The sequence below is a fragment of the Micromonospora sp. ALFpr18c genome, assembly GCF_008868155.1.
In the GTDB taxonomy this organism is placed as follows: domain Bacteria; phylum Actinomycetota; class Actinomycetes; order Mycobacteriales; family Micromonosporaceae; genus Micromonospora.
On the sequence record NZ_WBKR01000006.1, the window covers coordinates 1 to 55,904 of the forward strand.

Sequence of the window (55,904 nt, forward strand, 5' to 3'; positions counted from 1 at the left end):
CCCACCCCCCACGTCCTGACCGGCCGCCGACCCTGTTGATCAAGAGGTTTGCGTCGTCGATCGGCCTCCCGATGACGCAAACCTCTTGATCACCCCTGCGGGTCACGGGGTGCGCTGGGTCTACAGGGCGAAGAGGAGGGCGGCGTTGAGGAGGGCCACCGCGGCGGTGGCGAAGTGGACGCCGAACAGGACGTCCCGACCGACCTGGCCCGGGGCTTTGCCGAGCTGGCCGAGACGGTACGTCCGTTCGTCGGGGACGGTGACCTGGAGACGGTCACCGAGACATTCTGGAGCGGCCTGCACGGGCTGGTCACGCTGATGCGCAGTGGCCGGCTCCGACGTGAAGGCCACGGCCGGCGGCTCGCGGTGCTGGTGCGCCACTTCTCCCGGTGAGCGTTTGCGGTCGAGACCGGGCGCGCGCTGGGTTCATCGACGGTTGGGCCGGGGCGTGCGTCGGGCGCAGGGCGCGAGGTGGTCGACCGGCAGGGCGCACCGCGCGCCGTCGGGCAGTGGTCGACCGCAGAAGACCCAATGTCGTACGCCCTCCGCCGGTCAGTCGTGCGGTGGCGAAGCTGCGGCAGCAGGGCGTGCTCGTCGGTCGTCCGGGGCGGGGTGTCTTTGTCGCGGAGTCCCCCAAGCGCTGACGGCCGATTCGTTTACGACATCACTGCAAAGCGAGCACGACAGGCACCCCGCCCCCGCGCCGCCCTCGCGTCGATCAAGCCGCGCGGGTCAGTCGAAGGACGGCAGGGACGGGCCGAGGACGTCGTCGGCGTCGACGATCGTGTACGCGTAGCCCTGCTCGGCGAGGAAGCGCTGCCGGTGCGCCGCGTACTCGGTGTCGATCGTGTCCCGGGAGACCACCGTGTAGAAGTGCGCCTGCCGGCCGTCGGCCTTCGGCCGGAGCACCCGACCCAGGCGCTGCGCCTCCTCCTGCCGCGACCCGAACGTGCCGGACACCTGGATGGCCACCGCCGCCTCGGGCAGGTCGATGGAGAAGTTGCCCACCTTGGAGATCACCAGGGTCCGCAACTCGCCGGAGCGGAACGCGTCGAACAGCCGCTCCCGCTCCTTGTTCGTCGTCGAGCCCTGGATGATCGGTGCGTCGAGGTACTCGCCGAGCTGGTGCAACTGGTCGATGTACGCGCCGATCACCAGCACCTGGTCCTCCGGATGCCGGTCGACGAGCGCCTTGACCACCGGCAGCTTCGTGCGCGCGGTCGCCGCCATCCGGTAGCGCTCCTCGGCCTCCGCCGTCGCGTACGACATCCGCTCGGCGTCGGTCAACGTCACCCGGACCTCGGTGCACTCGGCCGGGGCGATCCAGCCCTGCGACTCGATGTCCTTCCACGGCGCGTCGTACCGCTTCGGCCCGATCAGGCTGAACACGTCACCCTCGCGGCCGTCCTCGCGTACCAGAGTGGCAGTGAGGCCCAGCCGGCGGCGGGCCTGGAGGTCCGCCGTGAACCGGAAGATCGGCGCGGGCAGCAGGTGTACCTCGTCGTAGACGACCAGACCCCAGTCGCGGGCGCCGAACAGGTCCAGGTGGGTGAACGCGCCGCCGCGCCGCGAGGTGAGCACCTGGTACGTGGCGATGGTGACCGGGCGAATCTCCTTACGCTCACCCGAGTACTCGCCGATCTCCTCCTCGGTCAGCGACGTGCGGGCGATCAGCTCCCGCTTCCACTGCCGGCCGGCGACCGTGTTGGTGACCAGGATCAGCGTGGTCGCCTTCGCCTCGGCCATCGCCGCCGCGCCGACCAGCGTCTTCCCGGCCCCGCAGGGCAGCACCACCACACCCGACCCGCCGGCCCAGAACGCCTCCACGGCCTCCCGCTGGTACGACCGCAGCGTCCACGGCTTACGGCCGTCCTTGCCGGCCTCGGCCAGCTCGATCGGGTGCGCCTCACCGTCCACGTAACCGGCCAGGTCCTCCGCCGGCCAGCCCAACTTCAGCAGCGCCTGCTTGAGCCGACCACGCTCGGACGGGTGCACCCGGATCGTGTCGTCGTCGATCTTGTCGCCGAGCATCCCGGCGAGCTTCTTGCTCTTGGCCACCTCGATCAGCACCAGCCGGTCCAGCGCGCGCAACACCAGCCCGTACGCCGGGTCGTTGGCCAACTGGAGCCGGCCGTAGCGGTCCATCGTCTCGGCCACATCCACCAGCAGCGCGTGCGGCACCGGATAGCGGGAGTACTTGATCAGCGAATCGACGACACCCTCGGCGTCGTGCCCCGCCGCGCGGGCATTCCACAGGCCAAGCGGGGTCAGCCGGTACGTGTGCACGTGCTCCGGTGAACGCTCCAGTTCCGCGAAGGGCGCGATCGCCATCCGGCAGGCCTGCGAATCGGGGTGGTCGATCTCCAGCAGGAGGGTCTTGTCCGACTGCACGATCAGTGGTCCACCGCTCACGCCAGCGTCCTCTCCTCGGTTGGCCGACCATCCAGTGTTGCACGGTTCGGAATCTCGAAAGAAAGATGCGCACCGGGTGCAACCGGGACGGCACTCGCGAACGTCTAGCAAAGGGACGGCTGTGGGAGCTGGGCAAGGTCGGCACCCGGGTGGTGCTGATCGGCCGCCGCCCCGGCACCTGAGCGACACGCGCCGCACTCCGGGTTTTATCCCCTGTCACACCGGTCCCAGGAGTGTCACCCTGGAGTCCAGGGCCGTACCGGGCGGGGAGGCTGGGCATGACGGTCGACCGTGAAGTGATCGCACAGCATGAGCAGGCACCACCCGACGAGGTGTCCCGGGCGACCGTCATCGCCTACGCCGTCGCGGCGACGCTCCTCCTCGGGTGGTTCCTCTTCGGGTGGCTGGTGCTTCAGCAGGGCTTCGTCGACTCGGTCGGGGAGTCCGCCGGCGCCGGCTTCGCGCTGCTCCTGGTCGTCTCCGTCATCGGCACCGTACGACGCAGCCGCCGCTGACCGACCGCGCCGCCGGCGGCGTCACACCTCAGTCCGCCAGCACCGCCGCGGTGATCCGGTGCAGCGCGAACGTGTGCAGCATCTCGGTCCGCTCGTCCTCGGCGCGCAGGTAACCCGCACCGATCGACACCGGCTTGACCAGGCGGGACGCGGTCGCCCCGTGCGCGTCGACGTACCCGACCCAGACCAGCGCCTTGTCGCGGACCGCCTGCTGGAGCACCGCCAACGCCTCGCTGTGGGTGTGCGCCGGCACCGGACCGCCGCCGAGCCCCGCCGCCCCACCGCGCACCACCGCCGGTGCCCGTCGAGCCGCCCGCGCCGCCGCGTCACCGCGCCGGATGTGCTCCACCACGCCGAGCAGACGCGGCATGGGCAGCTTCGGGGCGGCCAGCGGATCGAGCGTCCGGGTGGTCATCGGAACCCGGGTCGGTGCCCGTCGGATCCGTGGCCGGGACAGCACCGTGCCGCCGGTCGCGTCCTCCTGCACCGGCGCGTACCCGGCGTCGCGCAGCGCGCCCAACAGCCGAGCGACCTGGTACGGGGTGCACAGCACCGTCGGCGCGAGCCGGCGCAGCGTCAACGGCTCCAACCGCCGGTCGGCCAGCACCTCGCTGAGCAGGGCCTCGTCGTCGCTGCGCAGGTACGCCCCGGCAAGGCCGACCCGCAACCCGCCGTGCTTACGGGCCACGTCGTCCACCAGGTAGGTGAGGCCCTGCGGCACCGGGGTCCGGGACCGCCGCCGGAACACGTCGTGCAGGTCGCCGGCCGAGTAGCCGGAATCCAACGCCCGCCGGACACTCGCCGTGGTGACCCGGTGCACGCTCGCCCCGCCGGCCGACTCGGGTTCGGTCATCGCCTCCAACTCCGCGGCCAGCGACGGCTCGGGTGGGCCGGGCACCACCACGGTCAGGTCGGCCTGCACCAGGAAATGGTCGACGGGTGCGGGCAGCAACGCGTCCAACGCCCGGGCGGCGTCGGACGGGTCGCCGCTCTCGACGTCCGCGTGCACGCCCAGCGGGTCGTCGGCACCCCGCCCGTCGGTCGACGTCAGGTCACCGAGCAGCAGCCGCCCGTACGAGGTGAGCGCCCCCAGCCCGGTGACACCGAGCTGCGCCGCCTCGGCCAGCACCTCCCGGTGGCCGGCCTCCCGGCCCCGGCTGCGCCGTGGCGCCCGCCAGTCCAGCAGGTCCTGCACCTCCTCCGGGGTGGGTGCGGTCGCCGGCTCCAGGTCGGCGAGCACACCGAGGACGGCCCGTCGGGTGCCCGGCGCTCCGGCCCGCTCGGCCTCGGCGGAGAGCGCGGTGATCGGCCGGTCCCGGTCGTCGCGGCGGCCGACCAGTCCCACCTGCCGGGTCATCGTCAGCCAGGCGCGGGCCAACTGCTCCCAGCGTTGGGCCAGTGAGGCAGCTCGCCACACCTCGTACCCGCCGGTCGGCATCACCTGCTGATCCACCCCGTACCGGGTGGTGGCGGCACCGGGCATCTCCAGCTCACCGGCGAGCCCCGCCGCGTATGCCACCTCCAGCAGCAGCGCGGTCATCGGTTCGTCCAGCCCGGCCGTGCGCGCCAGCCGCCGCAGGTCGCGGACACCGATGCCGCCCGAGCGCAGCACCGGCGCGGGTTCGGCGGCGAGCTGCTCCAGCAGTCCCTCGGTGTGCCGGACCACCTCCATGGTCTGACCGGCGCCGGCGGAGTCGACGGCCTTCGCCTCGCGGGGCGCGGCGGCCACCGGCGGTGGACTGGTGCGCAGCGGGCCGAGCGGGCCGCTGTCGCGGCGCAGCAGCAGGCCGACCTCGCGGGGCAGTTCGACCGTGCCGCTGGCCGTCGAGGAGCCGGCCGAGATGGGCACGAGCAGCCGGTTGTCGACCAGCCAGCGCACCGGGGAGCCGGCCGGCGCGCCGCCGTTGGTGGGGTCGGTGAGCACCGGGTCCTCCGCGCCGACGGGTGGCGCCTGCAGCGCGCCCGGGGGCACGCTGCCCACGGGCGGCCCGGCCGCCAGCCGGTCCAGGATCGCCCGGGCCGACGGGGGCGCGGCGAGCAGCGTCCGACGCAGTTTCGCCGGGTCCGCGCAGAGCGCGGCCGTGCGCGGGTCCAGCTCCGCGGCAGGCCGGCCGAGCCCGGCGGGGTACGGAGCCACCTCGTCGACGGCGGGTACCACCTGAAGCGCGTGCTCCGGGCCGTACAGCAGGAAGAGCGCTCGTAGCCTGCCCACGGCGGCCCGGACGGCCGTCGGGGCCGGCGGGTGGGGTCCGGTGGTCGCCATGGCGAGCACGGCGTCGGTGGCCGTGGTGCCGTCGTCCGGGGTCCGGGTGAGGCGGGCGGCGTCGAGGATCTGGAGGGTGAACTGGTCCAGTCCGTCCAGCGCGCGGGCCACCGAGACCCGGGACTGGGCACGGATGGCCAGGGCGGAGATGTCGGCCGGCACGGGCACGACGAGGTCGGGCCGCAGCTGGAGGAGCGCGGCCAGCGAATCGTCGGGCAGCGACCGTAGGTGGTCGGCGAGTGAGGTGGTCATCGTCTTTCCACGCTAGCCCGGCACCGGGCTGTCGCGCCCCTCGGACGTCCGCCCGGTCGGGAGTCGGCGGTACGTTTCTCGACATGTCTGCACTGACCGTCGGATTCGATCTCGACATGACGCTGGTCGACTCCCGTCCCGGTATCGCCGCGGCCTATCGGGCGCTGACCGCGAGGACCGGCGTGCCGGTGGACGCCGAGCTGGCGGTGTCCCGGCTCGGCCCGCCGCTGCGTACCGAGATCGCGCACTGGTTCCCGCCGGAGGAGGTCGAGTCGGCTGTGCTGGTGTACCGGGAGCTGTACCCGGCGTACGCGATCACCCCGACGGTGCCGCTGCCGGGTGCACGGGAGGCGATCGAGGTGATCCGTGCCCGGGGCGGACGGGTGCTCGTCGTCACGTCCAAGATCGCCCGGCTGGCACAGCTGCACCTGGATCATCTCGGCATCGCGGTCGACGAGGTGGCCGGTGACCTGTTCGCCGAGCAGAAGGCGACCGCCCTGCGGCAGCACGGGGCAACCCACTACGTCGGTGACCACGTGGCGGACATGGTGGCGGCGAGGGCGGCCGGGGTGCCGGGAATCGGCGTGGCGACGGGTCCGTGCTCGCGAGATGAGCTGCTCGCGGCGGGTGCGGAAGTGGTGCTGGACGATCTCACCGGATTCCCAGGGGCGCTCGACGGCATGATCCAGCTAGCCTTGGAGCAGTAGCGGCTCAAGTGAAGCAGGGGTTTTCAGGTGCCTACGGGTCGAGTGAAGTGGTACGACACGGCCAAGGGATACGGCTTCGTCACCAGTGACGAGGGCGGTGACGTGTTCCTGCCGAAGGGCGCGTTGCCGGCGGGCGTCACCGACCTCAAGGGTGGTCAGCGGGTCGACTTCAGCGTGGTGGACAGCCGCCGGGGCGCGCAGGCCATGGGCGTCAAGCTGCTGGATGCGCCGCCGTCGATGGCGGAGCTGCGTCGCCGGCCGGCCGAGGAGCTGCACGGCCTCGTCGAGGACATGATCAAGGTGTTGGAGGCGAAGGTCCAGCCGGATCTGCGCCGGGGCCGGTACCCGGACAAGAAGACCGCGCAGAAGATCGCTCAGCTGGTCCACGCGGTGGCGCGCGAGCTGGAGGTCTGAGGCACCAGCCCGGCGGTGGCGGCGCGGTCGAGCAGTGCCGTCACCGCGGCGAAGCCGGCTTCGCCCAGGTCCGCGGTGAACTCGTTGACGTAGAGGCCGATGTGCCGGTCCACCACGTCGAGTTCCATCTCCTGGGCGTGCGCGAGGACGTACTCCCGGCTCGCCGCCGGGTCCGCCCAGGCCTGCCGGACCGACTCGCGGACCCAGCCGGCGGCGGCCTCCGGGTCGACCGCGCCGCGCCGGGCCAGGATCGCGCCGAGGGGGATGGGGAGGCCGGTGTCGGCCTCCCACCATTCGCCGAGGTCGACCAGCGCGGTCAGGCCGTGCCGGTGGTAGGTGAACCGGGCCTCGTGGATGACCAGCCCGGCGTCGTAGCGGCCGGCCGCGACGCCCGGCATGATCTCGTGGAATGGGACCACCTCGACCCGTGCCGGCGGTTGCCCGGCCGACCAGAGCCGGAACAGCAGGTACGCGGTGGTCCGGTCACCCGGCACCGCCACCGTCGCGCCGGTCAGGTCGGTGCGGTCGCCCCTGGTGAGCACCAGCGGCCCACAGCCGCGACCGAGCGCACCGCCGCAGGGCAGCAGGTGGTAGTCGTCGAGCAGCCACGGCAGCGCCGCGAAGCTCACCTTCACCAGGTCGAACGCGCCCCGCTCGGCGGCCGTGTTGGTGACGTCCACGTCGGCGTACGTCACCTCGAACGGCGGCGCGCCCGGCACCCGGCCGTGCACGAGGGCGTGAAAGACGAACGTGTCGTTGGGGCAGGGCGAGATCGCCAGAGAGAGCGCCACGCCCCTCACGTTAGCCCTGTCCCCGCTTGCGCCCACTTCGTGGTGCCGGGTCTGTGAGGTGCCAGTCAGCCATCGTCGGGGTGGCGGCCGGTGTGGGGTGGCGATGGTTGCTGTGTTTCCTGTAGAGCTGCCCCGTGGGTGGGGCGCGGTGGCGGCGGAGATGGTCGGCGCGGGTCCGGCCATCGGGTGCCGGCCGGTGTGAGGTGGCGATGGTTGCTGTGCTCCCTGTAGAGCTGCCCCGTGAGTGGGGCGCGGTGTTGGCGGGGATGGCCAGCCGGTCCCGCCGCCCGGCGCGGTGGAGCGAGCGTTCGCGTCAGGGTGAGCTGCGGTCCAGCCGTGCCCGGCCCGGCCGTGCCCGGCCCGGCCCGGCCGTGCCCGGCCCGGCCCGGCCGGGCCGGGCCCGCGGCGTGTACCCGGCTTGCCCGCGGCGTGTACCCGGCTTGCCCGCGGCGTGTACCCGGCTTGCCCGCGGCGTGTACCCGGCTTGCCCCACCCACGGGGCAGCTCTACAGGCATTCAGCAAGAGATGTACACAGCGGCGGCGACACGATCCACAGGGTTGTCCACAGGTGGACGGGGTGCTATTGACGGCGCGACCCGAGCGGAAAACCATGGTGCGGTGGCTGCCGACAAGGGTGCGATCGACGTGGGGGCGACCTTGCGGGATCTTCGTCGACGTGCCGATCTGAGCCAGCGCGAGTTGGCCGAGCAGGCCGGGGTTCCGAAGAGCACGGTGGCGCGGATCGAGGCGGGGCAGGGTGCCCAGACGGCCTTCCGGACGGTGGAGCGGCTGGTTCTCGCGGCCGGCGGCGAGCTCGCCGTCACACGGCCCGGCGACCCCTCCGGCAAGGCGGTCAGCGAGCGAGAGGCCGCGCCAGAGGACGAGCCGCGGGACGAGGCCGGCCGGCGGTACCCGGCGCATCTCGACGTCCGCCGAGTCCTGAGCCTGAAGGACTGGCCGGGCGCCTGGTGGGTGCACTCGTACACGCTTCCGCAGCGGTTGTGGCCGGTGCGCGTGCCGGAGCTGACCTACGACCTGGATCGCGCCCGGCGGGACGACCGGCGGTTGCGGGATCGCACACGCGCCCAGGTGCGGTTCCGGCGTGCCTCCGAAGGGCTGCCGACCACGTCGTGGCGCTTTCTCGCCGAGGTCCCCGGGACCGGGCCGGTCGGCGAGCTGAGGGCCCACGAGCGGAGCGTTGACCTCCTCCTCGGCGAGGATTGGGGCGACCAGCGTGAGCTGGTGTTGGAGGGTGTTCTCGTTGCTCCCGGCCTGCGCACCCTGGGCATCGGGCGACAGTTGATCGGGTTGCTGGCCAGGGAGATGGCGGTGGCCGGCATCCGGACCGCCCACGCGGTTGCCGAGGCCGGCAACATCTTGTTCCTGCTCGCCTGCGGGTTCGAGCTACAGGCAAGTCGGCCGTCGGCGCTCACGCTTGACGTCGGGCCTGTCAGTGCAGCGCCGGGGCCGCCAAGGTCAGGGCGCTGAGGGCCTCGCGCAGCCGCCAGGCGTCGCGGTCGCGCGGGCCGATCGGGTTGGAGATGGTACGCAGCTCCGCGAAGGGGACCCCGGCCTGCGCGGCCGCGACCGCCACCCCGTACCCCTCCATGGCCTCGGCGACCGCCTCCGGATGTCGCCGACGCAGCTCCTCGGTGCTGGCGGCGGTGCCGGTGACCGTGCTGACCGTGAGCACCGCGCCGACCGTGGCGTTCGGCAGGGCCGCCCGCAACACCGCGAGCAACCGCGGGTCGGCGGGCACCGCGCTGCCGCCGCCGAGCAGCGCGGGCGGCATGCCCAGGTCCTCGATCGGGATGAAACCGTCGGGCGACTCGGCGCCCAGGTCGGCGGCGATGCTCGCGGTGCCCAGCACCGTGTCGCCAACCGCGGCCCGCCCGGCGAAGCCGCCGGCCACGCCGGCGCTGACCACCGCGCGGTACGGGTGCCCGGCCGCCTCGGCCAGCGCCAACAGCCGGGCCGTCGCGGCACCGGCCACCGCCGGGCCCACCCCCACCGGGGCGACGGTCACGCTCGTGTCGGCCAGCCCGGCCCGCACGGCGTCCGCCTCGGCGGGCACCGCGGTCACGACGAGTAGCCCGGTCACGAGAGCAGCCTGGTCACGAGAGGGGGCCCGGGGACTCCCGGCGGGACTCCTCGTCGGCGCCGCCACCCGGGCCGCCGACCGCCGAGGACGGTCGGTAGATGTGGTAGCCCGGCGGTGCCAGCCCCGGCTCGTCGTACTGCGGCGAGCTGGCCTGGTTGGGTGCCGGCGAGGTGGGCGTCGGGTCGGCGGGCTCGTCCGCCGGCTCGTCGTCGGTCAACTCGTCGTCGCCGAGCGGCCGGCCGGCCAGCTTCTCGCCGCGCAGTCGGGCGGCGACCAGCACGCCCCGGGTGGCGGCCAGTACGGCCACTCCGGCGGCGACCGCGATACCCACCCGCCCGTCGAACGGGACCAGTCCGAGCCCGCCGCCGGCGACGAACGCCAGCATCAGCACCGTCTCCGAGTGGGCGAACGAGCTGGCCCGCAGCCGCTCCGGGATGCGCTCCTGGATCGAGGCGTCCACCGCGAGCTTCGCCACCCCGCTCACCAGCGCGGTGACCAGACAGAGCAGGGCGACCATCGGCAGCGAGAACTGGATCACGGCGAGCACCGCCACCCCGGCCACGATGACCATGCTGCTGGACTGGATGGTGGCCGGCCGATGGATGCGCAGCCGGGTGCCGACGGCGGTGGCCAGGAAACTGCCGACCGCCAGCGCACCGCCGACCAGTCCCAACGCCCACTCGGCACCCAACTCCCGGCCGAACACGTCGGTGGTCAGGTCACCCTTCTTGATCGCGAAGGCGAGGAAGAGCAGCAGGAAGCCGTACGCCGCGCGCAGCGTCGCCGCACCGATCAGGGTGGCGATCACCAACCGCCCGGCGGGTCGGCCCCGGCCCAGCGGCCGGTCACCCCCGCGGCGGCCCAGCGCGCGCAGCGGACGGGGGACACGTTCGGGCGGCTCGGAGTCGGCCCTCGGCGGCAGGCGAAGCGAGATCACCATGCCGACCAGGAAGATCAGCGACGCGACCCGCAGGGGCCACTGCGGCCCGAACCAGAACGCGGCCAGCCCGATCGGCGCCACCAGGGCGCCCGCGACCGTGCCGTAGACGCTGGCCCGGGCGCCCACCTGCGAGAGGCCCAGCCCCTCGGGCAGCAGCCGGGGCACGGCGGCCGAGCGGGCCACGCCGTACGCCCGGGACAGCGCGAGCACACCGAACGCGGCCGGGTAGAGCCCGAAGCCGTGGATGTAGTCGGAGATCAGCCAGGCCAGGAACGCGCGGCCGAGCATCGTGGCGGCCAGGGCGTAGCGCCGGCCGTGCCGGAAGTGGTCCAGCAGCGGGCCCACCACGGGGGCGAGCATCGCGAACGGCACCATGGTCACCAGCAGGTAGAGGGCGACCTTGCTGCGGGCCTCGCCCAGCGGCACGTTGAAGAAGATCGTCCCGGCCAGGCCGATGGCGATCAGCGTGTCACCGGCGCAGGACAGCGCGTGCAGATCGAACAGGCGGACCATGCCGACCTCGCCGCCGGCCCCCCGCGCCCGGGCCCGTCCGGCCCGGCGGGTCACCCAGCGTCCGCTGCCCACCGAACCGCGCACCAGCAGGCGGATCGTCCGGATGCCGGTGCCGACGGTCCGCCCGAGGACGGAACGCCCGGAGCGGGAGTACGACGGCATGTGCACCATCCTCGCCCATCTGATCCAGGTGCGCCGCACCACTGCGGGGAAAGGTTCCCCGGGAGTCCCTGTCACCCCTGCGGGGCGCATGGGGAACAATGGTCGGGTGACCAGGCCCGCCTCCACCCGCGCCGCCCGTCTCGACCAGGTCTGCGCCGCCGCCGTCGAGGTGGCTCGTGCTGGCATCACCGAGGTGGAGGCCGACGACGTCGGCGATCACCTGCAGGTCGTTGCCGAGGGCGACCGGCTGGTCACCCACTACTTCGAATGCCGGCTCGCCGGTTACCGCGGCTGGCGGTGGGCGGTCACCGTCACCCGGGTGCCGCGCAGCAAGACGGTGACGATCTGCGAGACGGTGCTGCTGCCCGGCTCGGACGCGCTGCTCGCGCCCGGCTGGTTGCCCTGGCAGGAGCGTCTCAAGCCGGGCGACCTCGGGCCGGGTGACCTGCTGCCGACTCCGCCGGACGACGACCGGCTGGCCCCCGGCTACCTGCTCTCCGACGATCCCGCGGTCGAGGAGACCGCCTGGGAGCTGGGCCTGGGCCGCGCCCGGGTGCTCTCCCGGGAGGGTCGTATCGACGCCGCGCAGCGCTGGTACGACGGTGAGCACGGCCCGTCCGCCGCGATCTCGACGGCCGCGCCGGCCGCCGCCCGCTGCGGCACCTGCGGCTTCTACCTGCCCCTGGCGGGTGCGATGCGCGCGGCTTTCGGTGCGTGCGGCAACTTCTACGCGCCCGACGACGGCCGGGTGGTGAGCGCCGACCATGGCTGCGGCGCTCACTCCGAGACGCTGATCGAGGCGGTCGAGACCGCCGTGGAGGAACTACCGACGGTGTACGACGACAGCGCCGTGGAGGCCATGTCGGTCAGTCGGGCACCGGGGTCGGTGGAGGCCGCCGAGCCGGCGGAGCCGTACGGGCACCCCTGACGGTTCGCGTCGGCGCCGGCGGGGTCAGCTCGCGCGGCGGCGGCGCCGGTTGGCGTCGTGCCGCAGCATGACGGCGAGGCCGGGGAAGCCCCAGAGGAACCCGGCCAGGCAGGTCCAGAGCCAGTTCTCGTGACCGTGGTCGGTCAGCCAGCCCCGGAAGAAGAGCAACAGGACGAGCCCGGCGACCGCCCACGCGATCAGCCCGGCGACCGCGAACGGCACCATCGGCGGGTCCAGGGGCGCGGGCCGCGGCTGTTGCTCGTTCGGCATTCGGCAAGCGTACGCGATCCACTTCCCCTGCCCGCCGCTGATCTGGGACGATGCGCGCGACAACCGGAAGATCACCTGCGAGGACCCGATGGCAGTAGCGCCGCCCGAGAACGGCACACCTCCCAACCCCGCTCACCCGCGTAACAGCTTCGACCGGTTCTTTGAGATTTCCGCGCGCGGCTCGACGATGAGCCGCGAGGTACGCGGTGGCCTGGCGACCTTCTTCACGATGGCGTACATCGTGGTGCTCAACCCGTTGATCCTGGGCGGTGCCGTCGACGGGGACGGCAAGACCCTCCCGATTCCCGCGCTGGCCGCCGCGACCGCGCTGGTCGCCGGCCTGATGACGATCCTGATGGGCGTGGTCGGCCGGTTCCCGCTGGCGCTGGCCGCCGGCCTGGGCGTCAACGCCCTGGTGGCGTACGAGATCGCGCCGGAGATGACCTGGGCCGACGCGATGGGCCTGGTGGTGATCGAAGGTGTGATCATCGCGGTGCTGGTGCTGACCGGCCTGCGGACCGCGGTGTTCCGCTCGGTGCCGACCCAGCTGAAGACCGCCATCGGCGTCGGCATCGGCCTGTTCCTGACCATCATCGGCCTGGTGGACGCCGGCTTCGTCCGGCGCATCCCGGACGCCGCCAACACCACGGTTCCGGTCGGCCTGGGCATCGGCGGCAAGCTGGTGAGCTGGCCGATGCTGGTCTTCGTGGTGGGCCTGCTGCTCACGCTGGTGCTGGTGGTGCGCCGGGTGAAGGGCGCGATTCTGATCGGCATCCTCGCCTCGACGGTGCTCGCGGTGATCGTGGAGGCGGTCGGCAACATCGGTCCGTCGTTCGTCGACGGCAAGCCCAACCCGAAGGGCTGGTCGCTGAACGTTCCGGAGTTGCCGAAGACGGTGGTGGACCTGCCGGACCTGTCGCTGCTCGGCAAGTTCAACGTGCTCGACTCGTGGGGGCGCGCCGGCTGGGTGGTCGTGCTGATGTTCGTCTTCACCCTGTTGATCACGGACTTCTTCGACACCATGGGCACGATGGTGGCGGTCGGCCAGGAGGGTGGCCTGCTCGACGAGCAGGGCACGCCGCCGAGGGCCAAGGAGATCCTGCTGGTCGACTCGATCGCGGCGGCGGCCGGCGGTGCGGCCAGCACCTCCAGCAACACGTCGTACATCGAGAGTGCCGCCGGTGTCGGGGAGGGTGCCCGGACCGGCGTGGCCAGCCTGGTCACCGGCGTGCTCTTCCTGCTGGCGATGTTCCTGGCGCCGCTGGTGGTGATCGTGCCGTTCGAGGCGGCGTCGACGGCGCTGGTGGTGGTCGGATTCCTGATGATGACCGCGGTGCGGACGATCGACTGGTCCGACTACGAGATCGCCATTCCGGCGTTCCTCACCATCGTGCTGATGCCGTTCACCTACTCGATCTCCAACGGGATCGGCGCCGGTCTGATCACCTTCGTGGTGGTGAAGCTGGCCAAGGGTAAGGCCCGGGAGATCCACCCGCTGCTGTACGGGGTGGCCGCGCTGTTCGTGCTGTACTTCCTGCGCGGGCCCATCGAGTCCCTGGTGCTGTGACCCCCTCCGGGCGGGGAACCAGACCGGATTCCCCGCCCGGAACAGCGCAAACATCCTCGTGAGCCTGGTCATAACGGATGTCGTTAGCCAGGCTCATTAGTTAGGCTAACTAACGTGACGGAGCGGACGGTGACGGCGGAACGCGTGCCACCGGCGCAACTGGCTCCCCAGTTGCGAGATGCGATCACCCGACTCAACCGGCGGGTCCGCCAGGCCCGACCGGTCGGCGACCTCACGGTCACCCAGGTCTCCGCGCTCACCAGCCTGCGGCTGGCGGGTGCCATGACGCCTCGGGAACTGGCCGACGTGGAGCGGGTGCAGCCACCGACGATGACCAAGATCGTCGCGAAGTTGGAGGACCGCGGCCTCGTGCAGCGGACCCCCCACCCGACCGACGGCCGGCAGGTCATCCTCGCGGCTACCGAAGGAGGGCAGGCCGTGCTCGACCAGTTCGAGCGGGCCCGCGACGAATGGCTGGCCCACCGGCTGGCCGCGCTCGACGAGGACGAACGGGAGACCCTGCACAGGGCCGCCGAGATTCTCCAGCAGCTCGCTCGCGCCTGAGCACCGCGCCCACGCCACCGGGGCCGTGCCGTCACCTGTCGATGACGCGTACGTCCCGGAGGAGGCGCACCAAGAGTGCAGGCCAAGCTGAGCACGATGTTCCAGTCCCTACAGGTCCGCAACTACCGGCTCTTCGCATCCGGGCAGCTGATCAAGTTGATCGGTGTCTGGATGATGTTCATCGCCCAGGACTGGCTCGTCCTCGAGCTCTCCGACAACTCGGCGACCGCCCTCGGCGTGGTCACCGCCTGCCAGTTCACCCCGGTGCTGCTGCTCACGCTGCTCTCCGGCCGGCTGGCCGACCGGTACGACAAGCGGGTGCTGCTGTTCGCCGCCAACACCTTCTGGAGCGTGCTGGCGCTCGGCATGTCCCTGCTGGTCCTCACCGACCTGGTGCAGCTCTGGCACGTCTTCGCGTTCGCCGCGCTGCTCGGCACGGCCAACGCCGTGGAGACCCCGGTGCGCCAGGCGTTCGTCTCCGAACTCGTCGGCACGCCCCTGCTGCCCAACGCGCTGTCGCTGAACGCCGCCGTGTTCAACTCGGCGCGGATCGTCGGCCCGGCCGTCGCCGGCCTGGCCATCGCCGCCTTCGACGTGGGTCCGGTCTTCCTCTTCACCGCCCTCAGTTCGATCGCGCCCCTGGTCAACGTCGTCCGGATGCGGACGGCCGAGCTGCACCGCGAGGCCCTGCTGCCGCGCGACGAGCGGGCGTCCGCGCGGGTCATCGACGGTCTGCGGTACGTGTGGCGTCGACCGGACCTGCTGCTGCCGATGGCGGTCATGTCGGTGATCGGCATGTCGCTGTTCAACTTCCAGCTCACCCTCGCCGCGCTGGCGAAGACGGTCTTCAACACCGGTGCCGCCTCCTTCGGCCTGTTCAGCACCGCTCTGGCCGTCGGCGCGCTGGGCGGCGCGCTCAGCGGCACCGGCCGCCGTAGCCGCCCGTCGGTGTGGCTGGTGCTCGGCGCCGCGATCGCCTGTGCCAGCTTCGGCACCCTGGTCGGCTTCGCGTCCACGTACTGGCTGGTCGTGGTGCTGTTGGTGCCGACCGGCTTCTTCATGGTCTTCTTCGCCCAGGCGTCCAACCAGCGGGTCCAGTTGGGGGTGGACGCGGCCTTCCGGGGGCGGGTGATGTCCCTGTGGGTGCTGGTGTTTCTGGGCACCAACCCGGTCGGCGCGCCGCTGATCGGCTGGGTCGCCGAGCACTTCGGGGCCGGCGCCAGCATCTGGATGGGTGGTCTGATCTCGTTGGCCACCGCGCTGATCGCCCTCACCTGGCAGCTGCGCCGCTCGGGCGCCCGGCTGCGCTTCCGGGTGCTGCCGATGCCCCGCTTCTACGTGACCTCCGCCGACTGCTGAGGGTCGCGCCCTGATCGGCGGATGGCGCGGATGCGGCCAAATCACTGGCGAGGTGGCACGCCGGGGCTTAGCGTCGATACGTGGGAGTCGGACGCGCGCTGATGCTGGCCCTGGCGTTCCTCGCCGTGGCCAGCCTCCCGGCGGCGTTCGCCCTGCTCTTCTGCTACGACGAGATCCTCGACCGGGTGGTGTGTGGCTGGTCCGAGTGGCGTGAGCGCCGTCAGGAGAGACGCACCATCGCCCGCCTCGACCGGGCCATCGAGGCCGACGCGTTGACCCGGGACATCGACCTCAGCGAGTTCGACCGGGCCGATCGGCGGCCTCTGGAACAGCTGGCCGCCGATCTGCGCCGCCTCGGGGGCCAACGGATCGGCGGCGCCGGCCGGTCGATGGTCTGGCACGGCGCGGTGCTCCAGGCGTACGACGACCGGCTCCGACTGGCCTGCCGTGCTCTCGGCATCCCCGAACACCTCGCCGAGTTGGAGGGCGTCGACCAGGAGATCGAGCGGGTGCGGGTCGAGGGCGTGCTGCACGCCGCCGGCCTGACCCTGCCGGCGGCCCGCGCCGGGCACCGGCAACGCCACCACTGAGCGGGCCGACGGTGTGCGACTCTTCGTCGCGGTCGACCCGCCGGTCGAGGCGGTCAACCATCTCGGCGCACAGGTCGCCCGGCTGCGCGTGGGCGCGGCGGCGGCCGCCGGCACCAACGTCCGGCTCGCCGACCCGGCCCACCTGCATCTCACCCTGGCCTTCCTCGGCGAGGTCGAGGCCGACCGGCTGGTCGAGGTGGAGAGTGCGCTCGGGTTGGCCGCCGAAGGGTTCCGCGACGGCCGGAACGCCGTACCCCGGTTGAGCCTCGGCGGCGGCGGCCGGTTCGGCCGGGACAGGTCCACCGTCCTCTGGGTGAACCTGCGGGGCGACGTGGAGTTGCTGCACGTCCTGGCCCGGCTGATCCGGTCCCGGCTGCGGCGCGCCGGACTGCCGTACGACGAGAAGCCGTTCCGTCCGCACCTGACCGTCGCCCGACCCGGCGCCCGGATGCCCCCGGCGGACGTCGAGGCCGACCGGGCCAGCCTGGACGGTTACCGGGGTCCACCCTGGCCGGTGGCTGAGCTGCTGCTGGTGCGCAGCCACCTCGGTGCCCCACCCCACTACGACCGGCTCGCCGCCTGGCCGCTCTGATCCGGCGCTGCCGGGGTGGCGGCGGCAGGCCTGGTGTGCAGGACCTCGCGGGCCTGTTCGGCGGCGCGGGTGATGCTCTCGCTCATGAAGTCGAGGAAGCGGGCGATGTTTTCCAGCCGGGCGGCGGCGGGGGTGTGCGAGCCGAGAAGGGCGACGCCCTGGCGTGCGGTGGCGACGAGTTGGTCGTTGGCGCGGGCGCTGGCGATCGTCGCCTGGTAGAAGAGTTCGTCGTCGACGAGGTAGTGGTCGCGGCGGCGCTCGTCACGCTGGCGGCGGACGAGGCTCTGGCTCTCCAGGAAGGCGATCGCCTTGGAGATGGACGCCGGGCTGACCTGAAGGCGCCGGGCGAGGTCGGAGGCGGTGAGGCTGCCCGAGTCGCTGGTGAACAGGCAGGTCAGCACCCGGGCCCCCATCCTGTTCAGACCCGAGCTCATGAGGACGGTGGTGAACGTCTCCTCGTACTCGGCCACGGCCCGGGCGTCGCGCCCGTGCGGCTGGAGGGCCGACTCGGCCGTTCGGGACGAGGACGGGCTGCGCCGGTGTGCCCGCACCTCAGTGGCGCGGTGTGCCAGGTCGGCACGGTAGGCGGTGGGACCACCGTTTCGCATCACCTCACGCGTGATCGTCGAGGTGGGGCGGTCGAGGCGTCGGGCGATCTCCGCGTAGGGGAGGTTGTCGGCCAGCCCTGACGCGATCTGCTGGCGTTCCTGCTGGGTGAGCCTGCCTCCCGGCATCGCGTTCTCCTCGTGGTCCTGCACGGCGTTGCCCCGAGCCGTCACCATAGCGTTCACCGGCAATCTATTGCAACGCGCCCCGCACTCGCTGTTGCGTTATGCGTGAAGCCATTGCAATGATTTGACCGCTCTGAGCTGCAAATAGGCGAAGCCAGTGCAACAAATGCATTGCCTGATGTCTGAACGCAACGTAGCGTTTCCGGTGTTGGAAAGATTGAACGACGAACATGGGAGAGCATGATGCAGACGTTCGACACCCCCGCCCCGATCTCGACCGTCCTGAACATCCCCGCCGGGAGCATCCGGTTCATCGCCGCGGAGCGCACCGACACCACCGTCGAGGTCCGGCCCACCGACCCCGGCCGGAGCCGCGACACGAAGGCCGCCGAGCGCACCGCCGTCACTTACGCCGACGGCGTCCTGCGGGTCACGACCGCCGGCACCGAGAACCGGCTCCTCGGCCCCTCCGGATCCCTGGAGGTCACCGTCCGGCTGCCCGCCGGCTCCCGCGTGGAGGCCAGGACGGCCAGCGCCGAACTCCGCGGCGTCGGACGCCTCGGCGACGTCGCCTTCGACGGCGCGTACCGGCAGATCAAGATCGACGAGGCCGCGAGCGTCCGCCTCACCGCGATCGACGGCGACGTCGAGATCGGCCGGCTCATCGGACCCGCCGAGATCAGCACCGCGCGGGGCGACATCCGGATCGCCGAAGCCGGGCGCGGCACGGTCGTGCTCCGCACCCAGTCCGGTGACATCACGGTCGCCGCCGCCGTCGGCGTCTCGGCCGCCCTGCACGCCGACACCGGCCACGGCCGGGTCAGCAACAGCCTCAAGAACGACGGCACCGTCGAACTCGACCTCCACGCCACCACCCTCCAGGGCGACATCACCGCCCGCAGCCTCTGAACAGGACGGATGGACATGACCAAGAGCAGCGCGTCCTCGACCAGCACGACGTGGACCGGCCTGGTGCCGGTCGACGACACGGCCCTGGCCGTCACCGACACCGGCGGCCCCGGCACCCCGGTGGTCTACCTCAACGGCCAGTTCGCCACCGAGGGGTACTGGCGGCGGGTCATCGCCGAACTGGGAGCGGGGTGGCGGCACATCACCTACGACGAGCGGGCGCGCGGCCGGAAATCGAAGCGCTCAGCGGACTACTCCTTCGAGGCTGCCGTCCGGGACGTGCACGCCGTCCTCGCGGCCCGAGGCGTGGACCGGGCGGTCCTGGTGGGCTGGTCCTACGGCGCCGTCGTCGCGGCGCACTGGGCCAACCGCAACCCGGAACGGACGATCGGCACGGTCCTGGTCGACGGCGCGTTCCCGCACGACTGGCTCGACGAGGCCATGGCGCAGCGGATCCGGAAGATGTTCCGCCGGATGAACCTGTTCATGCCGCTGCTGCGCCCCACCGGCCTGACCCCACGGATGAACGCCGAACAGATGGCGGACAGCAACATCGAACTCGGCGAACTCTCCCGTGAACGCGAGCTGGGCCCGGTGCTGGACAGCATCACCGTCCCGGTGCGGTACGTCGTCGCCTCCGGAACGTCCCTCGGCAGTCGTGGTGACGAGCAGGAGACGATCCGCGCCAGCCTCGACGCGGTGACCGCCCGCAACCCGCACATCCAGATCGCCGCGAAGGTCGCCAGCAACCACGGCGCGATCCTCAAGAAGGACTTCGAGGCCGTCGCCAAGGCCGTCCGCGAGGTCGCCGTCCTCAAGGCCCGCGACTGACCTCGGCCAGCATCCGCTGCCGTCGCCCGCGATCGTGCACATTGGGTCGTCGATCTGCCCCGAATATGTGTTGTGCCGGGGCAGAAAGTGCAAGATCGCGGGGAGGGGCTGGCCGTGCCTCGCGCCGACGGGTGGCGAACCGCCACCCGTCAACGCGAAGCGTCAGGAGGACTCACGCGCGGCGGGGCCACTGCCGAAGAGCACGTCGTCCCAGCTCGGCAGCCGCTTGCGCGGCTTGCCGTTGGCATCGGTGGATTCACCGGCGGCTGCTGCCGCAGTGCCGGTGCGGCGGGGCCGCAGCACCGCCAGCGACGGCACGGCCGGCACCTCCTTGGGCGCGTCCGAGTCGTCGTCGAAGGCCGAACCCTGGCCGCCGCCGAGCAGCGCCGCGGCGCCCCCGCCGACCGGCCGCTGCCGGGGAGCGTCCGACCCGGCAAGGGCAGCCGGCGTACGCGGCTCCAGACCGCGACCCGACGAGGCGCCGAGCGGGCGGTCCAGGGAGGCGAGCAGCGCGTCCCGGCCGGCGCGGATCGGGTCGCGACCGGGTCGCGGGTGCTCCGACGCCGCCGGAAGCCCGTGCCCGCCACGGCTCGGCTCGCCGCGCGACGGACCGGGCAGGGCGTGCCCACCCCGCTCCGGCGCCGGCTCCTGGCCGAGAATCGGCGTGGGCCGCTCGGCGCACAGGTACTGTGCCATGTCGTCGTGCGGGGTGACCGCCTGCCGGGTCTTGTCGAGATCCCAGATCGCCTGCGCGGTGGCCTTGCCGGACGGCCAGGTCGCGATGATCCGCCAGGTGCCGTCGTCCCGCCGGTACGCGTCCCAGGAGATCTTCTCGGTGTCGATGCCGTGCTGGCTCAGCCGACCGTTGACCACCTCGGCGAGCGGGGTGGGCTTCTCCGCGCCCTTGAGGCGGGTGCGGCGGGCGTGCTGGGCGAGCATCGCCCGCTCCTGGAGCACCGGGCCCGCGTAGCGCAGCACCCGATCGACGGGCACGCCGGCGATCCGGGCGACGTCCTCGGCGGACTCGCCGGAGCGGATCCGGGCCTGAATGTCGCGAGGGGACAGCGACGGGATCGGGTCAGCGGCCGACGGCGGTGCCACCGGGAGCGGCGGCGCGCCGGGCTCGGGGTGCAACGCGCCGGCGATCCGGTCGTCGATAGGCAGGGCGAGCAGCCGCCCGACCTCGTCGGCGAGAACCAGGGCATGGCCGTCCTCGGAGAGGGCGACGAAGCGTACTGGGCGCATAGCGTTGCCTCCGTCCCGCTTCGTTGGCCGCACGCCACGAGTCGGCCACCCAGGCGTCTCGGACCACCGTACGCGCATCTGTCTCGGGGTGGGGGAAGCGACACCCCGCATGTCGCGACTGAGCTGCAACGATGATCACGGTGGGTGTCCGTCGAGGCCCCGACGGACACCCACCGTGACGAACCTCAGAGGCGCTCGACCACGTAGTCGATGGACGCGGTCAACGCCTCGACATCGGCCGGCTCGACGGCCGGGAACAGCGCCACCCGCAGCTGGTTGCGACCGAGCTTGCGGTACGGCTCGGTGTCCACGATCCCATTGGCGCGCAGCGCCTTCGCGATAGCGGTGGCGTCCACCCCGTCGGCGAAGTCGATGGTGGCGACCACGTTGGACCGCAGTGCCGGGTCGGTGACGAACGGGGTGGCCACCGTGGACCGCTCCGCCCAGCCGTACACCGTCGCGGCGCTCTCCGCGGTGCGCTTGGCCGCCCAGGCCAGACCGCCCTGCGCGTTCATCCAGTCGGTCTGCTCGGCGGCCAGGAAGATGGTCGCCAGCGCCGGGGTGTTGTACGTCTGCTCCAGGCGCGAGTTGTCGATCGCGGTGACCAGGTCGAGGAAGGCCGGGATGTACCGGCCGGACGCCTTGATCTCGGCGGCCCGGTCCAGGGCGGCCGGCGACATCAGCGCCAGCCAGAGCCCGCCGTCGGAGCCGAAGCACTTCTGCGGGGCGAAGTAGTAGACGTCGGTCTCGCCGACGTTCACCTCCAGGCCGCCTGCCCCCGAGGTGGCGTCGACGAGCAGCAGCGCACCCTCGTCCGCGCCGGCCACCCGGCTGATCGGCACCGCGACGCCGGTCGAGGTCTCGTTCTGCGGGGTCGCGTACGCGTCCACGCCGGACTCGGCGACCAGGGTCGGCGCGCTGCCCGCGGCGGCCTTGCGGACGGTCGGCTCGCCCAGGAACGGCGCGTCGGAGACCGACGTGGCGAACTTGGCGCCGAACTCGCCGAAGCTGGCGAACTGGGCGCGGTCGCGGATCAGACCGAAGGTGGCGACCTCCCAGAACGCGGTGGTGCCGCCGTTGCCGATCACGACCTCGTAGCCCTCGGGCAGCGAGAAGAACTCGGCGATGCCGGAGCGCAGCCGGGCCACCTGGTCGCGGACCGTCTTCTGCCGGTGCGAGGTGCCCAGGTAACTCGTGGCCACCTCGGCGAGAGCGGACACCGCCGCGGGACGGACCTTGGACGGGCCGCAGCCGAAACGTCCGTCGGCGGGCTTGATCTCATCGGGAATCCGGATGGTCGGTGCGTCAGCCACGGTCTTGAAGATCCTTCCGCAAGGGCGAGGGCGGGCCCGGCGACACTGCCGACCCTCATCCTCGCACCCGGACCCATCGGTGTAAGCCGGGCCCCCGAGGGCGGACCTGAGTCCTTCGCCACATCCACCGGCGTTATCCGCGACCGGGTCCCTCCGGCACGCCAGGCGTGCCGGAGGGACCCGGTCCGACAGATCAGACGCCGTGCGGGATGGCGGCCCAGCCCTCGACGTCGGACGGCTTGCGGGTCTCCGGGCCGACGTAGCGGGCGGACGGACGGACCAGCCGCTGCAGGCGCTTCTGCTCCAGGATGTGCGCGCTCCAGCCGCCCATCCGGGCGCAGGTGAACATCGAGGTGAACATGTGCGCCGGCACCTCGGCGAAATCGAGCACGACGGCCGACCAGAACTCGACGTTGGTGGCCAGCACCCGGTCCGGGCGGCGGGCCTGCAACTCGGCCAGCGCCGCCTTCTCCAGCGCCTCGGCGATCTCGAAGCGCGGCGCGCCCAGCTCCTTGGCGGTGCGCCGGAGCACGCGGGCGCGCGGGTCCTCGGCACGGTAGACCCGGTGACCGAAGCCCATCAGACGCTCGCCGCGGTCCAGGACACCCTTGACGTAGCCCTCCGCGTCGCCGCTGCGCTCCACCGCCTCCAGCATGCTGAGCACGCGGGACGGGGCACCGCCGTGCAGCGGGCCGGAGAGGGCGCCGATGCCCGACGAGATGCAGGCCGCCGCGTCCGCCCCGGTGGAGGCGACGATGCGGGCGGTGAACGTGGAGGCGTTCAGGCCGTGCTCGGCGGCCGAGATGAAGTACGCGTCGACGGCCTTGACGTGCCGCGGGTCGGGCTCACCCCGCCAGCGCTTCATGAACCGCTCGACGATCGTCTGCGCCTTGTCGATCTCCTTCTGCGGCACCGCCGGCAGACCGAGACCGCGGGCGGACTGGGCGACGAAGGAGAGCGCGGTCACCGACACCCGGGCCAGGTCCTCGCGGGCCTGCTCGTCGGAGATGTCCAGCAGCTGGTTGAGACCCCAGTACGGCGCCAGCATGGCGACGGCCGACTGCACGTCGACCCGGATGTCGCCGGAGTGCACCGGCACCGGGAAGGGCTCCGCCGGCGGAAGGCCGGGCCCGAACCGGCCGTCGACCAGCAGCGCCCAGACGTTGCCGAACGAGACCTGGCCGATCAGATCCTCGATGTCGACCCCGCGATAGCGCAGCGCGCCACCCTCACGGTCAGGTTCGGCGATCTCGGTCTCGAAGGCGACTACGCCCTCCAGTCCGGGTTTGAAGTCGGCCATGTCATTCTCCTGGATCTGGTCGGTGCGCCCGGTCCGGCTCATCCGGCCCGATCGGCCGAGCGCCTCAGGCGACCCTCAGGGATGTGTTCGGAACATCTTGCCCGCTCAGTAACCGGATACGCGACCCGCTGCGACTGTGCTGCACACGACATCTCAGGACGCGCATTCTCCGCGCGGCTCGGTGAGACTGGGGCGGTGCGGGCTGGTCAGCGCGGGAGGGTGCCGGCGAGGCCGCCGAGAAGGAGTGGGGACGTGACGGGCGACACACCCGCCCCGGCCGCCATGCGTAACGAGTACGCAGCGGACCTGGGCCTGACCGAAGCTGACCTGGCCGCCGACTGGCACACCCAGTTCGACCGCTGGTTCGCCGACGCGGTGGCCTTCGGGCTACCCGAACCCAACGCGATGGTGGTGGGCACCGCCGACGCGGCCGGCCGGCCGAGTGGGCGGACGGTGTTGCTGAAGGGGTACGACCCGGACGGTTTCGTGTTCTTCACCAACCACCTCTCCCGCAAGGGTGTCGAGGCGAGCGCCAACCCGTACGCCAGCCTGATCTTCCCGTGGTTTCCGATGCAGCGGCAGGTGGTGGTCACCGGGCGGATCGCCCCGGTCGACCGCGCGGAGACCGACGCGTACTTCGCGAGCCGTCCGCGCGGCTCCCAGCTCGGCGCCTGGGCCAGCCCCCAGTCGCAGGTCGTGCCGGACCGGGCCGCGCTGGAGCAGCGCTACCGGGAGGCCGCCGAGCGGTACGCCGACGAGGCCGTCATCCCGTCCCCGCCGCACTGGGGCGGGCTGCGGGTCCGGCCCGACGCGGTGGAGTTCTGGCAGGGCCGGGCGAGCCGGCTGCACGACCGGCTCCGCTTCCGCCACGTCGACGAGGGCGACTGGACCGTCGAGCGGCTGGCCCCGTGACCGGTGTGCAGGAGGCCCGGCCGCGCGGAGCGCGCCGCTGGGCGATCGACGTCCGTCCGCTGCGCGTCCCGGCGTACCGGCGGTTGTGGCTCGGCAACACCGTGGCGATGTTCGGCTTCCAGTTCACCGCCGTCGCGGTCCCGGTGGAGATGTACGCCCTGACCCGGGACTCGTTCTGGGTGGGTCTGCTGGGCGTCGCGGCGTTCCTACCCCTGCTGATCTTCGGGCTCTGGGGTGGCGCGGTCGCCGACGCCCGCGACCGCCGTGCGGTGCTGCTCGGCGGGTCCGTGCTGCTCTGGGCGTCCACCCTCGGGCTGCTGGTCCAGGCGCTGCTCAACGTGGGCAGCCCGGTGCTGCTGCTGGCGTTGATGGCGGTGCAGTCGGTGGCGTTCGCGATCACCTCGCCGGCCCGCAGCGCCATGCTGCCCCGACTGGTCCCGGAGGATCTGGTCCCGGCCGCCAGCACCCTGAACTACACGACGTTCACCGCGGCCTCGGTCGCCGGCCCGCTCGCCGCCGGCCTGATCCTCTCCGCCTCGCCGGACACCACGGTGGTGCTGCCGATCGCGTACGGGGTGGACGCGGTGCTGTTCACCGCGATGCTCTGGGCCGCGCTGCGGCTGCCCGCGCTGCCGCCCGAGCCGACCGCCGACGGTCAGGCCCACCGCGCCGGCCTGGCCAGCGTGATCGACGGATTCCGGTACCTGGCCACCACGCCGGTGCTGCTGCTCTCCTTCGGGGTCGACCTGATCGCGATGATCCTGGCCATGCCGAGGGCGCTCTTCCCGGAGATCGCCCACGAGCGGTTCGGCGGCGGTGGTGCGGTCGGCCTGCTCTACAGCGCCATCGCGATCGGCTCGATGATCGGCGGGCTGACCTCCGGCTGGATCGGTCGGCTGCGCCGGCAGGGCCTCGGCCTGGTGGTCGCAGTGGTGGCCTGGGGTCTGGCGATCGCCGCCGCCGGGCTGGCCCACCAGCTCTGGCTGATGGTCCTGCTGCTCGCCGTCGCCGGCGCCGCCGACCTGGTCAGCGCCGTGCTGCGCCAGTCCATGCTGCTGGTGTACGCGCCGGACCGGATGCGCGGCCGGCTGCAGGGCGTCAACACGGTGGTGGTGGCGGGTGGCCCGCGCCTGGGCGACCTGCGGGCGGGCACCATGGCCGCCGGGTTCGGCGGTGGCGTGGCCTGGGTTGCCGGTGGTCTCGCCTCGGCGGTGCTCGTGGTGGTGCTCGCGGTCGCGTTCCCGGCGCTGTTGCGCTACCGGGCCGCGACCGCGTCGAGCGACGACCGCACGTGACCGGTTAGGGTCGCCGGCATGGAAAGCCCCGACCAGCGCCCGTTCTCCGGCGCCCAATGGACCATCTCCGCCGCCGGCCACGAGGCCGTCATCGTGGAGGTGGGCGGCGGGCTGCGGACGTACCGGCACGACGGCGTCGACCTGCTCGACGGGTACCGGGCCGACGAGGTCTGCCCCGGCTGTGCCGGGCAGGTGCTGGCACCCTGGCCGAACCGGATCCGCGACGGCCGCTACCCGTTCGGCGGGCGGACGCACCAGCTCCCGCTGACCGAGCCGGAACGGCACGTCGCCATCCACGGGCTGGTCAACTGGGTGCCGTGGCAGCTGCTGGAGCAGTCGGCGGACGCGGTGACCCTCGGCTACGACCTGCCGCCGCAGCCCGGCTACGAGTGGCCGCTGCGGCTGCGCAGCCGGTGGAGCGTCGACGCGGACGGGTTGCGCGCCGAGCACGAGGTGACCAACATCAGCGGCGAACTGGCGCCGTTCGGGTTCTCCGTGCACCCGTACCTGCAGCTGCCGGGCGTCGCCGTGGACGACCTGGTGATGCGACTGCCCACCCGTACCCGTGTGCTGGTGGACGGTCGGCTGCTGCCGGTGGGGGCGACCCCGGTCGCCGGCACCGAGTACGACTGGACCAGCCCGCGCCGGATCGGTGCCGCCACGCTCGACCTCTGCTTCGGCGACGTGATCCGCGACGCCGACGGCGGTTCCTCGGTGAGCCTGGCCGCGCCGGACGGATCGGCCGGCGTGCGCATCTGGGCGGACGCCGAGTTCGGCTGGTGGCAGGTCTTCACCGGTGACGCCCTCACCGGCGAGCGGCACCGGCGCTCGGTGGCGATCGAGCCGATGACCTGCCCGCCGGACGCGTTCCGGTCGGGCAAGGATCTGCTCACGCTCAAGCCCGGCACGACCTGGCGGGGCGCCTGGGGCATCCGCCCCGGAGCCTGATGGAGTTCGCCGAGGTCGTCCGCCGACGGCGGATGGTGCGCAACTACGACCCGGACCGTCCCGTCCCGCCCGACGTGGTGGACCGGCTCCTCGACCATGCCGTACGCGCGCCGTCGGCCGGGTTCGCGCAGGGCTGGGTCTTCCTGGTGCTGGAGGAGGCGGCCGACCGGGAACGGTTCTGGGCCGCGACCACGCCGGACGGAGGCGGCCGGGAGCGGTGGCTGGCCGGGATGCGGCGGGCGCCGCTGATCGTGGTGCCGCACGCCAACGAGTCGGCCTACCTCCAGCGGTACGCGGAACCGGACAAGGGCTGGACCGACCGGTCCACCGACCGCTGGCCGGTGCCGTACTGGCATGTCGACACCGGCTTCGCCGCGCTGCTGATGTTGCTCACCGCGGTGGACGAGGGCCTGGGAGCGTGCTTCTTCGGCATCCCGGCGCAGCGGCTGGCGGCCTACCGGGACGCGTTCGGCGTTCCGGCGGAGTACCAACCCATCGGTGCCGTCACAATCGGTTACCGCGCACCCGACCATAGGTCACCGTCTCTGCGCCGCGGGCGTCGCGGAATGGACGAGGTCGTACGGCGCGGGCGGTGGAGCTGAGCGGGCCGTCCCGTTCGTCGGAGTTGAGGATCGGACGACCGGTAGCGAAACTGACATCAGGGAGCAGAACGCAACGTGTGCCGGCCGGCTAGGCTGGCACGGTCATCGGTGCCGCGCCGCGCGGTGCCCGCCGCGGCCCGGCTCGGCGCCGTCGGTCGGCCCGGCCACGGGGAGGGGAGCGTGCCGTCGTGATCTTCAGAGCGGTCCGGGACGGGCGTCCCTATCCGGAGCACAATCTGACGCTCAAGCAGTGGGCGGAGATTCCGCCCCGGCCACTGCGCCTGGACCAGATGATCACCACCAAGCGTGAGCTGGCGCTCGACAAGCTCCTCGCCGAGGACTCCACGTTCTACGGCGACCTCTTCCCGCACGTCGTGCAGTGGAACGGCGGGCTGTACCTGGAGGACGGTCTGCACCGCGCGTTGCGCGCCGCCCTGCAGCAGCGCAACCAGATCCACGCCCGGGTGCTGGTGCTCTCCGAGCCGGTCGAGTGAGCGGCGCTACCTGAAGCTTCGTTAAGGTGACGGGATGACTGCCCTGGATCTGCTCGACCTGGATCCGTCGCTCAGCGAGGAAGAGCGGCAGATCCGCGACGTCGTCCGCCAACTCGTCGACGACCGAGTGCGCCCACACGTCGCCGACTGGTACGAGCAGGGCCAGGTGCCGGCCCGCGAACTGGCCCGCGAGTTCGGCAAACTCGGCCTGCTCGGCATGCACCTCACCGGCTACGGCTGCGCCGGCGCCTCCGCCGTCGCGTACGGGCTCGCCTGCCAGGAACTGGAGGCCGGCGACTCCGGCGTCCGCTCGCTGGTCTCCGTGCAGGGCTCGCTGGCCATGTACGCCATCTGGCGCTACGGCAGCGAGGAGCAGAAGCAGCGCTGGCTGCCGTCGATGGCGACCGGCGAGGCGATCGGCTGTTTCGGCCTGACCGAGCCGGACCACGGCTCCGACCCCGCCTCGATGGCCACCCGCGCACGCCGCGACGGCGACGACTGGCTGCTCAACGGCGGCAAGATGTGGATCACCAACGCGCCGATCGCCGATGTCGCGGTGATCTGGGCGCGCACCGACGAGGGCGTGCGGGGTTTCGTCGTACCCATCCAGACGCCCGGCGTCACGGCCCGCGAGATCCGCCGCAAGATGTCGCTGCGCGCGTCCGTGACCGGCGAGATCGTGCTCGACGACGTCCGGCTCCCGGCGGACGCCCAACTGCCCGAGGCCGTCGGGCTCAAGGCCCCGCTGAGCTGCCTGACCGAGGCCCGGTACGGCATCGTCTGGGGCTCCGTCGGCGCCGCCCGCGACTGCCTGGAAACCACCCTGGCGTACGCCACGACCCGCACCCAGTTCGGTCGCCCGCTCGCCGGGTTCCAACTCACCCAGGCCAAGCTCGCCGACATGGCCGTCGAGCTGGTCAAGGGGCAACTGCTCGCGCTGCACCTGGGCCGGCTCGCCGACGCCGGCCGACTCCGGCCCGAGCAGGTCAGCGTGGGCAAGCTGAACAACGTGCGGGAGGCCCTGGCCATCGCCCGGCAGTGCCGCACCATCCTCGGCGCCAACGGCGTCTCCGGTGAGTACCCGGTGATGCGGCACGCGAACAACCTGGAGAGCGTGCTGACCTACGAGGGCACCTCGGAAATCCACCAGCTGGTCGTCGGGCAGCGACTCACCGGGCTCTCCGCCTTCGCCTGACCTGCCGTTTTGTGCTTTCCGGCCGCTCGACGCGCGGCTGTCGTACGGGGGCCGTACCGTCATTGACAGACGACGTGTCTGACGAGGACGGTGAGCGTGATGGCCCGCGACGCTGGCATCAACGAGCCCACGAAGGAGTTCCCCGGTTACCCGACCGGCGACGATCTCAAGGAGCGGTCAACCGCGACACCCGACCCAACCACCGACACACCGGGCGGCTCCGGAGGCGGTGGGGCGGCCCGCGGCCTGCTGGTGCTGCTCGGCGCCGCCGCGCTGGCCGTGGTCGTGCTGCTCGGCATTCAGGCGACCGGCTTCCTACCGGACTTCCGCAACCCGTTCGCCAAGGAGCAGACCGACCGCAGTCAGCCACCGCTGCTGAAGTCGATCCAGGACCTCAGCCGCTACGTGGCCGCCGAGGGCAACTTCCAGGTCGTGGTCGACACGCAGAACGACCGGCGCAACGTTCCGGACTTCCTGCTCAACGAGCGCACCCTGTTCGTCGGGGCCGGCAGCGTCGAGGCGTACGTCGACTTCACCAAGATCGGTGAGGGTGCCGTCGTCCAGTCCGCGGACGGCAAGTCGGTCGAGATCAAACTGCCCGCGCCACAGCTCGGCGAGACCAACCTCGACCTGGAGAAGAGCTACGTCTTCGCCGAGCAGCGCGGCCTGCTCAACCGGCTCGGTGACCTGGTCGGCAACGACCCCAACCGGCAGCAGCAGGTCTACCAGCTCGCCGAGGAACGGATCACCGCCGCCGCGCGGGACAGCGGGCTCTCCGCCCGCGCCGAGGAGAACACCCGCAAGATGCTGGAGGGGCTGCTGCGCTCCCTCGGCTACCAGCAGATCACGGTCACCTACACGGCCCCCTGACCGAGTACGCGGAAACGCCCGCCCCGACGTCCACCGTCGGAGCGGGCGTTGCGCTTGCGTGGTGGGTCAGTGTCCGGTGGAGGCGAGGTAGCGGTCCTCGTTCGGCATCAGGATCCAGAGGATCAGGTAGACGATCACCTGGGTGCCGGGCAGCAGCAGCGACAGCAGGAACAGCAGCCGGACCATCCCGGCGGACATGCCGAACCGCTGACCGAGGCCGGCGCAGACACCGGCGAGCATGCGCCCCTGGCGGGGCCGGACCAGTTTGCGACTCATCGTCGTACTCCCACTCTGCGGCGGTGCGCCGCGTCTGCAATCCACGGTAGAAAGGGGCAGCCACTCCGCCCTCGGTCCCGAGGAGGATCGGCGGTCCGTGGACCCGTAGGTGCTTTACCCGGGCTGCCCCTCGCTGACGCCTCCCGGGACGCCCGCCCGGCGCGCGCCGCCGCCCGCCGCCGTGGAGATCGTGCTCGATCCTGGATGTAGTGGCCTCGGAGGTGGGTGGAGGCAACTGGAACGTGGATCGAGTGTGATCTTGTGATGGCGGGGTGGTGGCGGGCGCGTGGGGCGGTGAGCTGCCGGGTGGGCGGGGTGAGCTGGGCGGGTAGGCTCGCTGGTCGGGCACCCTCACCCCGGGTGGCCGAGCGGCCGCCCGACCGGGCGGCCATCAGCGGGGCCGCCTGATCGGTGGCCACGACCGGGCCGGATCCCAACGGCGGGACGACGGCAAGGAAGCGCAGCGCAGCCATGATCAGTGTTTTCGACCTCTTCAGCGTCGGCATCGGGCCGTCCAGCTCGCACACGGTGGGGCCGATGCGGGCCGCCCGTACGTTCGTGGCGGGGCTCAAGGCCGACGGGCTGCTCACCGGCACCGCGCGGGTGCAGGCTGAGCTGTTCGGCTCGCTGGGTGCCACCGGGCACGGCCACGGCAGCGGGCCGGCCGTGTTGCTGGGGTTGGCGGGCGAGGCGCCGGAGACGGTCGACACCGACACGGTCGGCCCTCGGGTCGAGCGTATTCGCGCCGAGCGGCGGATCAGTCTGCTGGACGCGCACGAGATCGACTTCGACCCGGACCGGGATCTGACGCTGCACCGCCGGCGGTCGCTGCCGTACCACCCGAACGGGATGACCTTCGTGGCGTACGACGACGGTGGCGCCGAGCTGCGCAGCCGCACCTACTACTCGGTGGGCGGCGGCTTCGTGGTGGACGAGGAGGCGGCGGGCGCGGACCGGATCAAGCCGGACAGCACCCGGGTGCGGTACCCGTTCCTGACCGGTGCGCAGCTGTTGGAGCAGACCTCCGCCACCGGGCTGTCGATCAGCGAGGTGATGCTGGCCAACGAGCGTTCCTGGCGCAGCGAGGCGGAGATCCGGGCGGGCCTGCTGGAGATCTGGCGGGTGATGCGGGAGTGCGTGCAGCGTGGCTGCGAGCGGGACGGCGTACTCCCTGGTGGGTTGAAGGTCCGGCGGCGCGCGGCGGAGCTGCGGCGCGGCCTGGAGGCGGACGCCGGGACGGCCGATCCGCTGCACGCCATGGACTGGGTGACGCTGTTCGCGCTCGCGGTGAACGAGGAGAACGCCGCGGGCGGCCGGGTGGTCACCGCGCCGACCAACGGCGCGGCGGGGATCATTCCGGCGGTGCTGCACTACTACAGCCGCTTCATCGACAAGGCCGATGACGACGGCGTGGTGCGGTTCCTGCTGGCGGCCGGGGCGATCGGTGTGCTGTTCAAGGAGAACGCGTCGATCTCCGGCGCGGAGGTCGGCTGTCAGGGTGAGGTCGGCTCGGCGTGCTCGATGGCGGCGGCGGGGCTGGCCGAGGCGCTCGGCGGCACCCCGGAGCAGGTGGAGAACGCGGCCGAGATCGGGATGGAGCACAACCTCGGCCTGACCTGTGACCCGGTGGGTGGCCTGGTGCAGATCCCCTGCATCGAGCGGAACGCGGTGGCTAGCATCAAGGCGATCACGGCCGCCCGGCTGGCGTTGCGCGGTGACGGTGTGCACGCGGTGTCGTTGGACAAGGTCATCAAGACCATGCGGGAGACGGGCGCCGACATGAAGGTCAAGTACAAGGAGACGGCGCGGGGCGGTCTGGCCGTCAACGTGATCGAGTGCTGAGTCCGGCCGATTCGGGGCATTCGTTCACCGACTGCTAACCTGTCGTCCGTTTCGGGAGGCGGGAGGCTCGCGGTGACCTCTGGCGTCGCGGCGTTGTGGTCGCACCGCAACTCGCTGCGCATCCTGGTCAGGCGGGACCTGGCGGTGAAGTACCAGCAGTCGGTGCTGGGCTACTTCTGGTCGCTGATCGAGCCGCTCGGCATGGGCGCCATCTACTGGTTCGTCTTCGGCGTGCTCTACTCCACCGACACCGGGCGGCACCTCGGCGAGGCGGCCGGGTCGTACCCGCTGTTCCTGATCACCGGCATCTTCGCCTGGATGTGGACCAGTTCGGCGCTGAGTGAGGCGACCAACGCGCTGACCGGCCAGTCCCGGCTGATCACCACGATGAACGTGCCGCGTCAGGTCTTCCCGATCGGCCGGGTCACCGGCCGGTTCGCCGAGTACGCGGCCGGCCTGCCGATCCTGATCGCCATCGCGGTGATCTACGCGGCGCACGGTCGGATCCATCCCGGCTGGTCGCTGCTCGCCCTGCCGCTGGCGGTGGCCGTCCAGGCGGCGCTGCTGGTCGGGCTGGCGCTGCTGCTGTCCGCGTGGAACGTGTTGATGCGTGACGTGGAGCGGTTCATGCGGCTGATCATCCGGGTGCTCTTCTACGCCACGCCGATCATCTATCCGCTCAGCCTGGTCCGGGAGTCTGGCCTGCCCGGCTGGCTGAAGGTGGTCTACGAGCTGAACCCGCTGGTCGGGATCTTCCAGCTGCACCACGCGATCTGGTACCCGGACGAGTTCCCGGACGCCCGGCTGCTCGCCACGACGGTCGCCGGCAGCCTGCTGGTGCTCGCCGCCGGCTGGTGGTCGTTCCGCCGGTTGGAGCCAGCCGTGCTCAAGGAACTCTGATGGCCACGCCGATCATCGAGGCCGACGGGCTGGGCATCCGGTTCGTCCGCAACCGTCGCCGTCAGCTGCGGCTGCGGGAGCTGTTCATCCACCGGGGCGGTCGTGGTGCCCTGCCCGGCCAGTTCTGGCCGCTGCGCGACGTGTCGTTCGCCGTCGAGCCGGGCGAGACCGTCGGGGTGATCGGCCGTAACGGCACCGGCAAGAGCACCCTGCTGCGGCTGATCGCCGGGGTGCTCATCCCGGACGAGGGCGCCATCCGTGTGCACGGCGCGGTGGCGCCGCTGCTGGAGTTGTCCGCCGGCTTCTCCAACGACCTGACCGGGCGGGAGAACCTGCACCTGGTCGGTGGCCTGCACGGGCTGTCGACGAGCTACCTGAAACGGCACTTCGACGAGATCGTCGAGTTCGCCGGTGAGCAGGTGGAACGGGCCATCGACACGTCGGTGCGGCACTACTCGTCGGGGATGAAGGTGCGGCTCGGCTTCGCGATCATCTCGCACCTGCCGCACCCGATCCTGCTGATGGACGAGGTGACCGCGGTCGGCGACGCGGAGTTCCGCAAGAAGTGTTACGCGACGATTGATCGTCTGCTCGGGGAGGGGCGCACGCTGGTGCTGGTGTCACACAACGAAAAGGACCTGACCCGGTTCTGCCGTCGGGGGTTGTACCTCGACGCGGGCCGGTTGACGCTCGACGGCACCATCGCCGAGGCGCTCGACGCGTACCACGCCGCGGTTCCGCGGTGACGCTCGCGATCGTGCTCGCCGCCGGGACGCCCGCGGCGGGCCTCAGCACCGCGACCGGTGAGCTGTTGGCCGACCGGCTCGCCGACCAGCTACGCCGGGCCGGGGCGGCCGAGGTGCGCTTCGCCGCCACTTTGGACGAGCTGGCCGCGCTGGCCGACGCCGCCGACGGTCCGCTGCTGGTCACCGGCACCGACCTGGTGGCGCACACCGCCGTCCTGCGGCACCTCGCCACCAGCCCGGTGGGGCCGACCGTGGCGCTGGTGCTGACCGACCCGCCGGTGCCCGGCCGGACGGCCGTGCGTGAGGAGCGCGGCCAGGTGGTCGACGCCGGCCCGCTGACCGACCTCGACGGCGACGCCACCGGCGTGTTCGGAGGCGCGCTGCGGGTCGGCGTGGACGACCTGCCGAACCTCGCCGCCGCCGCCCGGGCCGCAGCCGTCGGCGCGCGGCCCGTCACCGCACCGCTCGGCCCGGCCGGCGACGTGTCGCCGCTGCCGGCGGGCGGGGGCGCCGGCCACGACGATCCCTCCTCCGCCGTGGACCGGCTCTTCGCGGGCCTCGCGGCGCTCGGCACCCTGATCTTCGCCCAGCGGGTACGCCTGCTCGTGGCGCACCGGGTGGAGGACGCCGCGGGACTGGTCGCCGCCGAGGCGGCGGTGACCTCGGTCGACGAGGACCGGGCCGAGCTGCGGCTGGCGGTGAAGGAGAAGGACGACTTCTTCACCACGTACTTCGTCAGCACCTGGTCGCCGCACGTGGTGCGGTGGGCGGCCCGACTTCGGCTCACCCCGACCGGGGTGACGGTGATCTCGGTGCTGTTCGCGCTGGCCGCCGCGGTGCTGTTCGGGGTCGGTGGGCGGCTGGCGCTGGTCGGTGGCGCGGTGCTGCTCTACCTCGGCTTCGTGCTCGACTGCGTGGACGGCCAGCTGGCCCGCTACACCCGGCACTTCAGCGCCTGGGGTGGCTGGCTGGACACGATGGCCGACCGGGCGAAGGAGTACCTGGTCTACGCCGGCCTGGGCTTCGGGGTGAGCCACGCCGGCCTGGGCAACGGCTGGGCCCTCGCCATCGCCGCGATGACGTTGCAGACCGTGCGGCACATGACCGACACCTGGTACGGGGTGCTGCACGACGAGGCGGCCCGCCGGCCACGGGCGGCGGCGGGTGCCAGCGGCGGGATCGGTGACCGGCTGAACGCCGCGTCGACCCGGGTGCAGGCGGACACCGGCTCGCTGTCGTACTGGCTGAAGCGGACCGTGGTCTTCCCGATCGGTGAGCGGTGGGCGTTGATCGCGCTCACCGTGGCGCTGTTCAACCCGCTGGTCAGCCTGATCGCGGTGCTGGTCTGGGGTGCGCTGGCGTTCGCGTACACCGGGGCGCTGCGGACGTTGCGGGCCCGCTGGATGTGGGTGCCGGTGCTGGACACGGTCGACGCCACCCTGCACCGCGACGACGGCCCGGTGGCCCGCCGGCTGCCGGTGGTCCGCCCGATGGGGCCGCTCACCCTGGCGGTGATCGCCGCGCTCGGCCCGGCGGTGCTGCTGGTCACGGCGCTGTGGGGCGACACGCCCGACGGGCTGCGGTGGGCGGTGCCGGTGGCGCTGCTGGTGCTCCTGGCCGGCGGCCTGGGTGCCGGGGCCGCGCACAACGGTCCGCTGGACTGGCTCGTGCCGGCCGCACTGCGGGCCGCCGAGTACCTGTTCGCGATCGCGGTCGGGGTGGTCGGTGGTGCGCCGGGTTGGCTGATCTTCGCGTACGTCTTCGTGCTCACCGTGCACCACTACGACCTGACGGCCCGGCTGGAGAAGCGGCAGACGGCACCGCCGCTGCACGCGGCCACCCTGGGTTGGGACGGGCGTTCGGTCGTGCTGACCCTCGTGGCGATTGCCGGCATCGTGCGTATCGGCATGGCTACACTCGGTGCGTACCTTCTCGTGGTTTTCGTGGCGAGCGTCGTCCTGGCCTGGTTCGTCCGGCCGGCCCGTGGCGCGCGGGCGTCGGCCGCGCCGGTGGGCGCGGGAGGTGCCGTGCCGCGCTGACGGAGGGACGGCCGGATGACCCTGATCAGCTTCGTGGTGCCGGCCTTCCGGGTGCAGGGGTACCTGCGTGAGTGCCTGGACTCCATCCTCGGTCAGCCGATGACCGACGTTGAGGTGATCGCCGTCGACGACTGCTCGCCGGACGCGAGCGGCGAGATCATCGACGAGTACGCGGCCCGTGACCGGCGGGTCCGCTCGGTCCGGCTGCCGGAGAACGTCGGCCTCGGTCCGGCCCGCAACGTCGGGCTGGATCGGGCCGTCGGCGAGTACGTCTGGTTCCTCGACGGCGACGACTGGCTGGCGCCGGAGTGTCTGCCGGCGGTCGCCGAGCGGCTGCGCGCCACCAGCCCGGACGTTCTGCTGGTCGATCACGTCCGGACGCACTGGAACGACACCGTCACCCGCAGCGCGATGGCCGAGGTGTTCCCGGAGTCGCCCGGCGCGGCCACCTTCGGGCTGCGGGAGCGGCCCGAGGCGATGCGGCTGCTGCACACGGCCTGGAATCGGCTGGTCCGCCGACAGTTCCTCGTCGAGCTGGGGTTGCGCTTCGCGCCGGGCTGGTACGAGGACGTCTCCTTCAGCTACCCGGTGCTGATGGCGGCGCGACGGATCGGCGTACTCGATCAGGTCTGTGTCAACTACCGGCAGCGCCGCGCCGGCGCGATCACCCGGACCCGCGGCGACCGGCACTTCGAGGTGTTTCCGCAGTGGCATCGGGTGTTCCACCTGATGGATGAGTGGGGGCCGGCGACGGACGCCCTGCGGCCGGCGGTCTTCGAGCGGATGATCTGGCACTACCTGACCGTGCTCGGCAACGGCCAGCGCATCGCGCCGGAGCTGCGGCCGGCGTTCTTCGCGCAGATCACCGCCGACTACGCGCGCTGGCTGCCGGCCGGCGGCTACCCGGTGCCGGACGGGGTGGAGGGGGTCAAGCACCGGCTCGTCGCCACCGGCCGGTGGCGGACGTTCAGCGCGTTGCGGGCCGCCAGCCGGGCCCGCGACACGGCCCGCCGGCAGGCCCGCACCGCGCGACGGCGGGTCGGTCCGGTGGCCCGGCGCGGTGCCCGACTGACCCGCGACGGCCTGCTGCGCGAGTACTACCGGGCGGAGCTGCGCCGGCCGGTGGACCCGACGCTCGCGGTGTACGCGGCCTACTGGTTTCGGGGGTACTCCTGCAATCCGGCGGCGATCTACGAGGTGGCCCGCCGGCTGGCCCCCGGCGTCCGGGGTGTGTGGATCGTGCGCCGCGACCGGGTGGACGAGGTGCCGGCGGGGGTGGAGTACGTGGTCGCCGGCACCCCGGCCTACTACCGGGCGTTGGCCCGCGCCCGCTGGCTGATCAACAACGTGAACTACCCGGACTTCGTCCGCAAGCGGCCGGAGCAGGTGCACGTGCAGACCCACCACGGCACGCCGGTGAAGGTGATGGGGCTCGACCAGCAGCGCTACCCGATCGGTGCGGGCCGGATGGATTTCGCCGGGCTGTTGCGCCGGGTGGACCGGTGGGACTACAGCGTCAGCTCGAACAGCTTCTCCACCCAGATGTGGGACCGGGCGTACCCGGCCACCTACACCACTCTGGAGGTGGGCTACCCGCGCAACGACCGGCTGGTCACCGCCGGGGCGGACGAGGTGCGCCGGCTGCGCGCCGAGTTCGGCTTCGCCCCCGACGAGCAGGTGGTGCTGTACGCCCCGACGCACCGCGAGCACCTGCCCGGCTATCGGCCGCCGTTCGATCCGGACCGGCTCGTCGAGGCGCTGGGGGAGTCGGGCCGCCTGCTGATGCGCAGCCACTACTTCCACGACCGGGATTGCCGTCCCGGCCGGCCGGTGGACCGCGAACGGGTCCGCGACGTCAGCGGCCACCAGCGGGTGGAGGATCTCTACCTGGTCGCCGACGTGCTGATCACCGACTACTCCTCGGCGATGTTCGACTATGCGGTGCTGGATCGGCCGATCGTGCTCTACACCCCGGACTGGGAGGCGTACCGGCTGGCCCGCGGTGTCTACTTCGACGTGACGGCGGAACCGCCGGGCGCGGTGGTCACCACGTTCGCCGATCTGCTCGACCTGTTCCGTACCGACGCGGTGCGCTCGGATGCGGCGGCCAAGGCCCGTGCGCACTTCCGGGGCCGATTCTGCACTCTGGACGATGGGCGTGCGGCGGAGCGGGTGGTGCGCCGGGTGTTCCTGGGTGAGCCGGCCGAGTGGAGGTTGCTCTGCTGATCGCGACGTGCCGCGTCCTGTCGCGTAATGGCAGCGTCACAGGGGGAACATGAGACGTTTACCCGATGTGCTGATTCGATGATCCTGGCCACAGTCTTGTGGGGTTCGGCCGACAAGCTGGGGGAGGTGACGGTGAGCACCGTCGCGCTCAAGGACGTAAGCAAGATCTTCAAGGACGGCACGCTGGCCGTCGACAGCATCAACCTGGATGTCAACGACGGCGAGTTCATGGTGCTGCTCGGCCCGTCCGGCTGTGGGAAGTCCACGGTGCTGCGGATGATCGCCGGCCTGGAGGATCCGACCCAGGGTGCGGTCCTGCTCGACGGGGAACTCGCCAACGACCTGCCCCCACGGGACCGGAAGATCGCCATGGTCTTCCAGGACTTCGCGCTCTACCCGCACATGACCGTCGGCGACAACATCGCGTTCCCTCTGCGGCTGTCCGGCGTCGAGCCGGTGCCACGCGGTGAGCGGGTCACCGACGTCGCCAGCGCGCTGGGCATCGGCGACGTGCTGGCCCGCAAGCCGGGGCAGCTCTCCGGTGGGCAGCGGCAGCGGGTCGCGATGGGTCGGGCCATCGTCCGCCGGCCCGGCCTGTTCCTGATGGACGAACCGCTGTCCAACCTGGACAGCGGCCTGCGCGCCGAGCTGCGCGCGGAGATCTCCGGCCTCACCCGGGAACTCGGCGTCACCACCGTCTACGTCACCCACGACCAGGCCGAGGCGCTCACCATGGCCGACCGGGTCGCCATCATGCGCCGCGGCGTGCTCCAGGACGTGGGCACACCAACCCAGGTGTACGGGCGGCCGGCGACGCTCTACGTGGCCGCGTTCCTGGGCAGCCCGCGGATGAACCTGCTGGAGGCGTCGGTCTACGTCCACCTCGACCGGTACGTCACGCTCAACCTCGGCGAGCAGTCCCTCTACCTGCCCTGGAACGACATCCGGAGCCGGGCGGTGGCGCACTACCACGGCGAGCGGATCGTCGTCGGCATGCGCGCCGAGGCGCTCACCCCGGTCTCCCCGGACAGCGCCGGCGACGTGCTGCACGGCCGGATCCGCTACCTGGAGCACCACGGGCACGAGTCGCTCGCGTTCCTCGACATCGGGGCCACGGCGATCATGGTCGACGAGATGGGTGCTCCGTTGGACCCGCCGCCGGTGGGTCAGCGGGGCCTGCGCCGGTTCGGCTCGGTGATGCAGCGGCTCACCGGTAAGCCGGTCGAGCCGGTCGAGGCGCCGACCGGCGGCAACCGGACGAGCGTTCTGCCCGACCCGGGCCGGCACCACCGGCGCCCCGCGGAGCTGGCGGTGCGGTTGGCGCCGTACCCGGCGGTCACCGCCGGTCACCAGCTCGCGGTCTCGGTGCGGATGGACGCGCTGCACTTCTTCGACGAGCGCGGAGCGCGGATCGACGTCGGCTGGCGCTGACGATTCGCCGCGACGGGGTGGCGGCGGCATCGACCGGTGTCCTACCGTCTGCGCACCCAGTCCACTGTGAGACTCCACCGAGAGGGGTGCACCCGTGTCGGGTGACCGTCCCAGCCCGCTCGTCATCGAGCGCATCCTGCGTGACCGCCAGGGCATCTGGCAGCAGATCGTCGCCGAAGGTGACCTGAACGCGTTGACCGGGCGGATGCTGGCCAGCTCCGCCATCGCGCTCGGCTGCTACGGGGCGGTGCTGGGCGCGTTCCACAGCCCGTTGATGGCGCTGACCTCCGCGCTCAAGCTGCCACTGCTGTTCCTGGTCACGTTGGCCATCTGCCTGCCCACGCTCTACCTGTTCAACCTGGTCTTCGGAGCTCGGCTCTCGGTACGCCAGTCGCTGGCGCTGGTGATGGTGGCCATCACGGTCACCTCGATGCTCGCGGTGGCGTTCGCCCCGATCAGCCTCTTCTTCCTGATCACCGCCCCCGACTACGGGTTCTTCAAGCTCCTCAACGTGGCGATCCTGACCCTGTCGGCGCTGGTCGGGCTGCGCTTCCTGACCGGCGGGATGCAGGTGCTCAACGACCACGGCCTGCTCGCCCCGGAGGCCGCCACCGCGCAGGTCAACCCACAGGCCACCGTGTCGGCACCGGCGCAGGTCGCCGCACCGGCTGCCGTGCCCGCGGGCTCGGTGCCGGCCGAGGCGCCGGCGACCGGCGCGAGTGCCGAACCGGTCGCCGTGCCGGCCGGCGCGGCAGCGGCCGGGTCGACCTCGAACGGCGCCACCACCGCCGCGCCGGCGCAGGTTCCCGCGCAGTGGGTCGGGCAGCCGGCGGGCGCCTCGTTCCCGTCCGGCATGGTGGCGCCCGGCTTCCCGCCGGCGCAGCGCCCATGGGGCAGCCCGCCGGTGCGGCGCGGCGAGCCGACGCAACGACCGGCCAGCATGACCCTGCTCTACATCTGGATCCTGCTCTTCGGCTTCGTCGGCACCCAGTTGGCGTGGACGCTGCGGCCGTTCTTCGGCGACCCGGGCCAGGATTTCGCCCTCTTCCGCAGCATCGACGGCAACTTCTACGCAGAGATCCTGCGGACGATCGCCAACCTCTGAGCCTCCCCGCCCCGCCCCTGACCTGGGGGCGGGGCTTGCCGGGGATGTTACCGGCGAGTAGCGTCGGGGCATGTCAGTCGACTCACGCCAGGTGGCGGCCGGGATGCTCGAAGCCGTGCCGTTCGCTCGTACGCTCGGCTTCGAGTTCGTCGAGGTCGCCCCGGAGGCCGACGGCGGGGTGCGGGCGGTCGTCCGGTTGCCCGACACGCCGGCCACCCACAACCACGTCGGCGGTCCGCACGCCGGTGCGATGTTCACCCTCGGTGAGACGGCCACCGGCGCGGTCGTCCTGGCCGCCTTCGGCCATCTCCTCGACCGGGTCACCCCGCTCGCCGTGCGCGCCGAGATCGCGTACCGCAAGTTGGCCCTGGGGCCGGTGCTGGCCACGGCCCGGCTCTCCCGGCCGCCGGCCGAGGTGATCGCCGAGCTGGACGCCGGGCGGCGTCCCGAGTTCGCGGTGCCGGTGGTGATCGCCACCGAGGATGGCAGGCCCACCTCGGAGATGACCGTGATCTGGACGCTGCGGCCCAACTGAGCCGCGTCGAGGGCGGCGGAAACGGGTTTGCGGGACCGGCCGGGTGGTTAGATTCGTACCGTGCTGGGCCTACCTGCTCATGTGACCGCCTGTCTCTTCGATCTGGACGGTGTGCTGACGCAGACCGCCCTGGTGCACAACGCCGCTTGGACGCAGACCTTCGACGAGTTCCTGCGGCAGCGCGCCTCCGCCACCGGCGAGCCCTTCCAGCCGTTCGACCCCGGCCCGGACTACAACCGCTACGTCGACGGCCGGCCCCGGGCCGACGGCGTCCGAGCGTTCCTCGCCTCCCGCGGGATCGTGCTGCCCGAGGGCAGTCCCGACGACCCGCCGACCGCCGACACGGTCAACGGTGTGGGCAACCGCAAGAACGTCCTGCTGCTGGACCGGCTGCGCAGCTCCGGTGTGGACGTCTACCCGGGTTCGGTGCGCTACCTGCAGGCGGCGGCCGCCGCCGGGCTGCGCCGAGCCGTGGTGACCGCGAGCGCCAACGGGCGTGAGGTGGTCGCCGCCGCCGGGCTGGAGCCACTGCTCGAAGCGCGGGTCGACGGGCTGGTGGCCCGGGCCCAGGGGCTGCGCGGCAAACCGCAACCCGACAGCTTCCTGGCCGGGGCCAGGCTGCTCGGTGTCGACCCGACGCGGGCCGCCGTCTTCGAGGACGCGCTGTCCGGCGTGGCCGCCGGCCGGGCCGGCGGCTTCGGTTACGTGGTGGGCGTCGACCGGGTCGGCCAGGCCGACGAACTGCTCGCCCACGGTGCCGACATCGTGGTCACGGACCTCGCCGACCTGCTCGACGCCGCCGACCCACCGGCGCCACGCCCGGCCGGACAGCGGGGCACCGCGTGATCCGGGAACGGGCCTACCCCGTCGAACCGTGGCACGTCCGGGAGACCCGGCTAGACATGGACGTGCTGGCCCAGTCCGAGTCGGTCTTCGCGCTCTCCAACGGGCACGTGGGGCTGCGCGGCAACCTCGACGAGGGCGAGCCGCACGGCCTGCCCGGCACCTACCTCAACTCGTTCTACGAGCTGCGCCCCCTGCCGTACGCGGAGGCCGGCTACGGCTTCCCCGAGTCCGGGCAGACCATCGTCAACGTCACCAACGGCAAGCTGATCAGGCTGCTCGTCGACGACGAACCCCTCGACGTGCGCTACGGCGAGCTGATCGCCCACGAGCGGATCCTCGACATGCGGGCCGGCACCCTGCACCGCGAGCTGCACTGGCGGTCACCGGCCGGCCGGGAGGTCAAGGTCCGCAGCACCCGGCTGGTGTCGTTCACGCAGCGCTCGGTCGCCGCCATCAGTTACGAGGTGGAGGCGGTCGACGGCCCGCTGCGGCTGATCGTGCAATCCGAGTTGGTGGCCAACGAGTCGCTGCCGGCGCAGAGCAAGGACCCCCGGGTCGCGGCCGTCCTGGAATCCCCGTTGCAGGCCGAGGAGGAGCTGACCACCCCGGACGGCGGGCAGCTGATCCACCGCACCAAGGTGTCCGGGCTGCGGGTCGCCGCCGCGATGGAACACGAGGTGCACGGCCCCGAGCACACCACCATCGAGTCCGAGGGGTACCAGGACTGGGTCCGCACCACGGTCGGCTGCGTCCTCAAACCCGGCGAGAAGCTGCGGGTGGTCAAGTACCTGACGTACGGCTGGTCGAGCCGACGGTCGCTGCCCGCCCTGCGCGACCAGGTCGGCGCGGCGCTGGCCGCGGCCAAGCTGGACGGTTGGGAGGGGCTCTGCCGGGAGCAGCGCGGCTACCTCGACGAGTTCTGGGACGCGGCCGACGTACGGGTCGAGGGTGATCCGGAGGTGCAGCAGGCCGTCCGGTTCGGTCTCTTCCACGTGCTCCAGGCCGGCTCCCGCGCCGAGCGGCGGCCCATCTCGGCGAAGGGGCTCACCGGCCCCGGGTACGACGGGCACGCCTTCTGGGACACCGAGATGTTCGTCCTGCCGGTGCTCACGTACACCCAGCCGAGCGCGGTGCGCAACGCGTTGCACTGGCGGCACAGCACGCTGGACAGCGCCCGGGAGCGGGCCGAGACGCTGAACCTGAAAGGCGCCGCCTTCCCCTGGCGGACCATCGGGGGTCCGGAGTCCTCCGGCTACTGGCCGGCCGGCACGGCGGCCTTCCACATCGCCGCCGACATCGCCGACGCGCTGCGCCGGTACGTCCTGGTCACCGGGGACACCGCACTGGAGCGGGAGATCGGGCTGGAGCTGCTGGTCGAGACCGCCCGGTTGTGGCGTTCGCTCGGGCACCACGACCGGCACGGGCAGTTCCACATCGACGGGGTGACCGGCCCGGACGAGTACACCGCCGTGAAGAACGACAACGTCTACACCAACCTGATGGCGCAGCGGAACCTGCTCTCCGCCGCCGACGTGGTCATGCGCTACCGGGACGACGCCGCCCACCTCGGGGTCACCGACGAGGAGGCGGCGAGCTGGCGGGACGCGGCCAGCTCCATGCACGTCCCCTACGACGACGAGATCGGCGTCCACCAGCAGGTGGAGGGGTTCACCCGGCTCGAGGAGTGGGACTTCGCGCACACATCGGCGGAGAAGTACCCGCTGCTGCTGCACTACCCGTACTTCGACCTGTACCGCAAGCAGGTGGTCAAGCAGGCCGACCTGGTGCTGGCCATGCACTGGCGGGGGGACGCGTTCACCCCCGAGGAGAAGGTCCGCAACTTCCTCTACTACGAGCGGCGCACCGTGCGGGACTCGTCGCTGTCGGCCTGCACTCAGTCCGTGCTCGCCGCCGAGGTGGGCCATCCCGAACTGGCGCACATCTATCTGCGCGAGGCCGCGCTGATGGACCTGCACGACCTCAACGAGAACACCCGCGACGGCGTGCACATGGCCTCGCTGGCCGGCGCATGGATCGCCCTGGTCGGCGGCCTCGGTGGCCTGCGCGACCACGACGGCCGGCTGTCGTTCGCGCCCCGGCTGTCCAGTCGCCTGAGTCGGCTGGAGTTCTCGCTCCAGTGGCGTGGCCTGGCGCTGCGGGTGGACGTCCGGCCACACCAGACGACGTACTCGCTGCGGCACGGTGGGCCGGACGACGTGATCGAGCTGCGTCACCACGACCAGGATCTGCGGGTCACCTGCGACGAGCCGGTGACCGTACCGGTGCCGCCCGCCGAGCCGTCCGGACCGCGGCCGGAGCAACCGCCGGGCCGGTCGCCGCTGCTGCGGCTGCCCGAGCACCAGCAGTAACGGCCGGGGCGGGAAGGATCCCGCCCCGGCCGTCGCACCGCTGGGTCAGATGGGCTCGCCGGTGGACGGGCGCCCGATCGCGTCCCGGGGCGCCATCGCCTTCGGGTCGTCGGGCAGGCGGGCCGAGGCGGCCTGGTCCCCGAAGTCTTGATTGCGCTCGGCGTCCTGTTCCCGCCGGTCCCGTTCGGTCATCTGCTGCTGCCGGGATATCTGCTGCTTGGCCATGGCGATCCTCGCGATCCGTCGGGGCGCGGTTGCGCCGACACGGTCTGCGGTCGCTCGTCGCGTACCCGACGCCCCGGCGCACAAACGCGGCCGTACGGTGCCGCCGGCCGCGTGCGTGCCGTGCGGCGGGCCGGGTACCCGGACCGCAGGCGACCACGCGGAGGTGGGGGCATGGACGTGCGGCGCAGCACGGTGACGATTCCGGTGGGGGACGTTCAACTCCCCGCCGACCTGACGATGCCCGCCCAACCGGTCGGCGTGGTGCTGTTCGCGCACGGCAGCGGTAGTTCCCGGCACAGCCCGCGCAACGTGGAGGTGGCCGGGACGCTGAACGACCGAGGGCTCGGCACGGTGCTGGTGGATCTGCTGAGCCCGGCGGAGGACGAGGTGGACGCGCGCACCGCCGAGCTGCGCTTCGACATCGGGCTGTTGGCGAACCGGCTCGCCGGCATCGTCGACTGGCTGGCGGTCGAGCGGCCCGCTGGTGACGTACCCATCGGCCTGTTCGGCGCCAGCACGGGTGCCGCCGCCGCCCTGGTCGCGGCGTCGTCCCGCGCCGACCGGGTGGGTGCCGTGGTCAGCCGGGGCGGCCGGCCGGACCTCGCCGGCGCCGCGCTGACCCAGGTGCGTACGCCGACGCTGCTGCTGGTCGGCGGCCTGGACGAGGAGGTGCTCGCGCTGAACGAGCAAGCGTCGGCCGAGCTGGGCGACGTCGGTGAGCTGCGGGTCGTCCCCGGTGCCACCCACCTCTTCGAGGAGCCCGGCACCCTCGACCGGGTCGCCGAGTTCGCCGGCGCCTGGTTCACCACCCACCTCAGCCGGTGATCAGACCGCTCGCGGCGGACCGGCGTCGTTGGACGGTGTCGATGACGCGCCAGACGACGGCGGTGATCGGGACGCTGACGAACGCGCCGGCGATGCCCGCGATCAGCGTGCCGGCGGTGACCGCCACCAGGATCACCGCAGGATGCAGCCGGACCTGCCGCTTCATGACCAACGGCTCCAGCAGGTTGCCCTCGATCTGCTGCACGGCGATGACCGCGGCGAGGGTGAGCAGCGCGGTGGTCGGACCGTTGGCGGCCAGCGCCACCAGCACCGCCACCGCACCTGCCACGGTCGCCCCGATGATCGGCACGAAGCCGCCGAGGAAGGTGATCAGCGCCAGCGGCAGGGCGAGCGGCACCCGGAGCAGCACCAGGGCCAGACCGATGCCGATCGCGTCGATGGCCGCGATGAGCATCGTTCCCCGGCTGTACGCGCCCAGCGTCTGCCAGCCGGCCCGGCCGGCCTCGGTCATCACCGGCCGGGTCGGATCGGCCACCCGGGACAGCATCCAGTGCCACATCGATCGGCCGTCCTTGAGCAGGAAGAACAGCAGCACAAGGGCGAGCAGCGCGGAGCCGACCACCTCACTGGCGGTCCGGGCGCCTGCCACCGGGTCCGGTGAGCTGCCACTGAGCCCCTGGCGGGCCTGCTCGACCAGCTTGTCCAGTTGGGCGTCGCTGACCGGCAGCGTGGACGTGACGAAGTCCCGACTGCGATCCAGCCCCTGGGTCAGCTCCTGGCTGAGCTGGTCGAACTGGCTGGCGGTCAGGTTCCACACCAGCGCGCCGAGCCCGACCAGGATGCCGAGCAGCAGCAGCACGGTCAGCAGCGCGGCCAGCGCCGCCGGCAGGCGCAGTCGGCGCAACAGGAGCAGCACCGGGTCGAGCAGCGCGGTGAGGAAGATGGTGGCGGCCAGCGCGATCGCCAGTGGCGCCAGCAGTACGGCGATCTTGCCCAGCAGGTAGAGCCCGGCGACGATCACCACCAGGCAGGCGCTCCACAGCACCGCCGTGCGGACCAGCCAGGGCAGCGCCGTCCACGCCTGGCGCGGGCCGGTGCCGTCCGTCACCGGGCTGCCGTCCGTCGTCGTCGTGCTGCCCGTCGTCACCGTGCTGCCTCGTGTCGGTGTGCTGCCGGTGGTCGGCGCGGTGTCCGCACCGGGTTCGTCTGCCGCCATGTCGGCCCTCCTCGATCTCGGCGAGGTCGGTACCCGGCCGGCCGTGCGCCGACACCCGCTGGGGCTGGTCGGCGGCGTGGCGTGTGTATTCAGGACAGTCCGGATGGGCCGGTTCGCGCCGCCCGCGCGGATCGTACGCCGCTGCGGGCGCTCCGGTCGGGTGTTCACGGTCCACGCCCGGACCGTCGGTGTTTACGCCGCCAGGCCCAGGGAACGCTGACGGCCCAGTACGCGACCGGGAAGCGATCGACCGGAGGGGGCACATCGTGGGTGACTTCATGGACAAGGCCAAGGACGTCGCGGACAAGCACGACAAGCAGGTCGACCAGGGGCTGGACAAGGCCGGCGACATGGCCGACAAGCGCACCGGCGGCAAGTACGACGACCAGATCGACAAGGGCGTCGACCAGGTCCAGGCGCGCACCGGTGAGGGCGATCAGGTCCGCTGACGTAACCGACGTCCCGGGCCGCCGAGGGTTCGGCGGCCCGGGAGTGCGGTCCGGACCGGACGATGGTCAGCGCTGCTGCTGCTGCTTGCGCAGCTCGCCCATCGTGGTCGGCCGGTCGCTCAGTGCGTCGCGCAGCCGGTCGATCATCCCGGTGCCCGGGGCGAGCAGCTTGTTCGCCGGCGGGTGGTCCGGTGCGCCCGGGTGTGGTCGGGTCGGTGCGATCTGCTTGAACGCGGTCACCTTCGCGGCCAGCTCGACCAGTTCCTCCCCGGCCGTGGCGGCACGCAGCCGGGGGAACAACTCGTTCTCCTCGTCCCGCACGTGGTGCCGGATGGTGCTGGTCAGGTGGGCGAGCAACTCGTCGAAGCGGGGGTCGGACGGGTCGATCGACTCCAGCTCCTTCATGGTCCTCTCGGCGTCGGCGTGCTCGACGATCTCGTGCTCGGCGATCTGGTCCCCGTCGGGCAGTACCTGGCGGGCGGTCGGGTAGACGTACGCCTCCTCGGCCTCCGCGTGACGGACCAGTTCGGCGATCACCACGTCGACGAGTTGGCGGCGGTACTCCGGGGTGCCCTGCCGGGTCTCCAGTTCGAGGAAGAGGACCTCGACTGCACGGTGGTCAGCGACGAGGATGTCGACGACGTCCTCGTCGTCGGTGGTCTCTGGACTGCTCATGTTCGGCCCCTTACCGGTTGCGGATCGGTGGGTGTGTGGCCCCTGGTACCCGGCACCGGTCGCCCAAACCTACGGTCGCCGATGGATCCGCCGCCGGGCGTTTTCCGCGCAGGTACGGCTGCCGTACGCTTCGTCTCGGCCCGCCCTCACGGTTTCCAGTGAGGAGCAGTCATGCCCTTGAACCGCCTGCTGGCCCTCGGGCTCGGCGTGTGCACGGCGGTGGCGCTGAGCGTCCCGCTGGTCGCGGCGCCAACGCGCTGCTCGCCGCGGCCCGACTGACGGTCGCACTGGACGCCCTCAACGGCCGCTGGCCCGGAGTGACCGTCAACGTCGGGCACCTGCACGCCGGGGATCGGCCGAACGTGGTCGCCGACCGCGCCCGGATGCTGGTCGACCTTCGCGCCTGGCGCACCGGCGAGTACGAGGCCGCGCTGGCCGAGATCCGGCGGCTGGTGGCTCTGCCGACCGTGTCGGGGGTCCGGGCCGAGGTGTCCGTGCACGCGCCCACCCCGCCCTGGGAGCCGCGCCCGGCCGACCGCCGGCTCACCGAGTTGGCGGCGAAGGTGGGGGCGGGGCTGGGCGTACCGGTGTCCCACACCGCCACGGGTGGTTGTGCCGATGCGAACCTGCTGGCCGAGGCGGGTGCGGCGGTGCTGGACGGGCTCGGTCCGGTCGGCGGCGCGGACCACAGCCCGTCGGAGTGGCTGGACCTGGACTCCGTCGTACCCCGCACCGCCCTGCTCGCCGGCCTGATCGACCAGGTCAGCGGGGACAACGGCGGCTGACGCCGACGCCCGGTTGCCGGTGGTGCCGATGGGGTCGGCGGGGCGTACGGGCACGATTGCCGGGCCGCCGCCGGGGTAACCGCCGCCATGACCGACGACCGCCGACCAGCCGGCCCTGTGCGGTCGCGCCTCGACGAGGCCGCCGAGCGGAGCGGTCAGGTGGCCGAACGGGTGCGCCACCGCAGCGGGCAGGCTCGTCGGGTCCGGGCCCGGCAGTGGGAGGTCACCCTGGTCATCTCGCTCCAGGCCGGGTTGGCCGCCGCGATCGCCGCGCTGATCGCGAAGAACCTGCTCGGCCCGGGATCGCACGTCTTCGCTCCCGCCGCCGCCGTCGCCACGATCGCCACCGCCATCGGGCAACGGGCCCGGCGCACCTTCGAACTGCTGGGCGGCGTCGGACTGGGCATCGTCATCGGCGACACGCTGCGCTTCGTCCTCGGTTCGGGGCCGTGGCAGACCGGAGTGGTCGTCGCCCTGGCCATCGCCACCGCCCTGCTGGTGGCCGGGAAGGGCGGCCCACTGGTCGGTCAGGCCGGCGGTACCGCAGTCCTGATCGCCACGCTGGCCCCGACGGGGCAGGGTCTGGAGTTGCCCCGGATCTTCGACGCGCTCGTCGGTGGGGCGGTCGGCCTCCTGGTGGTCGCGCTGCTGCTGCCGATCAACCCCATGCGGGTGCTGGACCGGGCGGCGACGCCGATCTTCGCGGTCCTCAGCGAGCAACTTGAGGAGCTGGCGCAGGCGCTGCGGCAGCGCGACGGCGACCGGTCGATGCGGGTCCTGGAACGGCTGCGCGGCACCGAGGAGGACCTGGGGCGACTGCACGACTCGCTGAGCGGGGCCGAGGAGGTGGTGACGATCGCGCCAGCGCGCTGGCACCGCCGCCAGCAGTTCCACGAGTACGCCCGCAGTGCGTCGAATCTGGAACGGCTGCTGCTGGACAGCCGTACCATGGCCCGCTGGTCGACGACCGCCCTGCAGTACGACGAGCCGATCCCGCCGGAGCTGCCAGACGCGATCGCCCGGTTGGGTCAGGCGGTGGCGGAGATGCGGAGGGAGTGCCGGATGGGCGACTACCCGCTGTGCACCCGGAAGTTGGTCGAGGAATGCGCCGACCTGGCCGGGCGGGCCGCCGCGACCGGGGTGAAGTCCTTCGGCGACGCGCTCGTCACCGGCTTGCGTACCGCCTCCAGCGACCTGCTGCGGGCCGCCGGCTGTGAACCGGACGATGCCAACCGGATCGTGCGAAAAGCGGCAGGTGCCGGCGAGGCCGCCGTCCATCCGCCGCTGCGGCGACACCTGCACCGTGCCCGGCCCACCCGGGCCGCCCGCGCCCGCCGGCGTGCGCACCTCGCCGCCCGGCAGCGCGACGACGGCCGGGCCGGCCTCCCCCGCAGGGAGAGGCCGGCCCGGTGAGCCGTCAGGATCAGGAGGAGTAGCCGCGCTCGGCGATCCAGTTGGCGACCTTCGGCAGGCTCATCCAGTATTCGCCCAGCGCCGGGTCGGCCGGGTCGGCGACCCGGATCGTGTCACCGCCGTCGCGGTAGCCCACGAGCGTCAGATAGTGGCCGCCCTCGTACGAGTGCGGGTTGCCGTCGGTGTCGACGGTCGTGCCCTTGATGTTGGCCACCACCGGCCGGCCGGCGTCGACCGCGGCCAGGACGTCCTGGCGCAGCTTCTCGACCTGGTCGGGGCGGGCCACCGCGTCCCGGATCTCGGTGGTGCGGTACCTGCCGCCGGTCAGCTCGTTGAGCACCCGCGTGGTGTCCAGGGCTGAGGGGGTGCCGGCCTCGGTGGTGCCGAGCAGCTTGGCCACCTCGTCCTGGGAGACCGCCTTGCCCTGGGCGGACAACGCGATCCGAGTGGCTGCCGGACCGCAGTAGTAGAAGTTCGGCTGGGCCTGGTAGTCGATGCCGAGGATCCGCTCGCCGCCCTTGGCGGTCTGGCTCGACGAGGCCGGGGTGGCCTGCGCGGGGGCGGCCTGCGCGGCGACGGCGGGGCCGAGGGCGCATCCGCCGGCGACCAGCAGGCCGACGACGGACAGACCGCTCTTCTGCATGATCGGATTCATGGTCGAGTCTCCGTTCGGGGGTTGGCGCCTCCGACTGGCGGAGGCAGCGCACCGGGAATGGCGCTCGGCTCATCGGCCGGTGACGCCCGCAGCCGATCTGGGCTGCCGCTACGGGCGTCGCGACCAGGTGTAACGGCTGCTGGCGGTGGGGGATTCCGCAGGACCGCGGGTGCCCGGAGGAGACGAGCGCCGAAACGTGACCACCGGCACGCGAGTCAGTGCGCACGGAAACGGACAAGCGGCCGATTGTCGGACAGCGGGGTGCGGTCGGCCCAGGGCGGCGTCAGAGACTGCCGAGCAGCCCGGTCACGGTGATCTCGATGACCACCCGCCCCGGGTTGGGGCGCGGCGTCCGGTACCGCTCCGCGTAGCGGCGCTCCGCCTCCGCCACGGCGGGCTGATCCGAGCGGAGCACCGCCCGGCCCTCGATGGTCAACCAGCGGCGCCCATCGACGTGACAGACGGCCACCGGGGTGCCGGCCGCACCGGCGGCGGCCACCTGCCGGGCCTTGCGGGAGGTGCCCGAGGTGATCACCCGAGCCAGCCCGGCCTCCGGGTCGAGAGTGACCCCGACCGGCACCACGTGCGGAGTGCCGTCGGCGCGCAGGGTGGTCAGCGTCGCGAGATGCCGTTCCGCGCAGAAGGCCGCCACGCGAGGGTCGCGTACGTCCAGCCGATGATCGCCCGCCATGCCCGTCCCCCGTCCACCGAACCGACCTCGATCATGGCACGCGGCGGCGCGCCCGATCCGGGTCCGACGGAGAGTCCGGCTGCCCCGGCAGTTGGCGCCCCGCCGCCCGTCGCTGGTGCACCAGTCGGGTGAGATAGATCAGCGCGCCGGCCAGGACGCCCATGTCGTCCAGATAGATCGGGTCGGGCAGCACGTCGATCGGGAAGATCGTGTAGATCAGTGCCCCGTAGAAGGCGACCTTGCCACCCGCGCCGAGCCCGGTCAGCAGCCGCCGGGTCCGTACCACCCGTACCGCGAGCAGCACCGCACCGACCAGTGTGGCGATCGCCAGGATGCCGGCGATCACCACGAGGACCCACGCCTCTCGGGACATGCCGTCACGCTAACCCACTACGGCCGTCGACGGCGGATCAGTACGCCGGCACCGCCGCGCGACCCCGAGCGACCACCTGGTTCTCCCGGGTCTGCTCGACCGACCGGCCGACCTCGCTCAGCGGCAGCACCGAGGCCGACTCCGCCACCCGTCGACCGCTCGCCTCGTGGGCCTCCTCGCGAAGGCTACGAGCCGCCGCGACCGCCAGTTCCGCCGCCCGCCACGCGGCCTGTTCCCGCTCGCGGGCAGCGGCGTGTCGAGCGGCCAGGTTGTCACGGATCGCCCGCTGCAACACCAGCTCCTGCTCCACCGGGTGCAGCCGCGGATCCCAGCCGGCACGGTGCGCGAACACGTCACTGAGCTGTTCCACCGACAGCTCCCGCCGCCAGTACGCGTCCAGCGCGGCCCGGTGCAGGTAGCGCTCGCGGTCCGCGTACTCGGCGGGGGTGCGGGCGGTGTGCGGCAGCGGCATCGCCGCCGCCGTGCCGAGACGCCGGACGGCCGCCTCGGCGGCCTCGCAGGCCTGCCAGGCGGCCTCGACCTCATCCTGCGCGGCCACCCACTCCGCCCGGCGGCGCTGGGCGGTGGTGGTGGCCCGCTCGGCGGCCACCGTGACCTCCTGCGCGTAGCGGCTCTGCTCGCGCTCCTGGTGAACCTGTTCGAGGTGGCTGGGCATGGCCGCACGGCGGATCCGGGCCCCCGGGTCGATGCGGAGTCGGCCGGGCCGCAGCAGCAGGGCGGCGACCGCGACCACGACGACCCCGAGCAGGCTCAGCCAGATGGCGGCGGCCCGGGGAACGTCGGGCAGAAGAGCGGAGAGGACGGTCTGCATGATCAGCACCTCGCGGTCGAATGGCGGGTATCCACGGATGGCAGGGAGGCGATCTCGACGACAGGGGCCGGATCGGGGCCGGATGGCCGGTCGGCCACGCCTCGGGGTCGGGTCACCGCTGTCCGGAGCCCGGCGGGTTGGTCACCGTTCGGTGCCGTCCGGCGGGTGTGGGGGGCCGGGAGGCCCCGACGGGTGACCTGGGCCGGGCCGCAGGAGCGGCCGCGGGCCGATGGTCGGCCGAGGTCAGTGGGTCGGCGGACCGCGTCGGGACGGGACACCTCGGCCGGGATCGACGGCCGGTGCGTGCTCGGGGCCCACGGTGACCGGAGCGGTCGCCGCACGGCGGTCGACCGTGCCGGTCGGCGGGGAGGTGACCGGGCGGCTCGCCTGCTCGACCGTGCCAGCGACGTCCGGTCGGAGGGTGTCCACCTGGCTGGTCACGGCGCTCGGCCGCGGCTGCGCCGGGGCGGGGGGTGCCGTCGCGGCGAGGGCGCCGCCGAGGCCGACCGCGAGCACCAGCGCGGTGACCGCCAGCCGGGTCAGCTCCCGCAGGGACCGCAGCACGGCCCACCGGGCGGGGCGGACGGACGCTGCGGACGACACCCGACCAACCTATCGCCCGCCCCGGCGTGGCGCAGCTCGATGAGAGCGCTTTGCGGCGTGACCACCACCACCGCGGCACTGTGGACGATCGCCGCCGGCACCCGAAAACGGCGGTGGCCCCGTCCAGGGGACGGGGCCACCGGAACGTGCTGCCGGGGTGTGTGCCTTACCTGTCGGTGCCGAGCACCGGGGGTGGGCCGGACTCACCCTCCCGCCACACCATCTCGTCCTCGGTCAGCCAGGTCAGCCGCTCGTCGGACTCGTCATCGTCGGAGTGGCCACGGCCGCCGAGCAGCCCGGGACGGGTCGCCGCGCGGCCGGAGCCCGGGCGGGCGTTCCCGGCCTCCGCGCGCCGGCCGTCCATGCTGCGCCCGATGCCGCTGCCGGAGCGGTTGTCGGCCGGGGCTGGCGCGCTGGCCGGCCGGGCCGACGTGGTGGGCGTGCTGCCCGAGCTGGCGAGTGACGAGGTGCGCAGCACCCCGCCGGCCGGAGCCCCGCCCTGCGCACCGAAGAGCAGACCCGGGCCGCCGGCACTGGCGGGCATGGTGGCGGGCCCGGACAGACCGGCCAAGCCGGCGGCACCGCCGGCCAGCAGGGCACCGCCGACCAGCGGATCCGCGCCGGCGAGGCTGGTGCCGCCGCCCACGGTGTCGTCCGAGACGATGAGCACGCCCGGCGTGGCGCCGGTGTCCTGGTCGGGCACCGAGTCGTCACCGACGCCGACCACCGGCGGCTCACCGGCCCGGTCGGGCGTTCCGATGGTCGCGTCACCGGTGTGCGCGGTGTGGCCACTGATGGTGGGCGCGGCGGTGGGCGGTGCGGTGTGCGGGCCGCCGCGCGGCGTCGTCCGGTCGTTGGTGGTCGTCTCCGGCGTGTCCGGCGGAGGCGGAGGCGGATCGACCACCCGGTCGTACGCGGACAGGTCGTAACCGGCGGCCAGCTCGGCCACCAGGGTCACCATCCGCTGGTGGGCCTTCTGCTGCTCTTCCTTGTCCTGCTGGTGACCGAGCATGCCGCCGATCACGGCGCCGGGCAGGCCGAAGGCGCTGCCGGAGAGGGCGCCGTTGATCATCTGGTCGTTGTCGTCGGTCTCTTCCGGGTTTTCCGCCTGCTTGTGCGCGGTGCGCAACTGGCCGGCCATCATCGTGAGCCCCTGCTTGACGCCGGCCATCCCCTCGCCGAGCGCGTCGGAGTGCACGACGATCAGCCCCAGCCGTCGCTGGAACTCGCGGCCCGCCGAACCCGTCCAGGTGTTGCCGAGCTTGTCCAGGTCACCGCTCAGCTCCCGGCCGAGGCCGTCCAGGATGCCCTTGAGCGAAGCCCACTGGGCGGCCACGCCCTCGATCTGCTCCGGCTTGCCGGCCATCACGGCGTCGTACAACTCCTGGTGGCTGTGGCCCTGGTAGCGCTGGGTGTACTCAGACACGCCCGTCCCCCTTTGGCTCCAACGCCTGCTGGACCCCGGTCAACGCGGCGGTGATGTCGGTGGCGTTGGCCCTGTTGCGCGCCTCCGCCGTCCGGTAGTTGGCCAGGATCGTGTTGGTGGCCTGCTGGGCCGCCAGCACGGCCTGTCGGAGCCGCTCGGCCTGCTCGACGTAGGACTGGTGGACCGTGTTGTAACGGCGCGCGTTGTCGGTGGCGTCGGTGAACGACCCCAACGCCGGCGGGGTGCACTGCATCTCGGTGTTGAGCTTGCGCAACACCGACTCGGCCTGGCTCAGCCGGGCCGACAGGTTCTTGTGGAAGTCCTCAAGGGACAGCAGGTCGACTTCCGTGCGCCCGGTCATGGCAACCCTCCCCGTCGATCTGGTTGACAACCGTCAGCGCATCCAGGTTAGTTCACCACCGCGATCGCGGGCGACCCGTGTGAGCCGTTCAGCCGTCGGTGCCTGTCGATACCGCCGGGACCGCACCGCCTGCTCCTCCGGCCGGGGGCGTGGCGCCGGTCGTCGCGGTCGGGGCGGTCGCGGTCGGCGCGGCACCCTCCGGCGCGAAGAAGGCCGCCGCGTCCTCCGGGTCCAGAGTGGGCCCGGTCGGGATCAGCGCGAGCAGAGTCCCGGGCACCGCGAGGGGTGTGGCCCCGGCGTAGCCGAGCACGGCCAGCGTCTCGACCGACGCGAGCGGGTACCGGACGCCCTGCGGACCGATCAGATAGATCGTCGACCCGGCGGCGCCGGAACCGCTGGTCCCGGCCCCGGGCGCGGCCTGCGCGAGCACACCCTTCCCACCGGGCAGCAGCACCGCCTCGGCGGTACGCACCGCGTCCCGGGCGGTCTGGCGCACCGGCACCGGCCCCGGATCGGTCGCGGTCAGCTCCGCCGGTGCCCGGTCGAAGACCTCCAGGGTGGTGGTCGGCGGACCGCCACCGGTGCCCGCCCGGTACGTCGCGCACAGCGTGGTCTGCCCGGACCGGGCCGGGTACAGGCTCGGCAGCGTCTCCGGCAGCCCCTCCTCCTCCACCCGCTGGTCGACCAGCAGCTGCCCGGCCTGGTTCGGGGTGATGTCGGTAATCTGACCGCCACCGCTGATCATCAACAGGGCGGTGATCTCGGTGACCGAGACGAGCCCTTCGCGAGCCAGCACGTAGTACCGGCCGGCCGCCTGGAACACCTGGCCGATGGTGGCCGGCCGGTCGCCCACGATCAGCCCGCTCCGCTCACCGTCGCCGGACAGTGTCGGCCTGCGCAGTGCCGGCCCGGCCGGGACCGCGTTGAGCAGTTGCTGCCCGACCCGCAGCTGGGTGGCGTTGGGCATCTTCAGCGCCGCGATCGTCTGCTCGCCACCGAGCACCTGGAGCCGGTTGTCACCGGTGAGCAGGTACCGCTCACCGTCCACGGTGACCAGCACCGCCCGGTCGCCCAGCGGCGCCCCACCGGGCAACGCCCGGTCGATCACGACCCGGGTGGTGGAGCGCTGCGGATCGGCCGGGTCCGGCACGTCGCAGACCGACCAGGGCAGCCCGGTCAGCGACGTGCGGTCCGGCAACGCGTCCGGGGCGCCGACGATGCCGAGCGTACGACCGCGAGGGCGGTCCCGCAGCGACGCCTGGGACATCGTCCGCACCGTCGGGTCCGGCACGTTCAGGATGAGCCGCGCCGACGTGTAGTTGAGGGCCGGATACAGCTGCCCGCCCACGAACACGTACGTCGCGCCGGTCTCCCGTTCGATGACCAGCGTCTTGTCTTCCAACGGCGCGGTGTTACCGGTCAACTGACCGTAGGCGCCCACCCCGCCGAGCACGATCGCGGCGGCGATGACACTGCCGAAGACCGCCATGCCGAGCCGTCTCATCGGCAGGTT

At 72.4% G+C, this 55,904-nt stretch carries 56 protein-coding genes and 1 pseudogene (1 of these 57 running past the window's edge); 35 read left to right on the forward strand and 22 right to left on the reverse strand.

What is annotated here, in order from left to right:
• Window positions 1–174: 174 nt before the first annotated feature.
• A complete protein-coding gene (locus F8271_RS02450) occupies window positions 175–393 on the forward strand; it encodes a TetR-like C-terminal domain-containing protein (protein WP_225854125.1) in 219 nt (72 codons plus the stop codon).
• 158 nt (window positions 394–551) lie between these two features.
• A pseudogene (locus F8271_RS32915) lies at window positions 552–644 on the forward strand (GntR family transcriptional regulator); the annotation flags it as partial.
• Window positions 645–732: 88 nt separating this feature from the next.
• On the opposite strand, the gene F8271_RS02460 reads toward F8271_RS32915, so the two are convergent.
• The gene (locus F8271_RS02460) at window positions 733–2,412 is read right to left on the reverse strand and encodes a DNA repair helicase XPB (protein WP_151487957.1); all 1,680 of its coding nucleotides are present in this window, start codon (window positions 2,410–2,412) and stop codon (window positions 733–735) included.
• 278 nt (window positions 2,413–2,690) lie between these two features.
• Here F8271_RS02460 and F8271_RS02465 point away from each other — a divergent pair, with 278 nt between their 5' ends.
• The gene (locus tag F8271_RS02465; RefSeq protein ID WP_151487958.1) at window positions 2,691–2,927 is read left to right on the forward strand and encodes a hypothetical protein; all 237 of its coding nucleotides are present in this window, start codon (window positions 2,691–2,693) and stop codon (window positions 2,925–2,927) included.
• Between the two features lie 28 nt (window positions 2,928–2,955).
• On the opposite strand, the gene F8271_RS02470 is transcribed toward F8271_RS02465, so the two are convergent.
• A complete protein-coding gene (locus tag F8271_RS02470) occupies window positions 2,956–5,442 on the reverse strand; it encodes a helicase-associated domain-containing protein (RefSeq protein WP_151487959.1) in 2,487 nt (828 codons plus the stop codon).
• Between the two features lie 83 nt (window positions 5,443–5,525).
• Here F8271_RS02470 and F8271_RS02475 point away from each other — a divergent pair, with 83 nt between their 5' ends.
• Both F8271_RS02475 and F8271_RS02480 read left to right on the forward strand, forming a co-directional pair.
• Window positions 5,526–6,149: an HAD family hydrolase gene (locus F8271_RS02475; RefSeq protein WP_151487960.1), complete on the forward strand. Its 624-nt coding sequence runs from the start codon at window positions 5,526–5,528 to the stop codon at window positions 6,147–6,149.
• A 27-nt stretch (window positions 6,150–6,176) separates the two neighbouring features.
• Window positions 6,177–6,563: a cold-shock protein gene (locus tag F8271_RS02480; RefSeq protein ID WP_088986676.1), complete on the forward strand. Its 387-nt coding sequence runs from the start codon at window positions 6,177–6,179 to the stop codon at window positions 6,561–6,563.
• On the opposite strand, the gene F8271_RS02485 is transcribed toward F8271_RS02480, so the two are convergent.
• The gene (locus F8271_RS02485) at window positions 6,524–7,354 is read right to left on the reverse strand and encodes a 1,4-dihydroxy-6-naphthoate synthase (protein WP_151487961.1); all 831 of its coding nucleotides are present in this window, start codon (window positions 7,352–7,354) and stop codon (window positions 6,524–6,526) included. The two genes, F8271_RS02480 and F8271_RS02485, sit on opposite strands and share 40 nt — an antisense overlap.
• A gap of 619 nt (window positions 7,355–7,973) precedes the next feature.
• Between F8271_RS02485 and F8271_RS02490 the strand changes: the two genes are divergently transcribed.
• The gene (locus F8271_RS02490) at window positions 7,974–8,843 is read left to right on the forward strand and encodes a helix-turn-helix domain-containing protein (protein WP_151487962.1); all 870 of its coding nucleotides are present in this window, start codon (window positions 7,974–7,976) and stop codon (window positions 8,841–8,843) included.
• Here the strand turns inward: F8271_RS02490 and F8271_RS02495 are convergent.
• Entirely contained in the window at window positions 8,806–9,456 is a 651-nt protein-coding gene (locus F8271_RS02495) for a futalosine hydrolase (protein WP_151487963.1), read from the reverse strand. The genes F8271_RS02490 and F8271_RS02495 overlap by 38 nt on opposite strands.
• Before the next feature lie 13 nt (window positions 9,457–9,469).
• The gene (locus tag F8271_RS02500; RefSeq protein ID WP_151487964.1) at window positions 9,470–11,071 is read right to left on the reverse strand and encodes an MFS transporter; all 1,602 of its coding nucleotides are present in this window, start codon (window positions 11,069–11,071) and stop codon (window positions 9,470–9,472) included.
• Here F8271_RS02500 and F8271_RS02505 point away from each other — a divergent pair.
• A complete protein-coding gene (locus F8271_RS02505) occupies window positions 11,070–11,999 on the forward strand; it encodes a DUF3027 domain-containing protein (RefSeq protein WP_192580114.1) in 930 nt (309 codons plus the stop codon). The two genes, F8271_RS02500 and F8271_RS02505, sit on opposite strands and share 2 nt — an antisense overlap.
• A gap of 24 nt (window positions 12,000–12,023) precedes the next feature.
• Here F8271_RS02505 and F8271_RS02510 read toward each other — a convergent pair whose 3' ends face one another.
• Window positions 12,024–12,269: a DUF2530 domain-containing protein gene (locus tag F8271_RS02510; RefSeq protein ID WP_151487966.1), complete on the reverse strand. Its 246-nt coding sequence runs from the start codon at window positions 12,267–12,269 to the stop codon at window positions 12,024–12,026.
• A gap of 88 nt (window positions 12,270–12,357) precedes the next feature.
• On the opposite strand from F8271_RS02510, the gene F8271_RS02515 reads away from it, so the two are divergent.
• The 5 genes from F8271_RS02515 to thpR all read left to right on the forward strand — a co-directional run bounded on the left by F8271_RS02515 (window position 12,358) and on the right by thpR (window position 16,941).
• Window positions 12,358–13,836 (forward strand): NCS2 family permease, encoded by a 1,479-nt coding sequence (locus F8271_RS02515; protein ID WP_151487967.1) that lies wholly within the window; start codon window positions 12,358–12,360, stop codon window positions 13,834–13,836.
• 114 nt (window positions 13,837–13,950) lie between these two features.
• On the forward strand, window positions 13,951–14,400 hold the full coding sequence (locus F8271_RS02520; RefSeq protein ID WP_192580113.1) for a MarR family winged helix-turn-helix transcriptional regulator: 450 nt from the start codon (window positions 13,951–13,953) through the stop codon (window positions 14,398–14,400).
• A 75-nt stretch (window positions 14,401–14,475) separates the two neighbouring features.
• Window positions 14,476–15,759 carry an MFS transporter gene (locus F8271_RS02525; RefSeq protein ID WP_151487968.1) on the forward strand — a complete coding sequence of 428 codons (1,284 nt, stop codon included), beginning with the start codon at window positions 14,476–14,478 and terminating at the stop codon, window positions 15,757–15,759.
• A gap of 80 nt (window positions 15,760–15,839) precedes the next feature.
• Window positions 15,840–16,349 (forward strand): hypothetical protein, encoded by a 510-nt coding sequence (locus tag F8271_RS02530; protein ID WP_151487969.1) that lies wholly within the window; start codon window positions 15,840–15,842, stop codon window positions 16,347–16,349.
• Window positions 16,350–16,362: 13 nt separating this feature from the next.
• Window positions 16,363–16,941 carry an RNA 2',3'-cyclic phosphodiesterase gene (gene thpR / locus F8271_RS02535; RefSeq protein ID WP_151487970.1) on the forward strand — a complete coding sequence of 193 codons (579 nt, stop codon included), beginning with the start codon at window positions 16,363–16,365 and terminating at the stop codon, window positions 16,939–16,941.
• Here thpR and F8271_RS34065 read toward each other — a convergent pair.
• Window positions 16,911–17,675, reverse strand: coding sequence for a helix-turn-helix domain-containing protein (locus tag F8271_RS34065; protein ID WP_151488020.1), 765 nt, complete (start codon window positions 17,673–17,675; stop codon window positions 16,911–16,913). The genes thpR and F8271_RS34065 overlap by 31 nt on opposite strands.
• 240 nt (window positions 17,676–17,915) lie before the next feature.
• On the opposite strand from F8271_RS34065, the gene F8271_RS02545 reads away from it, so the two are divergent.
• Both F8271_RS02545 and F8271_RS02550 read left to right on the forward strand, forming a co-directional pair.
• A complete protein-coding gene (locus F8271_RS02545; protein WP_151487971.1) occupies window positions 17,916–18,581 on the forward strand; it encodes a DUF4097 family beta strand repeat-containing protein in 666 nt (221 codons plus the stop codon).
• 15 nt (window positions 18,582–18,596) lie between these two features.
• A complete protein-coding gene (locus F8271_RS02550; protein ID WP_151487972.1) occupies window positions 18,597–19,412 on the forward strand; it encodes an alpha/beta fold hydrolase in 816 nt (271 codons plus the stop codon).
• Between the two features lie 162 nt (window positions 19,413–19,574).
• Here the strand turns inward: F8271_RS02550 and sepH are convergent, their stop codons facing one another.
• The 3 genes from sepH to F8271_RS02565 all read right to left on the reverse strand — a co-directional run bounded on the left by sepH (window position 19,575) and on the right by F8271_RS02565 (window position 23,270).
• Window positions 19,575–20,657 carry a septation protein SepH gene (gene sepH, locus F8271_RS02555; protein WP_151487973.1) on the reverse strand — a complete coding sequence of 361 codons (1,083 nt, stop codon included), beginning with the start codon at window positions 20,655–20,657 and terminating at the stop codon, window positions 19,575–19,577.
• A gap of 185 nt (window positions 20,658–20,842) precedes the next feature.
• Entirely contained in the window at window positions 20,843–21,970 is a 1,128-nt protein-coding gene (gene serC, locus F8271_RS02560; RefSeq protein WP_151487974.1) for a phosphoserine transaminase, read from the reverse strand.
• 193 nt (window positions 21,971–22,163) lie between these two features.
• Window positions 22,164–23,270 carry a citrate synthase 2 gene (locus tag F8271_RS02565; protein ID WP_030329620.1) on the reverse strand — a complete coding sequence of 369 codons (1,107 nt, stop codon included), beginning with the start codon at window positions 23,268–23,270 and terminating at the stop codon, window positions 22,164–22,166.
• Window positions 23,271–23,552: 282 nt separating this feature from the next.
• Here F8271_RS02565 and pdxH point away from each other — a divergent pair, with 282 nt between their 5' ends.
• From pdxH to F8271_RS02600, 7 genes are all read left to right on the forward strand, one after another.
• The gene (gene pdxH, locus F8271_RS02570; protein WP_151488021.1) at window positions 23,553–24,182 is read left to right on the forward strand and encodes a pyridoxamine 5'-phosphate oxidase; all 630 of its coding nucleotides are present in this window, start codon (window positions 23,553–23,555) and stop codon (window positions 24,180–24,182) included.
• Complete coding sequence (locus tag F8271_RS02575; RefSeq protein ID WP_151487975.1) at window positions 24,179–25,477, forward strand: MFS transporter; 1,299 nt, start codon at window positions 24,179–24,181, stop codon at window positions 25,475–25,477. The genes pdxH and F8271_RS02575 overlap by 4 nt, the downstream gene beginning before the upstream one ends.
• Window positions 25,478–25,495: 18 nt before the next feature.
• Complete coding sequence (locus tag F8271_RS02580) at window positions 25,496–26,425, forward strand: aldose 1-epimerase family protein (protein ID WP_151487976.1); 930 nt, start codon at window positions 25,496–25,498, stop codon at window positions 26,423–26,425.
• Window positions 26,425–27,027, forward strand: a complete 603-nt coding sequence (locus tag F8271_RS02585) for a nitroreductase family protein (RefSeq protein WP_151487977.1) — start codon at window positions 26,425–26,427, stop codon at window positions 27,025–27,027. Before F8271_RS02580 ends, F8271_RS02585 begins: the two co-directional genes overlap by 1 nt.
• A gap of 188 nt (window positions 27,028–27,215) precedes the next feature.
• Window positions 27,216–27,521 (forward strand): type II toxin-antitoxin system VapB family antitoxin, encoded by a 306-nt coding sequence (locus F8271_RS02590; RefSeq protein WP_151487978.1) that lies wholly within the window; start codon window positions 27,216–27,218, stop codon window positions 27,519–27,521.
• Between the two features lie 34 nt (window positions 27,522–27,555).
• Window positions 27,556–28,716 carry an acyl-CoA dehydrogenase family protein gene (locus tag F8271_RS02595; protein WP_151487979.1) on the forward strand — a complete coding sequence of 387 codons (1,161 nt, stop codon included), beginning with the start codon at window positions 27,556–27,558 and terminating at the stop codon, window positions 28,714–28,716.
• 99 nt (window positions 28,717–28,815) lie between these two features.
• A complete protein-coding gene (locus F8271_RS02600; protein ID WP_151487980.1) occupies window positions 28,816–29,586 on the forward strand; it encodes a DUF4230 domain-containing protein in 771 nt (256 codons plus the stop codon).
• A gap of 66 nt (window positions 29,587–29,652) precedes the next feature.
• Here F8271_RS02600 and F8271_RS02605 read toward each other — a convergent pair whose 3' ends face one another.
• Entirely contained in the window at window positions 29,653–29,862 is a 210-nt protein-coding gene (locus F8271_RS02605) for a PspC domain-containing protein (protein ID WP_007454856.1), read from the reverse strand.
• A 471-nt stretch (window positions 29,863–30,333) separates the two neighbouring features.
• Between F8271_RS02605 and F8271_RS02610 the strand changes: the two genes are divergently transcribed.
• The 10 genes from F8271_RS02610 to F8271_RS02655 all read left to right on the forward strand — a co-directional run bounded on the left by F8271_RS02610 (window position 30,334) and on the right by F8271_RS02655 (window position 43,901).
• The gene (locus F8271_RS02610) at window positions 30,334–31,704 is read left to right on the forward strand and encodes an L-serine ammonia-lyase (RefSeq protein ID WP_151487981.1); all 1,371 of its coding nucleotides are present in this window, start codon (window positions 30,334–30,336) and stop codon (window positions 31,702–31,704) included.
• Between the two features lie 72 nt (window positions 31,705–31,776).
• Window positions 31,777–32,604 (forward strand): ABC transporter permease, encoded by an 828-nt coding sequence (locus tag F8271_RS02615; protein WP_151487982.1) that lies wholly within the window; start codon window positions 31,777–31,779, stop codon window positions 32,602–32,604.
• Window positions 32,604–33,350, forward strand: a complete 747-nt coding sequence (locus F8271_RS02620) for an ABC transporter ATP-binding protein (protein ID WP_151487983.1) — start codon at window positions 32,604–32,606, stop codon at window positions 33,348–33,350. The genes F8271_RS02615 and F8271_RS02620 overlap by 1 nt, the downstream gene beginning before the upstream one ends.
• Complete coding sequence (locus F8271_RS02625; RefSeq protein ID WP_151487984.1) at window positions 33,347–35,389, forward strand: DUF5941 domain-containing protein; 2,043 nt, start codon at window positions 33,347–33,349, stop codon at window positions 35,387–35,389. The genes F8271_RS02620 and F8271_RS02625 overlap by 4 nt, the downstream gene beginning before the upstream one ends.
• 15 nt (window positions 35,390–35,404) lie before the next feature.
• A complete protein-coding gene (locus tag F8271_RS02630; protein WP_151487985.1) occupies window positions 35,405–37,615 on the forward strand; it encodes a bifunctional glycosyltransferase family 2 protein/CDP-glycerol:glycerophosphate glycerophosphotransferase in 2,211 nt (736 codons plus the stop codon).
• Between the two features lie 132 nt (window positions 37,616–37,747).
• Window positions 37,748–39,046 carry an ABC transporter ATP-binding protein gene (locus F8271_RS02635; RefSeq protein WP_151488022.1) on the forward strand — a complete coding sequence of 433 codons (1,299 nt, stop codon included), beginning with the start codon at window positions 37,748–37,750 and terminating at the stop codon, window positions 39,044–39,046.
• A gap of 94 nt (window positions 39,047–39,140) precedes the next feature.
• Window positions 39,141–40,151, forward strand: coding sequence for a hypothetical protein (locus F8271_RS02640; protein ID WP_151487986.1), 1,011 nt, complete (start codon window positions 39,141–39,143; stop codon window positions 40,149–40,151).
• A 70-nt stretch (window positions 40,152–40,221) separates the two neighbouring features.
• Complete coding sequence (locus F8271_RS02645; RefSeq protein WP_151487987.1) at window positions 40,222–40,686, forward strand: DUF4442 domain-containing protein; 465 nt, start codon at window positions 40,222–40,224, stop codon at window positions 40,684–40,686.
• Between the two features lie 60 nt (window positions 40,687–40,746).
• Window positions 40,747–41,532, forward strand: a complete 786-nt coding sequence (locus F8271_RS02650; RefSeq protein ID WP_151487988.1) for an HAD family phosphatase — start codon at window positions 40,747–40,749, stop codon at window positions 41,530–41,532.
• Window positions 41,529–43,901 (forward strand): glycoside hydrolase family 65 protein, encoded by a 2,373-nt coding sequence (locus tag F8271_RS02655; RefSeq protein ID WP_151487989.1) that lies wholly within the window; start codon window positions 41,529–41,531, stop codon window positions 43,899–43,901. The genes F8271_RS02650 and F8271_RS02655 overlap by 4 nt, the downstream gene beginning before the upstream one ends.
• A 45-nt stretch (window positions 43,902–43,946) precedes the next feature.
• Here F8271_RS02655 and F8271_RS02660 read toward each other — a convergent pair whose 3' ends face one another.
• Entirely contained in the window at window positions 43,947–44,126 is a 180-nt protein-coding gene (locus tag F8271_RS02660; protein ID WP_151487990.1) for a hypothetical protein, read from the reverse strand.
• Between the two features lie 171 nt (window positions 44,127–44,297).
• On the opposite strand from F8271_RS02660, the gene F8271_RS02665 reads away from it, so the two are divergent.
• Complete coding sequence (locus F8271_RS02665) at window positions 44,298–44,951, forward strand: dienelactone hydrolase family protein (protein WP_151487991.1); 654 nt, start codon at window positions 44,298–44,300, stop codon at window positions 44,949–44,951.
• Here the strand turns inward: F8271_RS02665 and F8271_RS02670 are convergent.
• Entirely contained in the window at window positions 44,941–46,128 is a 1,188-nt protein-coding gene (locus tag F8271_RS02670; RefSeq protein ID WP_151487992.1) for an AI-2E family transporter, read from the reverse strand. The two genes, F8271_RS02665 and F8271_RS02670, sit on opposite strands and share 11 nt — an antisense overlap.
• 278 nt (window positions 46,129–46,406) lie before the next feature.
• Between F8271_RS02670 and F8271_RS02675 the strand changes: the two genes are divergently transcribed.
• Entirely contained in the window at window positions 46,407–46,577 is a 171-nt protein-coding gene (locus tag F8271_RS02675; RefSeq protein WP_370461845.1) for an antitoxin, read from the forward strand.
• A 66-nt stretch (window positions 46,578–46,643) separates the two neighbouring features.
• Here F8271_RS02675 and F8271_RS02680 read toward each other — a convergent pair whose 3' ends face one another.
• Window positions 46,644–47,252, reverse strand: a complete 609-nt coding sequence (locus F8271_RS02680) for a hemerythrin domain-containing protein (RefSeq protein WP_151487994.1) — start codon at window positions 47,250–47,252, stop codon at window positions 46,644–46,646.
• Window positions 47,253–47,461: 209 nt separating this feature from the next.
• Between F8271_RS02680 and F8271_RS02685 the strand changes: the two genes are divergently transcribed.
• Together F8271_RS02685 and F8271_RS02690 are read left to right on the forward strand one after the other, a co-directional pair.
• Window positions 47,462–48,037 carry a M20/M25/M40 family metallo-hydrolase gene (locus F8271_RS02685; protein WP_225854126.1) on the forward strand — a complete coding sequence of 192 codons (576 nt, stop codon included), beginning with the start codon at window positions 47,462–47,464 and terminating at the stop codon, window positions 48,035–48,037.
• 87 nt (window positions 48,038–48,124) lie between these two features.
• On the forward strand, window positions 48,125–49,450 hold the full coding sequence (locus F8271_RS02690; protein ID WP_151487995.1) for an FUSC family protein: 1,326 nt from the start codon (window positions 48,125–48,127) through the stop codon (window positions 49,448–49,450).
• A gap of 10 nt (window positions 49,451–49,460) precedes the next feature.
• Here the strand turns inward: F8271_RS02690 and F8271_RS02695 are convergent, their stop codons facing one another.
• The 8 genes from F8271_RS02695 to eccB all read right to left on the reverse strand — a co-directional run.
• Window positions 49,461–50,105 carry a C39 family peptidase gene (locus F8271_RS02695; protein ID WP_151487996.1) on the reverse strand — a complete coding sequence of 215 codons (645 nt, stop codon included), beginning with the start codon at window positions 50,103–50,105 and terminating at the stop codon, window positions 49,461–49,463.
• Between the two features lie 283 nt (window positions 50,106–50,388).
• Window positions 50,389–50,796 (reverse strand): pyridoxamine 5'-phosphate oxidase family protein, encoded by a 408-nt coding sequence (locus F8271_RS02700; RefSeq protein WP_151487997.1) that lies wholly within the window; start codon window positions 50,794–50,796, stop codon window positions 50,389–50,391.
• A 31-nt stretch (window positions 50,797–50,827) separates the two neighbouring features.
• Window positions 50,828–51,169 (reverse strand): YkvA family protein, encoded by a 342-nt coding sequence (locus F8271_RS02705; protein ID WP_151487998.1) that lies wholly within the window; start codon window positions 51,167–51,169, stop codon window positions 50,828–50,830.
• A 37-nt stretch (window positions 51,170–51,206) separates the two neighbouring features.
• Window positions 51,207–52,001, reverse strand: coding sequence for a hypothetical protein (locus F8271_RS02710; protein WP_151487999.1), 795 nt, complete (start codon window positions 51,999–52,001; stop codon window positions 51,207–51,209).
• 243 nt (window positions 52,002–52,244) lie between these two features.
• Window positions 52,245–52,604, reverse strand: coding sequence for a hypothetical protein (locus F8271_RS02715; protein ID WP_151488000.1), 360 nt, complete (start codon window positions 52,602–52,604; stop codon window positions 52,245–52,247).
• A 166-nt stretch (window positions 52,605–52,770) separates the two neighbouring features.
• Complete coding sequence (locus F8271_RS02720) at window positions 52,771–54,030, reverse strand: WXG100 family type VII secretion target (RefSeq protein WP_151488001.1); 1,260 nt, start codon at window positions 54,028–54,030, stop codon at window positions 52,771–52,773.
• Complete coding sequence (locus F8271_RS02725) at window positions 54,023–54,391, reverse strand: hypothetical protein (RefSeq protein WP_151488002.1); 369 nt, start codon at window positions 54,389–54,391, stop codon at window positions 54,023–54,025. Before F8271_RS02725 ends, F8271_RS02720 begins: the two co-directional genes overlap by 8 nt.
• An 88-nt stretch (window positions 54,392–54,479) precedes the next feature.
• Window positions 54,480–55,904, reverse strand: partial view of a type VII secretion protein EccB gene (eccB, locus tag F8271_RS02730; RefSeq protein WP_151488003.1) — the 3' portion only. The gene runs 90 nt beyond the window's last position; only the last 1,425 of its 1,515 coding nucleotides appear in the window; its start codon lies off the right edge, out of view; the stop codon is at window positions 54,480–54,482.

What these genes read in the sequence shown, in the direction of transcription:
- F8271_RS02465 (WP_151487958.1), top strand. Translation starts at nt 2,691, where the DNA reads ATGACGGTCGACCGTGAAGTGATCGCACAGCATGAGCAGGCACCACCC.
- F8271_RS02470 (WP_151487959.1), bottom strand. Translation starts at nt 5,442, where the DNA reads ATGACCACCTCACTCGCCGACCACCTACGGTCGCTGCCCGACGATTCG.
- F8271_RS02475 (WP_151487960.1), top strand. Translation starts at nt 5,526, where the DNA reads ATGTCTGCACTGACCGTCGGATTCGATCTCGACATGACGCTGGTCGAC.
- F8271_RS02505 (WP_192580114.1), top strand. Translation starts at nt 11,070, where the DNA reads ATGTGCACCATCCTCGCCCATCTGATCCAGGTGCGCCGCACCACTGCG.
- F8271_RS02500 (WP_151487964.1), bottom strand. Translation starts at nt 11,071, where the DNA reads ATGCCGTCGTACTCCCGCTCCGGGCGTTCCGTCCTCGGGCGGACCGTC.
- F8271_RS02510 (WP_151487966.1), bottom strand. Translation starts at nt 12,269, where the DNA reads ATGCCGAACGAGCAACAGCCGCGGCCCGCGCCCCTGGACCCGCCGATG.
- F8271_RS02515 (WP_151487967.1), top strand. Translation starts at nt 12,358, where the DNA reads ATGGCAGTAGCGCCGCCCGAGAACGGCACACCTCCCAACCCCGCTCAC.
- F8271_RS34065 (WP_151488020.1), bottom strand. Translation starts at nt 17,675, where the DNA reads ATGCCGGGAGGCAGGCTCACCCAGCAGGAACGCCAGCAGATCGCGTCA.
- F8271_RS02545 (WP_151487971.1), top strand. Translation starts at nt 17,916, where the DNA reads ATGCAGACGTTCGACACCCCCGCCCCGATCTCGACCGTCCTGAACATC.
- F8271_RS02550 (WP_151487972.1), top strand. Translation starts at nt 18,597, where the DNA reads ATGACCAAGAGCAGCGCGTCCTCGACCAGCACGACGTGGACCGGCCTG.
- sepH (WP_151487973.1), bottom strand. Translation starts at nt 20,657, where the DNA reads ATGCGCCCAGTACGCTTCGTCGCCCTCTCCGAGGACGGCCATGCCCTG.
- F8271_RS02565 (WP_030329620.1), bottom strand. Translation starts at nt 23,270, where the DNA reads ATGGCCGACTTCAAACCCGGACTGGAGGGCGTAGTCGCCTTCGAGACC.
- pdxH (WP_151488021.1), top strand. Translation starts at nt 23,553, where the DNA reads ATGCGTAACGAGTACGCAGCGGACCTGGGCCTGACCGAAGCTGACCTG.
- F8271_RS02580 (WP_151487976.1), top strand. Translation starts at nt 25,496, where the DNA reads ATGGAAAGCCCCGACCAGCGCCCGTTCTCCGGCGCCCAATGGACCATC.
- F8271_RS02585 (WP_151487977.1), top strand. Translation starts at nt 26,425, where the DNA reads ATGGAGTTCGCCGAGGTCGTCCGCCGACGGCGGATGGTGCGCAACTAC.
- F8271_RS02595 (WP_151487979.1), top strand. Translation starts at nt 27,556, where the DNA reads ATGACTGCCCTGGATCTGCTCGACCTGGATCCGTCGCTCAGCGAGGAA.
- F8271_RS02600 (WP_151487980.1), top strand. Translation starts at nt 28,816, where the DNA reads ATGGCCCGCGACGCTGGCATCAACGAGCCCACGAAGGAGTTCCCCGGT.
- F8271_RS02605 (WP_007454856.1), bottom strand. Translation starts at nt 29,862, where the DNA reads ATGAGTCGCAAACTGGTCCGGCCCCGCCAGGGGCGCATGCTCGCCGGT.
- F8271_RS02610 (WP_151487981.1), top strand. Translation starts at nt 30,334, where the DNA reads ATGATCAGTGTTTTCGACCTCTTCAGCGTCGGCATCGGGCCGTCCAGC.
- F8271_RS02620 (WP_151487983.1), top strand. Translation starts at nt 32,604, where the DNA reads ATGGCCACGCCGATCATCGAGGCCGACGGGCTGGGCATCCGGTTCGTC.
- F8271_RS02630 (WP_151487985.1), top strand. Translation starts at nt 35,405, where the DNA reads ATGACCCTGATCAGCTTCGTGGTGCCGGCCTTCCGGGTGCAGGGGTAC.
- F8271_RS02645 (WP_151487987.1), top strand. Translation starts at nt 40,222, where the DNA reads ATGTCAGTCGACTCACGCCAGGTGGCGGCCGGGATGCTCGAAGCCGTG.
- F8271_RS02660 (WP_151487990.1), bottom strand. Translation starts at nt 44,126, where the DNA reads ATGGCCAAGCAGCAGATATCCCGGCAGCAGCAGATGACCGAACGGGAC.
- F8271_RS02665 (WP_151487991.1), top strand. Translation starts at nt 44,298, where the DNA reads ATGGACGTGCGGCGCAGCACGGTGACGATTCCGGTGGGGGACGTTCAA.
- F8271_RS02670 (WP_151487992.1), bottom strand. Translation starts at nt 46,128, where the DNA reads ATGGCGGCAGACGAACCCGGTGCGGACACCGCGCCGACCACCGGCAGC.
- F8271_RS02675 (WP_370461845.1), top strand. Translation starts at nt 46,407, where the DNA reads ATGGACAAGGCCAAGGACGTCGCGGACAAGCACGACAAGCAGGTCGAC.
- F8271_RS02680 (WP_151487994.1), bottom strand. Translation starts at nt 47,252, where the DNA reads ATGAGCAGTCCAGAGACCACCGACGACGAGGACGTCGTCGACATCCTC.
- F8271_RS02690 (WP_151487995.1), top strand. Translation starts at nt 48,125, where the DNA reads ATGACCGACGACCGCCGACCAGCCGGCCCTGTGCGGTCGCGCCTCGAC.
- F8271_RS02695 (WP_151487996.1), bottom strand. Translation starts at nt 50,105, where the DNA reads ATGAATCCGATCATGCAGAAGAGCGGTCTGTCCGTCGTCGGCCTGCTG.
- F8271_RS02700 (WP_151487997.1), bottom strand. Translation starts at nt 50,796, where the DNA reads ATGGCGGGCGATCATCGGCTGGACGTACGCGACCCTCGCGTGGCGGCC.
- F8271_RS02705 (WP_151487998.1), bottom strand. Translation starts at nt 51,169, where the DNA reads ATGTCCCGAGAGGCGTGGGTCCTCGTGGTGATCGCCGGCATCCTGGCG.
- F8271_RS02710 (WP_151487999.1), bottom strand. Translation starts at nt 52,001, where the DNA reads ATGCAGACCGTCCTCTCCGCTCTTCTGCCCGACGTTCCCCGGGCCGCC.
- F8271_RS02725 (WP_151488002.1), bottom strand. Translation starts at nt 54,391, where the DNA reads ATGACCGGGCGCACGGAAGTCGACCTGCTGTCCCTTGAGGACTTCCAC.